We start from the raw sequence: 57,671 nt of genomic DNA, 5'->3' as shown, positions 1-57,671 counted from the left end.
CGCGAAGCCGCCAGCCTGAATGTGCGGCTGCAGTGCAGGCCCATCGAAACCGCCTCGACCTTCGCGACGGCGCTGCTGCTCAACAAAAGCCCGGAGCTGGTGGCCCTCATGTCGCGCGAGACGGTGGATTTTTTCGAGAAGACTGGCAGCCTGCGACGGCTGGCGCTGCCCATCCGCGCCAGTGCCGAGCCTTACGGCATGGTGGTGCGACAAGGCGTGCAGGCACCGGCCATTGTGGACGCGTTCAAGCACTGTATCCGCACGCAGGCGCAACGGTTGCACACCGTTTGATGGCGACCTCGCCGCCCCTTCATGAACATTTCGCCGGACAGGATACCCTTATTGGGTTGAATTAAACCCATTTTGGGTATCTCTATCTCAATCCCTCGCCCATCCGGGACATATGGCACGTGCATGCGGCCAGGCCATCGCATGAGAACCTGCGCACGTGGCAGCGAAGTTATCGATAATAGATAATATTGACTCGATCCATCAGACGATACGGTTATATATGAACCTCCACCAGTTTCGTTTCGTGCAGGAGGCGGTGCGACGCAACCTGAACCTGACCGAGGCCGCCAAGGCCTTGCACACGTCGCAGCCAGGCGTCTCCAAAGCCATCATCGAGCTGGAAGACGAGCTGGGCGTCGAAATTTTTGCACGCCATGGCAAGCGCCTGAAAAGGGTCACCGAGCCGGGCCAGCACGTGCTCGCAAGCATCGAGATCATTCTGCGCGAGGTGGGCAACCTCAAACGCATCGGCAGTGATTTTTCCGCGCAGGACAATGGCACCCTGTCGATTGCCACCACCCACACCCAGGCGCGTTACGTGCTGCCCGAACCGGTGGCGCGGTTTCGCGGCGAGTACCCAAAGGTCAACATCAGCCTGCATCAGGCCACGCCGCACGAAGTGGCGGACATGGTGCTCACAGAAGTCGCTGACATCGGCATGGCCACCGAGTCGCTGGCCGAATACCCAGAACTGGTGACGCTGCCCTGCTACGAATGGCAGCATGTACTGATTTTCCCGCCCAGCCATCCGCTGGCTGGCAAGGCGCGCATCTCGCTGGAGGATATCACCAGCGAGCCGCTGATTACGTACCACCCGTCATTCACCGGGCGCGGCCGCGTTGACCGCGCCTTTGCGCGCCGCGAACTCAAGCCCAACATCATTCTTGAGGCGATCGACTCCGACGTGATTCGCACTTATGTGAAGCTGGGCCTTGGCATTGGCATCGTGGCGGAGATGGCCGTGCAGGGCGAGCTGCGCGGCAATCTGGAAGTGCGGCCCATGGGCGATCTGTTCGGCATGAACGTCGCACGCGTGGCTTTCAAGCGCGGAGCCTACATGCGCCAGTTCGTCTACCGCTTCGCCGAGCTGATCAGCCCGCGCCTGAGCCGCGAACAGGTCAAGCTCGCGCTGGCCGGGCGAGAGAGCAATTACGAGCTGTAGGGGAAACGGCACTCACTATCCAGGATAAGCGCCGGCCCGCATCTGCCCTACAGGCAGCGCACAAGGCATGCCGCTGCATTGCCATCTCGTTGACACCAACGAACCTGATCAGAAACTTTCATACGCCCGGCAGACGGCCCGGTTTGCGTCGCCCCCCCTGGCGGTCAACGCCAGGCACTCATGCAACGCCGCGGTAACGGCCGTAGGCTGCGCGCAATCTTGCATGCCAGGCATAAAAAGTGGCTGAACAGGGCGAGCGCGCAGCGCTTTAACCTCGCGAAAATTCGGCGCCGCCTCTAGGTGTTTTCCCTTGTTCTCCCTAGGCAATCAGGCGCAAACCTGCCATTTTCGGCAATTTGCCCGCTCAGCTTGGCGCTCAAGCGCGCAGAATCTGAGGCCTCGCTGGCCAGCTGCCCGCAGAAACAGTCGGCCGTTTAATTCCCTACTTATGGTTGTTCAGTATGAGTCGCACTAGCTCTACAAACTGGCTGCAGCATCTTGGATGGATTGCCCTGTCCCTGCTGGGCGCCGCAGCGCTGGGCGTGGTGGCCCTGCGTCGTGGCGAGCCCATCAACGCGCTGTGGATCGTCGTTGCTGCCGTCTCCATTTATCTGGTGGCCTATCGCTATTACAGCCTGTTCATTGCCAACAAGGTAATGGGGCTGGATCCGAACCGCGCAACGCCTGCGGTACTGAACAATGATGGGCTCGATTACGTGCCCACCAACAAGCACATCCTGTTTGGCCATCACTTCGCGGCCATCGCCGGCGCGGGGCCACTGGTCGGGCCGGTGCTGGCCGCGCAGATGGGCTATCTGCCGGGCACGCTGTGGCTGATTGCCGGCGTGGTGCTGGCCGGTGCCGTGCAGGACTTCATGGTGCTGTTCATTTCCTCGCGCCGCAACGGCCGCTCGCTGGGCGAGCTGGTGCGTGAGGAGATGGGGCAGATCCCTGGCACCATTGCGCTGTTCGGCGCGTTTCTCATCATGATCATCATCCTGGCGGTGCTGGCGCTGATCGTCGTGAAGGCGCTGGCTGAAAGCCCCTGGGGCATGTTCACGGTGCTGGCAACCATCCCGATCGCCCTGTTCATGGGCGTGTACATGCGCTTCATCCGTCCCGGGCGCATTGGCGAGATTTCCGTCATTGGCCTGGTGCTGCTGCTGGCATCGATCTGGGCCGGTGGCTGGGTTGCCCAGCATCCCGCGTGGGCGGCAGCCTTCACCTTTACCGGCGTGCAGATCACCTGGATGCTGATCGCCTATGGCGCGATTGCCTCGGTCCTGCCCGTGTGGCTGCTGCTGGCGCCGCGCGACTATCTGTCGACCTTCCTGAAGATCGGCACGATCCTGGGCCTGGCGCTGGGCATCGTATTCGTCAGCCCTGAGCTGAAGATGCCTGCGCTGACCCAGTTCATCGACGGCACAGGCCCGGTGTGGAAAGGCAGTCTGTTCCCATTCCTGTTCATCACGATCGCGTGTGGTGCCGTCTCGGGCTTTCACGCACTGATCTCCTCGGGCACGACGCCCAAGCTGCTTGAGCGCGAACCGCATGCCCGCTACATCGGCTACGGTGGCATGCTGATGGAGTCCTTCGTGGCCATCATGGCCATGGTGGCCGCCTCGGTCATCGAACCAGGCATCTACTTCGCCATGAACAGTCCGGCCGCGCTGGTCGGCTCGGACGTGCACACCGTGGCCGCCACCGTCAGTTCCTGGGGCTTTACCATCACGCCTGAGCAACTTTCGCAGACAGCCGTGGACGTCGGCGAGAACACCATCCTGGCGCGCGCTGGTGGCGCGCCTACGCTGGCCGTGGGCATTGCCTACATCCTGCACCAGGTGCTGCCCGGTGACGGGACGATGGCCTTCTGGTACCACTTTGCCATCCTGTTTGAAGCCTTGTTCATCCTGACTGCCGTGGATGCCGGCACGCGCGCTGGCCGCTTCATGCTGCAGGACCTGCTGGGCAACTTCATCCCCGCGCTGCGCAGGACCGATTCCTGGGGCGCCAACATCATCGGCACCGGCGGCTGCGTGGCGCTGTGGGGCTGGCTGCTGTATCAGGGTGTGGTCGATCCGCTCGGCGGCATCAACACGCTGTGGCCGCTGTTTGGCATCTCCAACCAGATGCTGGCGGCGATCGCGCTGATGCTGGCCACGGTCGTCATCATCAAGATGAAGCGCCAGCGCTACGCCTGGGTCACCGCCTTGCCTGCGCTGTGGCTGGTCATCTGCACCACCGCGGCCAGCCTGATCAAGCTGTTCGATTCCGATCCTACCGTGGGCTTCATCGCCCTGGCCAACAAGTACAGCGCGGCCATGGCTTCGGGCGAGCTTCTCGCGCCAGCCAAGTCCATGGAGCAGATGCAGCACATCGTCTTCAACGCCTGGACCAATACGGTGCTGACGGCGCTGTTCCTGCTGGTGGTCTACAGCATTCTGTTCTACGCGGTGAAGGTCGGAATTGCCGGCTGGCGCAATCCACAGCGCAGCGACCAGGAAACGCCCTTCCAGCCGATTCCGGCAGCGAGCGCGTAAGACAACAACGCGCAAGGAGTCATCCCGATGTTCAGCAAACTGGTGAAACTGCGCGAGACGGGCAGCTACCTGGGTCAGGCCGCGCGCATGCTGGTGGGCATGCCGGACTACGGCACCTACGTGCGGCACATGGAGGAAAACCATCCTGGCCAGCCTTACATGAGCTATGAGGAGTTCTTCCGCAACCGCATCGACGCGCGCTATGGCGGCGGCAAGGGGCGGCCGGTGCGCTGCTGCTGAAAGTCGGCGTAAGCTTCGGCCCTGTGCACGGTTCTTCCGTGCGCTGCGCCCACGCGGGCACAGCCGTTGCTTGCGCCTACTTTTTTCGTCCCACCCGCTTCCATGGCCTACCCTTCACCCGCAATCCAGAGCCGGCTGCCTGACGTCGGCACCACGATCTTCACCACCATGTCCGCACTGGCGGCCGAGCACCAGGCCGTCAACCTCGGACAGGGCTTTCCGGACTTCCACTGTGATCCGGCGCTGACCCAGGCTGTCTCAGAGGCCATGGCACAGGGCCACAACCAGTACCCGCCGATGGCAGGTGCCGCGCCGCTACGTGAGGCGGTCGCAGCCAAGATTGCATCACTGTACGGCCACCGTTATGACGCGGCCAGCGAGATCACCGTCACGGCCGGTGCCACGCAGGCGCTGCTGACGGCCATCCTCGCGGTAGTGCAACCGGGCGATGAAGTCATCGTGCTCGACCCCAGCTACGACAGCTATGTACCGGCCGTGCGCATGGCCGGCGCCGTACCGGTGCGCGTGGCCCTGACCGCCGGCAGCTTCCGCCCGGATTTCGATCGCATTGCCGCGGCCATCACGCCGCGCACGCGGCTGCTCATCATCAATTCGCCGCACAACCCCAGTGGCACGGTGTGGACGCAGTCCGAGATGCTGACGCTGCAGGAGCTGCTGGCGCCCACCAACGTGCTGCTGCTCAGCGATGAGGTCTACGAGCACATGGTCTATGACGGCCTGCGGCACGAGAGCGTCTCGCGCTACCCGCAGCTGGCCGCACGCAGCTTTGTCGTCTCCAGCTTCGGCAAGACCTTCCACGTCACGGGCTGGAAGGTCGGCACGGTGGCCGCGCCGGCCGCGCTGATGGCGGAGTTCCGCAAGATCCACCAGTTCAACGTCTTCACGGTGAATACCCCGATGCAGATCGGGCTGGCCCGCTACCTGCAGGACCCGGCGCCGTATCTCGGGTTGCCGGCGTTCTACCAGGCCAAGCGCGACTTCTTCCGCGCCGGGCTGGCAGACACGCGCCTGAAGCTGCTCGAGTGCAGGGGCACTTATTTCCAGACCGTGGATTACTCGGCCATCAGCGACCTGCCCGAAGCCGAGTTCTGCCAATGGCTGACGCGCGAGATCGGCGTGGCGGCCATCCCGACATCGGCCTTCTATGGCGATGGTTTCAACCAGTGCACCGTGCGCTTTTGCTTTGCCAAGCAGGAGCAGACACTGCGCACCGCGCTGGAGCGGCTGCGGCGGCTGTAGTGCGACCTTGCGACGCAGAGGCCACCATCACGCGGGGCTGTCATGGCCGCGTCATGGTCAGTTTGGAAACTTACAGTTTTCAAACTGCTCGCGAGCATAGCAACCATGGCCTCTTTTGCCCCACCTTTTGCCCGGCTGGCGCTTTGCGTCTGCGTCGTCGGCCTGCTGGCCGCCTGTGGCGGCAGCGACGACGACACGCCGCTTGCCGAACCGCTGGACCTGACCATCCTGCACATCAACGACCACCACTCCAACCTCGCTGGCAAGTCGCGCAGCCTGCTGCTTGATACGGGCGCAGCCGAGCGTGCCGAAATCAGCGTCTCCGCCGCGGGCTTTGCGCGGGTTGCACAGGCGCTGCGGGAGTTGGACAAGCAGTCGGACAATGTCATCAAGATCCATGCTGGCGATGCGCTGACCGGCACACTCTACTTCAACCGCGCCGGCGCCGACGGCGAGGCCGACGCGGCGCTGATGAACACTGTGTGCTTTGATACGTTCACCCTGGGCAACCACGAGTTCGACAAGGGCGACACGGGATTGAAGAATTTCCTGGACATGCTGCGCGGTGGCCCCTGCGAGACACAGGTGCTCAGCGCCAACGTTCAGTTCGGCGCCAACTCGGCGCTGCACCCCAGCCGCGCGCCGGAGTACGTCAAGCCCTCCACCGTGATCGAGCGCGCTGGCCAGCGGATCGGCCTGGTGGGCCTGACCATTGCCGGCAAGACCAAGACCGCTTCCAGCCCCGACCCCGACACCCAATTCGAGGACGAGCTGGCCGCCGCGCAGCGCGAGATCGACCGACTCAGCGCCGAGGGCATCAACAAGATCATCGTGCAATCGCACATCGGCTATGGCTATGACCTGCAGCTAGCCAGCCAGCTGCGCGGCGTGGACGTGATCGTGGGGGGTGACTCGCACACCCTGCTGGGTCCAGACAGCATGCGCGCCTATGACATCGGCTCTCCGGCCGGCCCCTATCCGACGCAGCTGACCAACGCCGACGGCGATCCTGTCTGCGTGGTACAGGCCTGGGAGTACAGCCAGATCGTCGGCGAGCTGCACGTCTCCTTCGATGAAGCGGGCATCGTCACCGCCTGCGAAGGCACCCCCCACGTGCTGATTGGCGAGGATTTCGCCCACGACGATGGCCGCGCGCTGACCGCCGGCGAATTCGCCGCAGTCCAGGCCGACGTGAACGCCAGCGGCTTCCTGCGCATCACCAGCGAAGATGTGCAGGCGGCGCAGACGTTGGCGCCTTTTGCCGAGAAGCTGGAAGTCTTCAACACCACCGAGGTAGCGCTGGTACAGGAAGAGCTCTGCTCGCGCCGGGTACCGGGTGGGCCGGGCAGTGTCGACTACAGCCGCTCCAGCGAAAGCTGCAACGCACTTGGCGAGGTCAATGCGCGCGGGGGCGACATCCAGCAGATTGCCGCGCAGGCCTATCTTGAGATAGCACAGGACGTCTACGGCGGCGCCGACATCTCGCTGCAAAGCGGCGGGGGCGTGCGGGTTCCGCTGCTGCCAGGCCGTGTCACTGCCGCCGATGCGATTGCCGTTCTGCCCTTTGGCAACATGCTGTATTCCATGGAAATCACTGGCACAGAAGTCAAAGGCATGATCGAAGATGGCCTGGACGCAGTGTTCCGACCAAACGGCTCCACCGGCCCATACCCGTACACGGGTGGGCTGCGTTTTGAGGTGGACGCCACCCAGCCCAAGGGCCAACGCGCCAGCGCGCTGGAAGTTCGCAATGCCACCACAGGCCTATGGGAGCCGCTCAATCCCAGCAAGACCTACAAGCTGGCCGTGCTGAGCTTCAATGCCAATGGTGGTGATGGCTATGAAACCCTCGCCAATGTGCCGGCCGAGCGGGTGCTGGATATCGGCGTGCTCGACTCAGACGTGTTCTTCCAGTATCTTCAGAAACAGCCTGCCGATCCTGGCACCGGCCTGCCGATCCTGCGCAAGCTTGATGCTGACCTCTACAGCACCAAGCGCTTCATCGGCCCGGCCGCCGGAGAGTGACAGTCGTCGACTAGCCTCTGCGCGGAGGCCCAGGCATGAGTCTCCGCGCAAAGGCGCTTGACCCGTCAACGCGCACGCTGTGGGACAGGCGCACATTGCCAAGAAGCCGTTTGCGATCGGTTCATGCGTCGCAATGCCCGCACCCGCTGGGGCATCGGGCTGAACCACAGGGCTAGTAAAAAAACCCCGCCGGCTGCTGCCGTGCGGGGCTTCTTTCTGACTGCGCAGCGTGCCTGTGTGCGTTACAGCAGCTTCTTGAGCAAGCGGCCCATTTCGGAAGGGTTGCGGGTGACGGTAAAGCCGCACTCCTCCATCACGGCGAGCTTGGCCTCGGCCGTGTCCTCGCCGCCAGAGATCAAGGCGCCAGCATGGCCCATGCGCTTGCCCGCAGGAGCGGTGACGCCGGCGATGAAGCCGACCACGGGCTTTTTCATGTGTTCCTTGCACCAGCGTGCGGCATCGGCCTCATCGGGCCCACCGATCTCGCCGATCATGATGACAGCGTCAGTGTCCGGGTCGTCATTGAAGGCCTTCATCACGTCGATGTGCTTGAGGCCGTTGATCGGATCGCCGCCAATGCCCACGGCCGACGACTGGCCAATGCCCAGTTCGGTCAGCTGCGCCACGGCTTCATAGGTCAGCGTGCCCGAGCGGGAGACCACGCCGACGCGGCCCTTCTTGTGAATGTGGCCGGGCATGATGCCGATCTTGATCTCCTCAGGGGTGATCAGACCGGGGCAGTTGGGGCCGAGCAGCAGCGTCTTCTTGCCGCCAGCGGCTTCCTTCTGCTTCATCTTGTTGCGCACGATCAGCATGTCGCGCACAGGGATGCCCTCGGTAATACAGATGACCAGATCCAGATCGGCTTCGACAGCCTCCCAGATGGCAGCAGCAGCGCCTGCCGGCGGCACGTAGATCACCGACACGGTAGCGCCGGTTTCGCCTGCGGCTTCCTTGACCGAGGCGTAGATCGGCACGTCAAAGATCTTCTCGCCCGCCTTCTTGGGGTTGACGCCAGCGACAAAGCAGTTCTTGCCGTTGGCGTACTCGATGCACTTTTCGGTGTGGAACTGGCCCGTCTTGCCGGTGATGCCTTGGGTGATGACTTTGGTGTCTTTATTGATGTAGATGGACATGGCGATTCCTTACTTCTTGACCGCGGCGACGACTTTTTCGGCGGCTTCGGCCATCGTGTCGGCACTGATGATGGGAAGGCCGGATTCGGCCAGCATTTTTTTGCCCAGTTCCTCGTTCGTACCCTTCATGCGCACCACCAGTGGCACTTTCAGGTTCACGGCCTTGCTGGCGGTAATGACGCCGGTGGCAATGGTGTCGCACTTCATGATGCCACCGAAGATGTTGACCAGAATCGCCTCGACCTTGGGGTTTTGCAGCATGATCTTGAAGGCCTCGGTCACCTTCTCGGGCGTGGCACCACCGCCCACGTCAAGGAAGTTGGCCGGCTCGCCGCCAAACAGCTTGATGGTGTCCATCGTCGCCATGGCCAGACCCGCGCCGTTGACCAGGCAGCCGATGTTGCCGTCCAGGCTGATGTACGCCAGGTCGTACTTGGAGGCTTCGACTTCGGCCGGGTCTTCCTCGTCCAGGTCGCGCAGCGCCACGATCTCGGGATGGCGAAACAGCGCGTTGGAGTCAAAGTTGAACTTGGCGTCCAGCGCAATGAGGTTGCCCTGGCTGTCGCGGTTGAGCGGGTTGATCTCGACCAGCGAGGCGTCGGTCTCCATGTAGCACTGGTAGAGCTTCTTGGCCAGGTCGATGAACTGCGCCTCGGAGTCAGCCGGCAGGTTGATGCCCTGCGCCAGCTCCCTGGCCTGCTCGTCGGTCATGCCAACCAGCGGATCGACAAACACTTTGACAATCTTCTCGGGCGTGCTGTGTGCCACTTCCTCGATGTCCATGCCGCCTTCGCTGGAGGCAATGAAGGCCACCTTCTGGGTGGCACGGTCAGTGACTACCGAAATGTAATATTCCTTCTGGATGTCGGCACCTTCCTCGATGTAGAGGCGGCGCACCTTCTGGCCTTCCGGGCCGGTCTGGTGCGTGACCAGCTGCATGCCCAGGATTTGCTCGGCCAGCGTCTTGACCTCATCAATGCTCTTGGCGACCTTCACGCCACCACCCTTGCCACGGCCGCCGGCATGGATCTGCGCCTTGACCACCCAGACCGGGCCGCCCAGCTTCTGCGCCGCTTCCACGGCTTCCTGCACGGTGAAGGCGGGGATGCCACGGGGCACAGGCACCCCGAACTTGCGCAAGATTTCCTTGCCTTGGTACTCGTGAATCTTCATGAGGAATCTCTCTGGGAGGGGAAGGATTGGAAGAAAGCGGCCCGATCACACGGCGACAATGTGCCGCTCCCGTGGAGCAAGGCAGCCTGAGCAGGTCATGTATCATGCCCGGCACACCCGCCGCATCGGCGTCCACGGATGCGGTGTACCTGCTGGTAGCCGGACAGGCGGGCGCATTGTAACGTTGCCCTGTTGCAGCGCGCAATGCACTGGGCGCTGCGTTGCCAAGCCGCACGCTGCCCAGCAATTATGCTTGTACGACAACGCCTTGTAGATTTTTCGCACGTTTCGCACACCGCCGCCAGCGGTCACGTCAACGCAAATTAAGGGTAAACACTTAGAGATGCCCATGACCAAGCTTTTCATCGATGGCGAAGCCGGCACGACCGGCTTGCAGATCCGCGAGCGGCTGGCGCGCGAAGCCGCAATCGAAGTCGTCAGCATCGCGGCCGAGCGGCGCAAGGACCCGCAGGCCAAGCGCGACCTGATTGCGCAGGTCGACCTGGTCGTGCTGTGCCTGCACGACGATGCAGCGCGGGAAACCGTGGCCCTGGTCGAAGCCATCGCGCGGGAAACCGGCCGCAGCATCCGCATCGTGGATGCTTCCACCTCGCACCGCGTGGCGCCGGGCTGGGTCTACGGCTTTCCCGAGCTGTGCGAAGGCCAAGCCGAGCGCATTCGATCGGCCCAGCGCGTGAGCAATCCAGGCTGCTACGCCACCGGCGCCATCGCCATGCTGCGCCCGCTGGTGGACGCGGGGTTGCTGCCGGCCGACTTTCCCGTGCATCTGCCTGCCGTCAGTGGCTACTCCGGTGGTGGCCGCGCGATGATCGAGGCTTACCGCAGTGGCAGCGCGCCAGCCTTCGAGCTGTATGCGCTGGGCCTGGCCCACAAGCACATTCCTGAGATCATGGCCTGCACCGGCCTGACCGCACGGCCCCTGTTCACGCCCTCTGTCGGCAACTTCGAACAGGGCATGCTGGTGCAACTGCCGCTGCAGCTCGACAGCCTGCCGGGCCGCCCGCGCCTGGCCGACCTGCGCGACGCGCTGGCGGCCCACTACGCGCGGACCAATACGCCCGCCAACTACGTCAAAGTGCTGCCCGCAGAGCCCGATGGCAAGCTCGATGCGCTGGCGCTCAACGGCACCAACACACTGGAAATCCGTGTCTTCGGCAACGAGGCCCATCGGCAAGCCGTGGTCGTGGCGCGGCTGGACAACCTGGGCAAGGGTGCTAGCGGCGCTGCCGTGCAAAACATCAAGCTGATGCTGGGCCTGCCGGATCAGTAATCAACGAACGAGCCGGCTCCCTTCGCGCCGTCATGGACTTCTTCAGCTACGCCGCAGCCTTTGGTGCCAGCGCATTGCTTGCAGTGGCCACGCTGCTGCCCATTTCCAATCCGACCAGTTCCGCGCCGATCTTTCTCTCGCTGACCGAGGGCGCATCGGACAAGACGCGCCACGAGCTGGCGCGCAAGGTGGCGCGCAACGTCTTCCTGCTGATGGTGGGCGCCACGCTGCTGGGCTCGTTCGTGCTGGACATCTTCGGCATCTCGCTGGACATCGTGCGCACCGCAGGTGGACTGATCGTCATCAGCATCGGCTGGCGATTGCTGACCACCAACAGTGCCGAATCACCGCGCGCGGCCAAGATCGCCGAGAACTTCACGCCGGAGATGGTGCGCATGCAGGCGTTTTTTCCGCTGTCCTTCCCGATCACCTGCGGGCCCGGCACGATTTCCGCCGCCATCACCGTGGGGGTCAGTCTGGCCTCGCCAACGCTGACGCTGTCGATCGTGCGCACCGCAGGCGCCATTCTGGGTCTGCTGCTGATCGCGTTGCTGATCTTCATCAGCTACCGCTACGCGGAATACCTGCTGCGGCTGCTGGGCGAGACCGGCACCGTGGTGTTTCTGCGCCTGTCGGCCTTCATCCTGCTGTGCCTGGGCATCCAGATTTTCTGGGATGGCGCGGGAAATTTGCTCACCAATGCAATCCGTGCCGGAATCCACCCGGTATAGCGGCGCCGTGAGGGCACGTGATAACGCTGTGGACCGTCGATTGAGCAGCGTTAGGGCGGGTTAGCCAAAGGCATAACGCGCCATCGCCGAAACAGACACCACAGCGGCAGAAACGGAAGGCGAAAATACGCTTCGCTGTTGCGCCCTACGGCACTCGCAATGACGGGATGCGCATCAATCCTCCGCCCCATCCGCCGCGCGCATGACCTTGCGCACGACGTCGGCGCAAAAGCCCCGTGCGGCCAGGAAGCGCATCTGGCGCGCGCGCTCCTTCTGGCGTGCCTGCCAGTCAAGCGCCTGCAGATCCTGCCCGCCAAACTTGGCGCCCCAGACTTGCCGCGCGCGTTCAAATTCATCGTCTTCCAGTGGCGCCAGCGCCGCATCCACCAGCTCCTTGTCCAGCCCCCGGGCCTGCAGATCGTGCCGGATACGCACCGCGCCAAATCGCGCTGCCTTCTGCCTGACCAGCGCCTCGGCGGCGCGCGCATCGCTCAGAAAGCCCTTGGCCTGCAGCTGGTCGAGCACCGCCTCCAAGGCCTGCGCGCTTTCGGCATGGGGTGCGAGCTTGCGTGCCAATTCGGCGCGCGCATATTCGCGCCGCGCCAGCGCCTGCAAGCCGCGCGCCAGCAGCGAAGGGGCCGTCGCGCCACGGCGCGCGCCCACGCGGCGGCTGGCCGGCAGGGCATCATCCCCTTCTTCTGTCACGCTCAATCCTCCAGCAGCACGCCGTCGGCGTCCACCCCATCGGGCAGCCCGCTGATGGCGGCAGCCACCACGCCCAGGTTCTCGCGCACCTTGTTCTCGATCTCACGCGCGAGCTCGGGATTTTCCTTGAGGAACTCCTTGGCGTTGTCGCGGCCCTGGCCGATCTTCTCGCCGTTGTAGGAATACCAGGAGCCGGATTTCTCGACGATACGCCCGGCCACGCCCATGTCGAGGATCTCGCCCTCGCGCGAAATACCGCTGCCGAACATGATGTCGAACTGGGCCGTCTTGAAGGGCGGCGAGACCTTGTTCTTGACCACCTTGACCTTGGTCTCGTTGCCGATGACCTCATCGCCGCGCTTGATCGAACCGGTGCGACGGATGTCCAGCCGCACCGAGGCGTAGAACTTCAGCGCATTGCCGCCGGTGGTGGTTTCGGGGCTGCCGAACATCACGCCGATCTTCATGCGGATCTGGTTGATGAAGATCACCATGCAGTTGGTCTTCTTGATCGTGGCGGTAAGCTTGCGCAGCGCCTGGCTCATCAGCCGCGCCTGCAGGCCGGGCAGCGAGTCGCCCATGTCGCCCTCGATTTCCGCCTTGGGCGTGAGCGCTGCCACCGAGTCCACCACCACCAGATCGACCGCGCCCGAACGCACCAGACTGTCGACCACCTCCAGCGCCTGCTCGCCGGTGTCGGGCTGGGAGATCAGCAGATCCTTCACATGCACGCCCAGTTTGCCGGCGTACTGCACGTCCAGCGCATGCTCGGCATCGACGAAGGCGCAGGTGCCGCCAAGCTTTTGCATCTCGGCAATGACCTGCAGTGTCAGCGTCGTCTTGCCCGAGGACTCCGGCCCGTAAATCTCGATCACCCGTCCGCGCGGCAGACCGCCGACGCCCAGCGCCACATCCAGCCCCAGCGAGCCGGTGGAGACAACCTCGATGTCCTTGACCACCTCATCTTCGCCAAGGCGCATGATGGTGCCCTTGCCGAACTGTTTCTCGATCTGCGCCAGCGCGGCCTGCAAGGCCTTGGCTTTCTCATTGTTTGCAACGGTTGCATTCATGGGGAAACTCCTCAATAGCGGGGTTACAGCTGGCACACCAGCAACATGGATGCAAGTTTAGGCAGGGATATCTGGAAAAACCATCAATTAATGGTCAGTTTCCCTGTCCAATAGGCTGTTACGTGCCGGCACACTTTGTATGATGCCTGCCATGCAGGAGCGACACGATGCCGACCCGTGGGAGGAGGACGTCACCAGCAGTGGCGTGCCGCCTCCTGAAGATGCCTGGCGCCAGACCCATCTGGGCCGGCTGATGGGCCACGCGCTGCGCCGCTTTGACGAGCGTGTGCTGACGCTGATGGCGCACGATGTGAACGTGCCACTGGCGCTGTCCAACCTGGCCGCGCGCAACAAAGTCAGCGCCGCCCACATCCACGTCACCCGCCACCTGTCGCTGCGGGGCGATCGCATCACCACCCTGGCCCACCGCGCGGGCATGAGCAAGCAGGCCATGGCCGACCTGATCGACCAGTGCGAAGCCTGGGGCCTGGTGCAACGCCAGCGCGACAGCGCCGACCGCCGCGCCATCCGCGTAACCTTCACCGCCGACGGCCTGCTGTGGCTGCAGGCCTTCAAATCTGCCGTCGAGCAGGCCGAAGCCGAGTTCCGCGAAGCCGTCGGCGACGACATCGCCACCATTGTGCGCCTCGGCCTGGAAGGCTATGCCGGCGGCGCCTGAGATCGAGGAATTCCCATGGCCCACACCGACATTGCCGCCTCCGACCTCAAGACCATCCTCCACTCCAAGCGGGCCAACATCTACTACCTGGAGCACTGCCGGGTACTGGTCAATGGCGGACGTGTGGAATACGTCACCGACGCCGGCAAGCGCCAGTTGTACTGGAACATTCCTATTGCCAACACCACCAGCATCCTGCTGGGCACCGGCACCTCGATCACCCAGGCGGCGATGCGCGAGCTGGCCAAGGCGGGCGTATTGGTGGGTTTTTGCGGCGGGGGCGGCACGCCATTGTTCAGTGCCAATGAAGTGGATGTGGAGGTGGCCTGGCTCACACCGCAAAGCGAGTACCGCCCCACCGAATACCTGCAGGCGTGGGTGCGTTTCTGGTTTGACGATGAACTGCGCCTGATGGCTGCCAAGGCCCTGCAAACCGCCCGCATGCAGCGGCTCCAAATGGAGTGGAGCCACCGCAGTTTGAAGGACGCCGGTTTTGATGCAGACACCGCCAGGCTGGAAGAACTCATCGCCCGCACACAACGCGAGATAGCGCGCGCCGAGGACACCACGGCCCTGCTCACTGAGGAGGCGCGGCTGACCAAAGCACTATTCAAACTTGCCGTCGATGCCACAGGCTATGGTGACTTCACCCGTGCCAAGCGGGGCACCGGCACCGATCCTGCCAACCGCTTTCTGGACCATGGCAACTACCTGGCTTACGGCCTGGGGGCCACCTGCTGCTGGGTACTCGGCCTGCCGCACGGACTGGCAGTGCTGCACGGCAAAACGCGGCGCGGCGGACTGGTGTTTGATGTGGCGGACTTGGTGAAGGACGCCGCCATCCTGCCGCAGGCCTTTCTCTCGGCCATGCGCGGCGATGATGAGCAGCAATTTCGCCGCAACTGTATTGAAGCGCTGACGCGCAGCGAATCACTGGATTTCATGATCGACAGCACCAAGGACATTGCCATGCGCACCGCCCGGCTGGTCGACAGCGCCCATGCAGAGGCCAAGCCATGAACGTAATGCTGATCTCCCAATGCAGCAAACGGGCATTGACCGAAACCCGCCGCATCCTCGATCAATTTGCCGAACGCAAGGGCGAGCGCACCTGGCAGACCCCTATCACCCAGGCCGGGCTGGACACTTTGCGCAAACTGTTGCGCCAGACCGCCCGCAAAAACACCGCCGTGGCCTGCCACCGCATTGGCGGCAAGAACCACAGCGAGCTGCTGTGGATCGTGGGAGACGCGCGCCAATTCAACGAAGAAGGAACGGTGCCCACCAACAGTACCGAAAGTGATGTGCTGCGTGCCGATGATGAAAACAGTTGGAACAGCCTGCGTTTGATGCAACAGCTCACGGCGCTGGCCGCGTTGATGCACGACCTGGGCAAGGCCAGCGATGCTTTTCAAAGCCGCCTCAAAGGCGAGCTGAAGACAAAGAATCTGTACCGCCATGAATGGGCTTCGGTACGCTTGTTTCAGGCCTTTGTCACCTCCTGCGGGCTGGAGGACGACCATGCATGGCTGCACGCTCTGGCCCATGCTGGAACCATCGAACATGCCGATGCCTGGCGTGACCGATGGTTAGGCCAGGAGTATCTGCTGCGCGATGGCCTGGATGCGAAGATCACCGCAGCACACAACCCTTTTGCCGTACTGCCACCACTGGCACAGGCCGTGGCATGGCTGGTCTTGACGCACCACCGCCTGCCTGCCGCGCCATACAGCGCCACCGAAATGGTGGACGCAAACACGCGGCTCTACCATGGCCGCCAGTTCAGCGTGCAGCCCGCCGATCTGCACCAATTGCTCCAGCGCCTGAATGCCGAGTGGAACGAGCCCTTTCATGCCCGCGATATGGCGGCCGTTGCGAGTTACTGGCGCTTCTCCAACGGCCTGCCTGTCAGCACCGATGCCTGGCGAAGGCGCGCCGCACGTGCTGCCCAGGCCATGCTTCGGCAGACCACGGCCTCCACCAGCGGTGAAAGCGCTGCAAGCCCAACGCGCCTCTGCAGTGAACCGGCAGCAATGTGCTTGACCAATCCGTACGTCATGCACCTCTCGCGCCTGGCGTTGATGCTGGCCGACCATTACTATTCCGGCCTTGAGGACACCGGCTTGCGCGTGACAGGCGAGGAGAACTACCCGCTGTTTGCCAACACCGATCGCAAGACCGGCCAACGTCTGCAAGCGCTGGATGAACACCTGCTGGGTGTGGAGCACCACGCCAGCCAGTTGGTGCACACCTTCCCCAGCTTGAATCGCCAACTGGCGCATTTGCGCAACCACCGGGGCCTGAAAAAACGCAGCGAAGTCGCCCGCTTTCGCTGGCAAGACAAAGCGTCCGATCTGGCCGCCAGCGTGCGCACGCACGCTGCGGAGCACGGCGCATTCATCGTCAACATGGCATCAACCGGGTGCGGCAAGACCTTGGGCAACGCCCGGATCATGAACGCACTGGCCAACCCGCAGCAGGGCTTGCGCTGCGCCTTCGCAATGGGGCTGCGCACGCTGACTTTGCAGACTGGCCGCAGCTTTCAGCAAGACCTGGGGCTGGGCGATGACGATCTGGCCATTCAAGTCGGCGGCGCGGCCAGCCGGGAGTTGTTTGAATACTACGAAACGCAGGCCGAGCAGAGCGGTTCGGCCTCGCGCCAAGACTTGGCCGACGAGAGCAGCCATGTCGTATTTGAAGGCAACGACCAACACCCCATCCTGCACCACCTGAGCCATGACCACGCGGCGCGCAAGCTGTTGGCGGCGCCGCTATTGGTCTGCACCGTCGATCACTTGACGCCCGCCACCGAAAGCCTGCGGGGCGGCAAGCAAATCGTCCCCATGCTGCGCTTGATGAGCGGGGATCTGGTGCTGGATGAGCCCGACGACTTTGACATCGCCGACTTGCCCGCACTGACACGGCTGGTGCATTGGGCAGGCTTGCTGGGCGCGCGCGTGCTGCTGTCATCGGCCACCTTGCCGCCTGCACTGGTGGAAGGTTTGTTTCAAGCCTATTGCGCCGGGCGCAAGCACTACCAGCACAACCGCAGCGCCCGCCCACTTGAAGCCCCACGCATTGCCTGCCTGTGGGTGGATGAATTCCAGCAGCATGACGCCGAATGCGCCGATGCCGGCAGCTTTGCGGCCGCACATGCCTCTTTCGTGGCCAGGCGCAGCGCCAAACTCGCCGCACAAGTGCAAACCCACCCACGCAAATGGGCGCAGCTCTTGCCGATGCCAGACGGCTTCCACGAGCTGACCGAACCACAACGCCACCAGCGCTTTGCGCAGCACCTGCGCGATGCGGCGTTGGCGCTACACCGCGAGCATCACAGTCTCGACCCCGCCAGTTCCAAGCGCATCAGCTTCGGCCTGATACGCATGGCCAACATTGCGCCTTTGTACGAAGTGGCCCTGGCCATGTTTTCGCTGGGCGCGCCACAAGGGGTGCGCATGCATCTGTGCGTGTACCACTCACAGTTCCCGCTGTTTGCGCGCTCGGCCATGGAGCAGCGTCTGGATGCAGCGCTCAATCGCCGCGACGAAAACGCCGTCTTTGATCTTCCAGAGATTCGGCAAGCCATTGATGCGAACGTTGCGGCCGATCAGCTCTTCATCGTGCTGGGCAGTCCCGTGACAGAGGTCGGCCGCGATCACGACTACGACTGGGCCGTGGTGGAGCCATCGTCCATGCGCTCGCTCATTCAACTGGCTGGCCGCGTGCTGCGCCACCGCACCAACAAGCCGGTAGCCACGCCCAACATCCTGATCTGCGACACCAATCTGCGCCATTTCCAGCAACCCGGCAAGCCGGCCTTCTGTCGCCCGGGCTTTGAGAGCGCGGATTTCCCGCTCAAGCCGCACCAGCTGCAAGCGCTGCTGGCAAACCTGCTGGATGCCAAGCAGCGCCTGGTGGTCGATGCCAGGCCCCGCATCCTGCCACGCCCGGCCGATCAGCGCAGCCCCAGCGGCAATCTGGTGGATCTGGAACACATCCGCATGGAACGGCAAATGCTGCCCCCGGCGCCTGCGGCCGCAACAGGCCACCGGCGCAAGAATCGATCCGCTGCGACACCAGTACCCGCAGCCGCATCCACCATGCAGATCCCGGCTCCGCCTGCAGAACTCAACGCCAGCACCTTCTGGCATTGGCCAACGGTGCAACTGAGCGGCGCCATGCAACAAAGCCAGGTGTTCCGACAGGACCACACCGAATACGTTGATCTGGTGCTGCGCCCCAACGAGGATGAGGACGGCTACCTGCTCTACCGCGTGGCTGAAGGCGACAAAAAATGGGAGCAGCTCTATGTGCTGGTCGACGGTCCATTGCTGGAGCGCATTTCCGACAGTGCCGTCAACGGCCCCGGCATTGCACCGTGGGGAGCGGGCAATGGGCATGCCGACTTCTGGCACGCCATGCAGGCACAAGCCGAGGCGATGGGCTTGGCTATCCAGGACTTTGCCGAACGCTATGCCACCCTCAGCCTGCGCGCAAGCACGCAGGGCTGGCGGTGGCATCCGGCGCTGGGGTTTACTGCTGCGAAATAGCCGCAATCGAGCTGCCTGTGCGGCAGGTAACACTGCAAGTTAAAGCGATCGCTTACTTTTCTGAGCTGCCTGTGCGGCAGGTCACAGCGCGGAGGCGTGAGGGATCGTTACCCGCAGTTTCTGAACTCAGTATGGGCACCCTCTACAGAAGGAGAAAGGGAGGTGAAATTTTAGATTTTAAAGTGATAGTTTACTGGAATTGATTTCGGTTACAAATCTCCATAGAATCGAGCTCAATCAGGACGGCGCGTCAACGCGTGAGGTAATTACTCCGTCTCGTCCGAGTGCCACAGCAGCGCCGCTCCGGAACTCTACAGTTCTTCAATTCCTCGGAAGGAATCCCCATGCCTACGGAACAGACTCTCCGCGTTCGTAGCGCCATTCAGACGTTCTTGCATGACCGTTTGCAGGACAAACTGAGCAAGCTTGCAATCGACGATCCCAAACGCGTTGCATTGGAGGCACAGTTTCAGCCGGCCACCTGGCTACAGGATGCTGCCCGCCGCGTGAAACAGATTCAGGCCGTCACGCACGCACTCAAGCCAATTCATCCGGATGCGCGCGGCACGAACCTATACAGAACGCCCACACAGTTGCCTCAGCACGAGCTGGTCGGCAGTCATTCACTAGCGGGTAACTTCTCCAGCGACGTCGTGGGCAATGCCGCTGCACTTGATGTCTATAAATTCCTGAAAATTGACATTGATGGCATCAGCTTGCTTGATCTGTTGCTTGCAGGTGATGACGCGGCGTTGCACGCGTTGAGTGATGACGAGCAGCAAGCAAAGGAATGGGCCAGCGCTTTTATCAGCCTCACTCAGGAGCGAGGCGCGGGCATCAGTAGCCACGCCCGCGCCAAACAGCTCTACTGGATGGTTGGCAGCGACGCCAGTGCCGATGAGGACTACCACCTGCTGGCACCGCTGTATGCCACCTCGCTGGCCCATGCCGTGTACCAGGACGTGCAAGAGGCGCGTTTTGGTGAAGCCAACAAGCAGGCCCGCGCCGCCAGACGCGAAGGAAAGATGCACGATGGCGTCTTTCGTGACTACCCCCAGCTGGCCGTGCAGAAGCTGGGAGGCACCAAGCCACAGAATATTTCGCAGCTCAACAGCGAGCGCGGTGGCAACAACTACCTGCTGGCGTCCCTGCCGCCAAGCTGGCGCAGCCGTCTGCGTGCGCCCTGGGGCATTCGTTCGGTGATTGATGAGGTGCTGCTGCATCGCGAGGGCGTCAGGGCTGGCATCCAAGCCTTGCTGGATTTCTTGCTGACCGACCCGCCAGCCAACACGGAGACGCGCCGTCAGGTGGATGAGCATGTGGCCGGCTTGATTGATGACTTGGTACTGATGGCCGCTGAACTTCAGCGCGAATGGGCTCAAGCCTATGGCGAAACCTGGACGGCCGATGCGCGTTGCAAGCTGGTGGCTGCCGAGCAACTCTGGCTGAACCCGCAACGCGCGCAGCACGACGAGGAATTCAACGCGCAGTGGCAGGCCATGGATTGGCCGGCGCAAATCGGCCATCGCTTTGGCAACTGGCTCAATGCCCAACTGGCAGGCAAGCTACCAGTGGGCGAGGCAGAGCACCGCCAGTGGCAGAAAGAGTTGTTGCTTGATGAGGGCGAGGGCGGCTGGGCCAGCACCCTGCACAGTGCGCGCACTGCCAATGCCGCGCCGCAGTACATCCCCAGCCGCAAAGGAAATGCACCATGACACAGGACTTGCATGCTATGGCAAACAAATGGCTGCTGGTGATTCCGCACCTGCGCGTGCAAAACGCTAATGCGATTTCCAGCCCCCTCACGCATGGCTTTCCCTCCATCACGGCGTTTCTGGGTCTGCAATGGGCGCTGGAGCGCAAGCTGGTGGAAGCGGGAACCGACTGTCTGTTTTTTGAGAAGGTAGGCGTGGTCTGCCACTGGCACGAGGAGCAGGTCAACGATGGCTATGTCAAGACCTTCCGTTTGACGCGCAACCCGGTTGAGAAAGACGGCAGCACCGCAGCCATCGTCGAGGAAGGCCGCATTCACCTGGATATCTCGTTGGTGTTCCAGGTCGGCGTCGATCAGGAAGCTGCCGACAACCCCTTCACGACCGATGCAGCGGCGCGCCAAGCCTTGGCGTGGAAGATTCGAGAATTACTTAGCACCATGCGCATTGCGGGTGGCTCAGTCATCCACCACAGGCCACAGCCGGGCCAATCCATCACGCCGTCGCTCATTTTGATGGAGGCCGATGCAGAGAAACGCGCCGGACAGTTCCGCCTGCTGCGCCGCCGCCTGCTACCCGGTTTTGCGCTGGTGGGCCGTGATGACCTGCTGGTCAAGCGCTTGGCCAAGCTGCAAGCGCAGGATGCCAATGCCACAGCCCTGGATGCCTGGCTGGATCTGGCCCGCTTCAACTGGCGCAGCCATGAGGAGGAGCAGGCAAACGGCCAACCCAAGATCGTCTGGTCCCATGATCGCCCCCAAGGCTCTGGCTGGCTGGTGCCCATCCCAGTAGGGTATGGCGCGCTGTCTGAACTGTACGCGCCCGGGCTGGTCGCCAACGCCAGAGATCGCACAACGCCATTCCGGTTTGTGGAGAGCTTGTATTCGGTAGGCCAGTGGGTGAGCCCGCACCGCATGCGCGACATCAGTGATTTGCTGTGGTGGGCGGACAGCCAGCCCGAGCGCGGCCTGTACCGAGCGCGCAGCGGCTACGTGCCACCGGAACCTGAGCATGACGCGCCGGAAGCAGCCCTTGCGCCGTATGGCAGTGCGGCAACGGAATCGACTGCGGATAACCCATCACCCATCGCACCACATTGACTTGAAATTGCTGAACCGAAAGGAACCACCATGTCTTTGAAAACCGCTTCCGTCCTCGCCTTTGAACGCAAACTCGATCCATCCGATGCCCTGATGTACGCAGGCCAATGGGAGGCAAGGGAACAAACCGCGCAATGGGCAGCCATCGGCCTGCGCGAGAAATCGGTACGCGGCACCATCTCCAACCGCCTGAAAACCAAAGACCAGGACCCCGCCAAACTGGATGCCGCAATTGAAAACCCCAACCTGCAAACGGTGGATGTCGCCACATTGCCTGCCGATGCCGATACGCTGAAAGTCAGCTTCACCTTGCGCGTGCTGCCAGGCACAGGCACGCCATCGGCCTGCAACAACGCCGACTACCAGGCCAAGCTGGTGGCCACGGTTGCCAGCTATGTGCAAGCCAACGGCTTTGGCGAGCTGGCCAAGCGCTACGCACACAACCTGGCCAATGGCCGCTTTTTGTGGCGCAACCGCGTGGGCGCCGAACAGGTGCAAGTGACCATTGAACGACTCGAAAAAGGCAAGGCCACACAAAGCTGGACCTTTGATGCGCTGCAACTGAGCCTGCGCAACTTCGACGCCGGCAGCGCCAGCGGTGACCGTGACGCGCTGGCCGCTCTCATCGCACAAGGGCTGGCCGGTGAACAGCACGTGCTGCTGCAAATCACCGCCTACGCCCGCTTAGGAAAAGGGCAGGAAGTCTTCCCATCGCAGGAGCTGATTCTGGAGCGCGGCCGCGGGGATAAGAGCAAAACGCTCTACCACGTGGGTGACGTGGCTGCCATCCATTCACAAAAGCTGGGCAATGCCATCCGCAGCATTGATGACTGGTACGAAGGCGCCAGTGAACTGGGCCCCATTGCAGTGGAACCCTACGGCTCCGTCACCACGCAGGGAAGGGCCTATCGGCAGCCCAAGCAAAAGCTGGACTTCTACAACCTGCTGGACGACTGGATCCTGAAGGACAAAGTAGCACCGCTGGAGCAGCAACACTTCGTCATGGCCGTACTCATCCGTGGCGGTGTGTTTGGCGATGCAGGCAATTGAGCGAGGTCAGCGCCATGACCACGCATTACATCGACATCCGCGTGCTGCCGGATCCGGAATTTGCCGAAAGCATGCTCATGGGAGCGCTCTACACCAAGCTGCACCGCGCGCTGGTGCAAAGGGCCGCTGGTGACATCGGCGTGAGCTTTCCACACTACAGCCGCATACCGCGCGCCATAGGCCCGGTATTGCGCCTGCACGGCAGCGCCGCTGCACTGGATGCATTGATGGGCAGCAACTGGCTCGCCGGCATGCGCGATCACGTGCGCCTCAGCCCCATGCAAGCCGCTCCCGCCGATGCCAAGCACTGCACCGTACAGCGCCGCCAGTTCAAAACCAGCGCAGAGCGCCTGCGCCGCCGCCGCATCAAACGCAAGGGCGAAACCGCCGACCAGGCCGCCGCAGCCATACCGGATGACATCGAACGCAAGCCCGATTTGCCGTTCGTGCACATTCGCAGCAGCAGCACCGGTCAGTCATTCCAACTCTTTGTGAAAGTCAGCGCGCCAACATCTCAAGCCGTTGGCGGCACCTTCAACACGTACGGACTCAGCGCCACCGCTACCGTGCCGTGGTTTTGACCCTTTTTCCTGATGCCATCTGAGCATCCAGCAAAATCAAGCACTTAGCAAACACCCAAGTATTTGGGTGCTTTGCCTGGTCATTGGACTTGTTCTTTAAAAATCAATGGATTGAGCGACTTACAATCTAGTGACCTGCCGCACAGGCAGCTCAGAAAACCAGGGGCGTTAAAGTGGTAGCAACCGCTTCGTGACCTGCCGCACAGGCAGCTCAGAAAAATCAGAATTCGGCTCAAACTCGGCCACCCGGGTGACCTGCCGCACAGGCAGCTCAGAAATCATCCGGCATGCCGTGCGCCGCGACCATGCCGTGACCTGCCGCACAGGCAGCTCAGAAATGCATTCTTCATCCAGATACCAACATCCCACTGTGACCTGCCGCACAGGCAGCTCAGAAAAGATCCAGAAACAAACCAATCAGAAGGACAATGTGACCTGCCGCACAGGCAGCTCAGAAAATGTGGTCGCATTCGTACCGCGAGATGATGCGGTGACCTGCCGCACAGGCAGCTCAGAAATAGAGATGGTCGAGGAAGCGCAAAAATTGCTTGTGACCTGCCGCACAGGCAGCTCAGAAATTGTAGCTGTAAGTCCTGGCCTCATGCAGGAAGTGACCTGCCGCACAGGCAGCTCAGAAAGGATGGGGAACTAAACGGAGTATCCAGATAGCGTGACCTGCCGCACAGGCAGCTCAGAAAACGCGCAGGGCGTTGGCCCGCGCTTTATTGCGGTGACCTGCCGCACAGGCAGCTCAGAAAGATATAGAGTTTCCGAGTCTCTCCGAATTGATGTGACCTGCCGCACAGGCAGCTCAGAAATACAAATACTGGCCGAAAACAGACCGCCTGGAGTGACCTGCCGCACAGGCAGCTCAGAAAATCGATTCGAGGTAGAACGACATCTGCTGCTGGTGACCTGCCGCACAGGCAGCTCAGAAAATCACCGGGAGCGCAAACGATGAGTAATGCAAGTGACCTGCCGCACAGGCAGCTCAGAAAATCTGTTTCTCTGACCAGCTCGACCGTCGATAGTGACCTGCCGCACAGGCAGCTCAGAAAATGTGATGGCCTGGCCATCGGCGGGGGTGATGGTGACCTGCCGCACAGGCAGCTCAGAAATGTCAGACATTTTTGCTGCCATATCATCGCCAGTGACCTGCCGCACAGGCAGCTCAGAAAAATACCTGCAAACCCTGGAAGACCAAATCCTGGTGACCTGCCGCACAGGCAGCTCAGAAATACGGAGATGGCATGACCAAGCGCCTATCCCCGTGACCTGCCGCACAGGCAGCTCAGAAAGCGATCGAGGCGCACGGAAAATCGTTTGATGAGTGACCTGCCGCACAGGCAGCTCAGAAATCTGCAGTCAAGCCGATCTGAGGCGCAACTTGGTGACCTGCCGCACAGGCAGCTCAGAAATGCGAGCGGGGCGCGTGGAACGCGGATCTATCGTGACCTGCCGCACAGGCAGCTCAGAAAAGCTGGAGATGCAGGCGCTGATGACCAACATCGTGACCTGCCGCACAGGCAGCTCAGAAATGACACGGGAAGCGGAACTTCAGATTTTGCAAGTGACCTGCCGCACAGGCAGCTCAGAAATCAAGCCCGGAACGTTGACTAAAGCGCACGCAGTGACCTGCCGCACAGGCAGCTCAGAAAGTGTCCACGTTCCACCCACCGCACAAGAGCCCGTGACCTGCCGCACAGGCAGCTCAGAAACCAGGGCCGACATGGATGCCGTCACCCCCACTGTGACCTGCCGCACAGGCAGCTCAGAAATTTTTCTGCTGATTGCGCTGGTAGTACATGCCGTGACCTGCCGCACAGGCAGCTCAGAAAGATGCCGTTCAGCACCAATTCGCACCAAAAGAGTGACCTGCCGCACAGGCAGCTCAGAAATGACCGCACTGCGGCCATGGCCCGCGCATTCGGTGACCTGCCGCACAGGCAGCTCAGAAACCGGCGGTTTACGGATGTGGTGCACCAGATGGAGTGACCTGCCGCACAGGCAGCTCAGAAAAAGACCAAGCGCAAACTACCCGGCTTGCTCTGGTGACCTGCCGCACAGGCAGCTCAGAAAGCTGCCGATCGTGCACAAAGGCCCGCCAGATCGTGACCTGCCGCACAGGCAGCTCAGAAAGCATCGATGCGCAGCCTTCGACTAATGCCATCGTGACCTGCCGCACAGGCAGCTCAGAAAGATCCTGATACCGGCGCAGAGTACAAGCGCACGTGACCTGCCGCACAGGCAGCTCAGAAAATGTTGGAAGGGGCCGACACGCGCTGGACGTTGTGACCTGCCGCACAGGCAGCTCAGAAATTCAGGGATGCTGACGTAGCCACGTTGCTTGTGTGACCTGCCGCACAGGCAGCTCAGAAATCATAGCTGGCGGCCTGCTGCTGATTATCTATGTGACCTGCCGCACAGGCAGCTCAGAAATATGGCAAGGCCATTGATGCAATGAGCAAAACGTGACCTGCCGCACAGGCAGCTCAGAAATATCAAGACCAAGCCACGGCTTGCCGTCGAAAGTGACCTGCCGCACAGGCAGCTCAGAAAATGCGACGTGGCGCCCACCATGCCGGACAAGCGTGACCTGCCGCACAGGCAGCTCAGAAAGTTTTGCTCGTCGTAGGTCAGGTCGTCGCCGAGTGACCTGCCGCACAGGCAGCTCAGAAATGGCCCTGTTCCTCGGCGGCTGCGGCGGCGTCGTGACCTGCCGCACAGGCAGCTCAGAAATCGTCGGAGCGTTCCTCGCGCAGGGTGAGGCTGTGACCTGCCGCACAGGCAGCTCAGAAATTGGCGGCCTTCGGTATCTGGCGCGACCATCGGTGACCTGCCGCACAGGCAGCTCAGAAATTTAGAGGGTGATTTGCCAGTTGATGGCCTGGGTGACCTGCCGCACAGGCAGCTCAGAAAAGCAGCTCAACGATTAGCGCGGCTCGCTCATTGTGACCTGCCGCACAGGCAGCTCAGAAATGATCGGCGGTGCCGTCAGCGTGCAGGATGCCGTGACCTGCCGCACAGGCAGCTCAGAAATAACGGCAGCTGCCAATGCCACAGTCCCTCCTGTGACCTGCCGCACAGGCAGCTCAGAAAAGTCTGCGGTGGCCATGATGCCGTCGCCCAGGGTGACCTGCCGCACAGGCAGCTCAGAAAATGGTCACCTCCTCCCGCGCGGCGCTCAACGAGTGACCTGCCGCACAGGCAGCTCAGAAACTGACGCGCGCCCCATCGCAGCAGATGAGGCCGTGACCTGCCGCACAGGCAGCTCAGAAATCGCCCAGCGCCTCGCGGATGACGTAGCCCGTGTGACCTGCCGCACAGGCAGCTCAGAAAACCGCCGCCGATCAAGAACAGATTGAACAGGTGTGACCTGCCGCACAGGCAGCTCAGAAAATTTGGGGCCGCTCGCAAGTGCGGAGATGTTTGTGACCTGCCGCACAGGCAGCTCAGAAAGTTGATGTTGGTGTAGATCGTGCGCTTGTACTGTGACCTGCCGCACAGGCAGCTCAGAAAAAGACCAAGCGCAAACTACCCGGCTTGCTCTGGTGACCTGCCGCACAGGCAGCTCAGAAAATCATCACCGGCTCGCCTGGCGCGGGCAAAACGTGACCTGCCGCACAGGCAGCTCAGAAAAGCAGGAGCAGCCATTAATCCCTTTGCGACTCGTGACCTGCCGCACAGGCAGCTCAGAAAACGAATAGACGCAGGACCGCCACAAAACGGGCGTGACCTGCCGCACAGGCAGCTCAGAAATGCGTCTATTCGTGGTGACTTTGGTTTGCAGAGTGACCTGCCGCACAGGCAGCTCAGAAATGCCGCACCGCGCGTGCGATGGCCTGCGGGTCGTGACCTGCCGCACAGGCAGCTCAGAAAACGTTTTGTTTTTTTCGGTGTGGGCCTTGCCGGTGACCTGCCGCACAGGCAGCTCAGAAAAGCATCACATTGACCCCACGCCCACCGATGCAGTGACCTGCCGCACAGGCAGCTCAGAAAGCTGGAAACGATTGAGGATGCAGCCACGTGGCGTGACCTGCCGCACAGGCAGCTCAGAAAATACCGGACTGCCTGCTTATTTGCGACAAGCAGTGACCTGCCGCACAGGCAGCTCAGAAAAACGTCGATCAGTACGTCCAGGCCGCAGCGGCGTGACCTGCCGCACAGGCAGCTCAGAAATGCGCACCCATGTAGTACACGTCGCTCGGCGTGTGACCTGCCGCACAGGCAGCTCAGAAATTGGCCCGGCTCAGTTTCGTCCACACGCGGCGGTGACCTGCCGCACAGGCAGCTCAGAAAATCAGAGGAATCGCGTCGGAAAATGTCAGAATGTGACCTGCCGCACAGGCAGCTCAGAAAGTTGGCTGTGATGATGAATGTTCCGCCGTGGCGTGACCTGCCGCACAGGCAGCTCAGAAATTGGGATAGGGCGGCGCGGGCGCGGCCACCGTGTGACCTGCCGCACAGGCAGCTCAGAAAGCAGCAGCACGATGCTCACGCCGCTCATCCGGGTGACCTGCCGCACAGGCAGCTCAGAAATCCAACGCATCCAGTCGGGCCTGCACCGCAGCGTGACCTGCCGCACAGGCAGCTCAGAAATGGTTGGTGCTGCTTGGATGGCGGCAAAGAGTGTGACCTGCCGCACAGGCAGCTCAGAAATCCACCGTCCCGAGGTTGACAGGTATCGGTGGGTGACCTGCCGCACAGGCAGCTCAGAAATTCTCACTGGCCGTCTTGATCGACTGTACCGGGTGACCTGCCGCACAGGCAGCTCAGAAAGTGACCGAGCAACTGCGCGCGCGGGGATTCCGGTGACCTGCCGCACAGGCAGCTCAGAAAACGATCATGTTGTACTCCATGAGCATGAAATCGTGACCTGCCGCACAGGCAGCTCAGAAATCGATGCGGACAGTGCGCTTGGCCTTCTGGCAGTGACCTGCCGCACAGGCAGCTCAGAAATTCAACGACTGCAAACAACACTTCTGGCCGCCGTGACCTGCCGCACAGGCAGCTCAGAAAATTCATCCCGAGACGCTGCGCGCACGTCTGCGGTGACCTGCCGCACAGGCAGCTCAGAAATGCTGGCCGCGCAGCGTGAATTCCCCGATGTTGTGACCTGCCGCACAGGCAGCTCAGAAATTCGACTAATGCCATCATGACCGCGTCGGGTAGTGACCTGCCGCACAGGCAGCTCAGAAATCCAGGCATGCGCACGCGACCCTGCTCTAGCAGTGACCTGCCGCACAGGCAGCTCAGAAAATCGGGCACGACCAGTTGATTGGCCGGGCGATGTGACCTGCCGCACAGGCAGCTCAGAAATGCACCGGGCCAGCAGCGGTCATCTGCGCAATGTGACCTGCCGCACAGGCAGCTCAGAAACTTGTTGGTGTGTGCGCGGCGGTTCCATCGTTGTGACCTGCCGCACAGGCAGCTCAGAAATGCAACGATCAGGAGGGTTTGACGCTACGCCCGTGACCTGCCGCACAGGCAGCTCAGAAAACGCTAGGGGATGTGCCAAAAAACAGCGTCTGGTGACCTGCCGCACAGGCAGCTCAGAAAACTGGGCGGGCTCCTCTGAGAGCACGTCGTCCGTGACCTGCCGCACAGGCAGCTCAGAAAACGGGCGAAACCCACGCCAGGCCACGTGCCCAGTGACCTGCCGCACAGGCAGCTCAGAAAGCATGCGCGAGATCGCGGCGCAGCGCTGCAATGTGACCTGCCGCACAGGCAGCTCAGAAATGCAGCGCATCGGACTGGCGGCGCAGCTCTGCGTGACCTGCCGCACAGGCAGCTCAGAAAATGCCGAAGAATAGCCGTCAAGGCCACCTAGAGTGACCTGCCGCACAGGCAGCTCAGAAATGCGATCACGCGGAGACCTGCCAGGATGCGCCGTGACCTGCCGCACAGGCAGCTCAGAAATGGCTGACCTTAGGGTCATTGCAGGCGAGGATGTGACCTGCCGCACAGGCAGCTCAGAAACGATGAATCGATTGCAGCAGTTGCAGTGGCATCGTGACCTGCCGCACAGGCAGCTCAGAAAACTTCCTGCAATTACTCAGCGCCGTGCGCAACGTGACCTGCCGCACAGGCAGCTCAGAAAATCAACAGGCGTTTCGATCAGATCGGCGTACAGTGACCTGCCGCACAGGCAGCTCAGAAAAGCAGGCTGTAGACCAGATCCATTGGATTGTCGTGACCTGCCGCACAGGCAGCTCAGAAATAATCTTCAGCTTCGACGAATTCACCGTATTCGTGACCTGCCGCACAGGCAGCTCAGAAACACACCCTTGGTCAAGTTAATGGTGTGGATGTGTGACCTGCCGCACAGGCAGCTCAGAAATTCACTCTGTCATGATGATCGTTTGATTGCCTGTGACCTGCCGCACAGGCAGCTCAGAAAGGGCTGATACTCGATTGAAACAGTCTCAATTGGTGACCTGCCGCACAGGCAGCTCAGAAAAATCCTGCTTGCGCCGCTCGCCTTCTCCTGAAGTGACCTGCCGCACAGGCAGCTCAGAAACGTAAGGAATGGGGCCATGAGCAGTCAGTACAGTGACCTGCCGCACAGGCAGCTCAGAAAAAGCCACGGCTTGCCGTCGAAACCGTCAAAGCGTGACCTGCCGCACAGGCAGCTCAGAAAAGCGCAAGGTGGCATTGCTACTTGACGTAGATGTGACCTGCCGCACAGGCAGCTCAGAAAGGCATGGAACGCCGCAGATCATGATTTGCACTGTGACCTGCCGCACAGGCAGCTCAGAAAACTTTCATCGACATACACAATGTAGCGGCAATGTGACCTGCCGCACAGGCAGCTCAGAAATTGGACGAATCATGACCGAGCCGCGGACAAAGGTGACCTGCCGCACAGGCAGCTCAGAAAACTGCGCGGCAGATTTCTCCGATCTTTTCGTGGTGACCTGCCGCACAGGCAGCTCAGAAACTATCCCAAGGAGAGAAGTCATGACAGCGCAGGTGACCTGCCGCACAGGCAGCTCAGAAATCCACCTGGCGGTCGTAGAACGGGTCATCAGCGTGACCTGCCGCACAGGCAGCTCAGAAAAGTAGAGGGCTTCGAGATAAGGGTTCGGATTGGTGACCTGCCGCACAGGCAGCTCAGAAAGCCAGTAGACGAACCCTGGCAACGCCTGTTGCGTGACCTGCCGCACAGGCAGCTCAGAAAGTATCGACACCTCATCGCCGACCAGCGCGGAGGTGACCTGCCGCACAGGCAGCTCAGAAAATTAAAAAACCGCCTCGCGGGCGGTTGTCCTGGTGACCTGCCGCACAGGCAGCTCAGAAATCAGATGCCGGGGGCAAATTTACTCAGGACCCGTGACCTGCCGCACAGGCAGCTCAGAAAATCGCGAGCCTCCGCCACGTCGCGGATGAGATGTGACCTGCCGCACAGGCAGCTCAGAAATTCTCGGGAGGGCATGGGGGGGATTGTGGCAGGTGACCTGCCGCACAGGCAGCTCAGAAATGGGCGCGTGGTGGTCGGGTTCGACTTCTGGTGTGACCTGCCGCACAGGCAGCTCAGAAAAAGCGGCGGGCAAGCCCGCCGAAGTCAGGCCTGTGATCTGCCGCACAGGCAGCTCAGAAATGCAAGAGCGCGACGTGGTGGATGACCGCATGGTGACCTGCCGCACAGGCAGCTCAGAAATGTATCTCGGTTATCGGTGCGGGCCGGGCGTTGTGACCTGCCGCACAGGCAGCTCAGAAACGAGCGGATGCGATATTGGCCGCGCCGCCAGCGTGACCTGCCGCACAGGCAGCTCAGAAAACTGGAAGAAGGCGACAGGATCATCGGCAGAGGTGACCTGCCGCACAGGCAGCTCAGAAAATGCCCAGGTTCGTCAGCAGGATCAGCGGCCTGTGACCTGCCGCACAGGCAGCTCAGAAAAGTGTGCCAGCATGGGGCGGAAATCTGATCGCGTGACCTGCCGCACAGGCAGCTCAGAAAGAGTCGATACTTCTTGAATGTCGCCTCTTGTTGTGACCTGCCGCACAGGCAGCTCAGAAATCGCGGGCCTCTGCGCGTGGTGCTCCGCCATCGTGACCTGCCGCACAGGCAGCTCAGAAACTCGCCGTTCGCCTTCTCCACGCGCTCGGTCAGTGACCTGCCGCACAGGCAGCTCAGAAAATGCGGTCCTGAAGAGTGCTCATGTAAGAAAGGTGACCTGCCGCACAGGCAGCTCAGAAACATGGCCGTCCGGGTGGCCGTGCCGATCAGCTGTGACCTGCCGCACAGGCAGCTCAGAAAGTATGGGGTCGTGATCTCCTTGAGCATTCCAGGTGACCTGCCGCACAGGCAGCTCAGAAATCGGCAAACATCATTGCCCGAACAGCCGTCATGTGACCTGCCGCACAGGCAGCTCAGAAAGCATCGAGCCGGAACATGTAGCGCCGCTCGCTGTGACCTGCCGCACAGGCAGCTCAGAAAATCTGATCGAGCATCGTGCGCAACATAGCCGCGTGACCTGCCGCACAGGCAGCTCAGAAAGTTTTGTTCCACGCCTGGGCGCGCATGATGCTGTGACCTGCCGCACAGGCAGCTCAGAAACACGGCCAGTAATCCGGCGTGGGCTCTTCCGAGTGACCTGCCGCACAGGCAGCTCAGAAAACTACCAGATCAAATACGCTGGCTTGACCTACGTGACCTGCCGCACAGGCAGCTCAGAAAATGTGCAGGCCGCTTTCTATGAGGATGTCTGGGTGACCTGCCGCACAGGCAGCTCAGAAATACCGAAAGGGTGAAGCCGTGCCGCAGGATCAGTGACCTGCCGCACAGGCAGCTCAGAAAATCAGAGCAAGGGGGAAGCAATGAGCCTGCGCGTGACCTGCCGCACAGGCAGCTCAGAAACGTCAGCGAAACCCTGTATCGCCTCCTTCAGTGTGACCTGCCGCACAGGCAGCTCAGAAATCTAATGGGGCGCGGTTTTTGGCAAACAGTTCGTGACCTGCCGCACAGGCAGCTCAGAAGGTCGTCTCCGTCCGCATCGGTGTCGTCTCCACGCTCATTGCAGCATTGGCTGCGTTGGCTTCTCCCGCTTTTTTCTGTGCGCTCCTAGAATGCGCACTTTCCATGAATCGAGCTGAGCCTTGCATCCCTCCTCCACTGCCATGACTGCCAACGAGCGCCGCGCCAGCGGGGCGCTGGCGTCGATCTATGCGTTGCGAATGCTGGGCCTGTTCCTGGTGTTGCCGGTATTCACGCTGGCTGCTGCGGACTATCGCGGCGGCGATGACGCCCGGCTTATCGGACTGGCGATGGGCATTTATGGGTTGACGCAGGCTGCCTTGCAGTGGCCGATGGGACTGGCGTCTGACCGGTTCGGGCGCAAGCGTGTGATCGTGTTTGGCATGCTGGTGTTCGCCACCGGCAGCGTGATGGCGGCGTTGGCCGATTCGGTCTGGGGCCTAGTCATCGGTCGGGCCTTCCAGGGCGCCGGAGCGGTTTCGGCGGCCGTGACGGCGCTGCTGGCCGATCACACGCGGGAGCAGGTGCGCACCAAGGCCATGGCGCTGGTGGGTATCAGCATCGGTGCCACGTTCTCCCTGGCGCTGGTGCTGGGACCGTGGCTGGGCGCACGCATCGGATTGGCGGGGCTGTTCTGGCTGATTGCCGTGCTGGCACTGCTGGGTATTGCGGTGCTGACGTGGCTGGTGCCGCAAGCGCCTGCCACGCATGAGGACGGACCGGACCATGCCGTGCCTTCGGCTGCGTCGCAGGCGCTGCAACGCCCTCCTGTTGCCGGCACTGCCGGCGCGCTGTGGCGGCTGCAGGCGGGGGTATTCATCCTGCATGCCATGCAGATGGCGATGTGGAGTGCCGTTCCGCTGCTGTTGGTAGAGGCGGGTTTGGCTGCCACTGCGCACTGGCAACTGTATTTGCCAACGATTGCCGCCTCGGTCGTGTGCTTTGGCGCAGTTTTCTCGCTGGAGCGACGCGGCCGGGTGCAATGGGCATTGCTGCTGGGTGTCGCGTTACTGGTGGTCTCACAGCTGGCCCTGGCCGCAGTCAGTCACGCCGGAATATCGGCCGGACTGTCGACGCTGGTCATGCTAGGCGTTCTGTTGTTTCTGTTCTTCTGCGGCTTCAATGCGCTGGAAGCGCTGCAGCCCAGTCTGGTCTCGCGGTTGGCGCGCACGCAGTCACGCGGCTCTGCCATGGGCGCGTACAGCACACTGCAGTCCCTGGGCCTTTTCACAGGGGGATTTGCCGGCGGCCTGCTGATGACGCAATGGGGCGCAGCGGGCGTTTTTGCCGTCAACGGCCTGCTCGGCGCGGTCTGGCTGGGCCTGCTGCTGAGCCAGCGGCGCTGGGCCACTCCCTCCGCACAGCAAGGCTGAGGCGTCTCCCCAGCGTGGTAGCAGAGCCCTGCTGGCAAGCACGTTTTTCCGCCGTTGCTGCGAAGCGGCACGGAAAATGTCACAATGTTTGACAAAGTTGCTTGACCGTTTGCCATGCGTTGCCAGCGGTGTTGCAGTTCGCCGTCCTGATTCGCCTGCAGTCTATGCGCTGGAACGCCACTTCCTTTTTGTCTCGATCCCTTATTGCGCTATGGTGCAAGACTGAACTCTGGCACCCTTTCTCGGGCAGCGCGGACGCTGGCACCCATTCGGCGTCCCAGATTGCCGCCGACGCCAGCTGGGAGGACAAGCGCAAGGCTTTGACCGGCCTTTTTGCCGAGGCCATGGTCCGCACCGGCGCGCTGAATCTGGGCTATCGGATCTGGGTCATGCCCTCTGGCAATGACCAGGCCGTTCTTCTGGTGCGTCTTTACGCTCCGCTGACGCTACATGCCTCCTCACAGCAGGAGGTCGAGCGGTTCCTGGCCACACAGGCGCCCGCGCAACTGGGCATCGACATCTTTGATGTGGTGTGGCTGCGCGACAAGCAGAGCCTGCGCAGGGCCGCTCCGGTGGTAATCCGGCAAGCCGGTGCGGTAGATTACCTGCTGGACGCGCGAAACGGCACCTAGAACCTCGTGGCGCGGCGCTGCACCGCTTCCACGTAGGCGGCCCCATCTGGCGGGCGCTGGTGGACCTGGCTTTGCCACAGCATCTCCTGCAGGCACTCCATGACGGCGTGGTGCGCTTCGTGCAGGGAATCGAGGCGACTGGCCAGCAGTTCCACCGCCTGACGGATGCCGGCGGGCTGGTCGATGCTGCACTGCTCACTGATCGACAGGTGCATGGACAGGTGCAGAAACGGATTGCTGCGGCCATCCGCCGAAGCGTCATAGTGCCGGGCCACTGCCGCATCGGCATCGGCCAGATCGGCGTGGTACTCGGGATGCTCGGCGATCCACAGGCTGGCCAGCGTCTCGATGGCCTCCATCGGCGCGCCGGCCTGCGCCTTTGCGTAGACACTGCAGAAGAACCTGCGCACCTCTTCCTGGCTGGGTTGAAACATTCAGACCTTCTCCTGGACTCGCGCCACCTCGGCATACTTGCGCACCAGTGCGAGCAGTTCGGCATCGGCGTAGGGTTTGCCCAGATAGTGGTTGGCGCCCAGCGCGCGGGCGTGCTCGCGGTGCTTCTGCGCCGTGCGTGAGGTGATCATCACCACCGGCAGGTCCACCAGCGCCGGATCGCTGCGGATGTGCTGCAGCAAGGTGAAGCCGTCCATCTGTGGCATCTCGATGTCCGAGAGTACCACCACCGGACGCTCCTGCCGCAATGCCTCGAGGGCCTGCCCGCCATGCGCGGCCAGCGCCACGCGGTAGCCTTCACGCTTGAGCAGGCGCTGCGTGACGCGCCGCACGGTGATGGAGTCGTCCACCACCAGCACCAACGGCACGTCTGAATGGCCTTCGCTGTCATCGATCGGCAGCCTCGCCGCGCCCTCGCCCGTCTGCTGCCGCTGCAGCTGCAGGGCGGTCTCACCATAGACGCTGGCCAGTGCGATGAAGTTGTAGACCAGCAGCACCGCGCCCGAGGCCAGCACGGACATGCCCGCCAGGCCCGGCAGGGTCGACAGCTGCGGCCCCAGATTCTTGACCACCACTTCCTGGTTGCCCAGCACCTCGTCGACATGGATGGCCACCAGCTGCGCCGCGCTGCGCACGAGCACGACGGAGGCGGTCTTGCCGTCCAGCTCCTGCGAACGCGGGCTGTGCTGCAGGATGGCGCCGGCCCAGAAAAACGGCACCCGCCGGCCATCCAGGCTGATTTGCCCACGTGAATAGGCGTCATCAAGCGCCTGCACGTCGATGCGTTCGATGCCATCGACCAGGTTGGCGGGCACCCCCACGGTGAGCTTGCCGGCGCGCACCAGCATGACCTGGGTCACTGCCGTCGTCAGCGGCATCACAAGGCGGAAGGTGGTGCCCACACCCGGCTCGCTGCTGGTCTCCACGCGGCCGCCAAGCGCCGCCACGTCCACCCGCACGACATCCATGCCGATGCCACGGCCCGACAGGCCCGTCAGTGCACTGGCGGTGGTAAAGCCAGGCATGAAGATGAGGTTGGCCAGCTCTTTGTTGGAGACGATCTGCCCCGCACCGATCAGCCCGCGCTCGACGCCCTTGCGGCGGATGGCCTCGAAGTCCAGCCCGGCGCCATCGTCGCTGCAGGAGATCGCCACATCGTTGCCTTCCTGCTCAATGCGCAACGTGATGCGGCCCACTGGAGGCTTGGCGCGGCGCTCGCGCAGCGCGGGCGGCTCGATACCGTGGCCGACACAGTTACGCAGAATGTGCTCGAAGCTGCCCATCATCCGCTCAAGCAGCACCCGGTCCATCTCGATGCTGCCGTTCTCGACGACCAGCTCGGCCTGCTTGCCGCTGTCCGCGGCGGCCTGCCGCACCACGGCCTGCAGGCGCTCGGTAATGCTGTCGAACTCCACCATGCGGGTGCGCAGCAGATCGCGCTGCAGCTCCCGGCCCTTGCGCTCCTGCGCCAGCAGGTCATCTTCCGTTCCCAGCATGGCCGCCTGCAGGCTGCGCTGCACGGTGGCGACGTCGTTGACGGTCTCGGCCATCATGCGGGTGAGCTCCTGCACACGGGTGAAGCGGTCAAGCTCCAGCGGGTCGAAACTGTCATCCTCACGGCCCTGGGCCAGCCGCGACTGCATTTGCGTCTCGGTCTGCACTTCCAGCTCGCGCAGCTGCTGGCGCAGGCGGTCCAGATCGACCGTCATGCCCTCCAGGGCGGCGTTGAGCTGGCGCAGCCGCGATTCGGCACGGCTGCGTGAGATCTGCAGCTCCCCCGCCTGGTTGATGAGCTGGTTGATGTGGCTGCTGCGCACGCGCACCGTGTCCTGCCGCTTGCTGCCGTGCTGCACCACCAGCGGCACTGGGCCTGGGATGCCATCGGTGAACGGCTGGCCCATCTCCGGCACTGCAGGCTGGGCGGCCTCTGGCGCGGGTGCCGCAGGTCGGGAGACGGCGACGTTGACCGGCGCGACAAAGGGTGTGGCCACGGCCGGCACACGCTCGGTGCCAGCCAGCAGGGACTGGCGCAGCGCGTCAAAGCGGGCCCGCAGTTCACCCAGGCGGGTCAACAGCTCCGTCAGCAGCGTTGCGGCACCGGCGCTGGGCTCGATGGCCTCGATGTCGGATTCAAAACGGTGCGCCAGTTCACCGATGGTGTTGGCGCCAGCCAGCCGGGCGCTGCCCTTGAGGGTGTGCAGCACACGCAGGGCTTCGGCCCGCGCGTCGAAGGCTGCGGGCGCCTCCACCCATCGGTGCAGCGCAGCATCCAGCCGGGGCAGCAGCTCCAGCGCCTCTTCCTCGAAGATCGGAAACAGGTCCAGGTCCACCGGCTCCAGCGGGACAGGCGCAGCCTCGGCCCGCGAAGAAACTCTCTCGTGGGTCGGCTCCGCCGCGCCGCGCTCGTCCAACGCATCGGCCGTGGGCATGGCCAGCGCCTGCAGTTGCGCGATCAGCGCATCGGGCACCTCGTCGCCACGGCTGGTGCGCGCCACGATCCCATCAAGCACCGACTGCACCTCTTGCAAGGCCTCTGCGAGCACCTGATGGGCCTGCTGCTCGGCCGCCGGCGCCTGTGCAGCAAGTTGCGTGATGGCGGCCTGCAGCGCCTGCAGCAACGCATGAAAGCGTGGCGCCGCAGCGATAGCGGCGCCAACGGCCGCCAGGGCATGGGCCCGCGCCACCATGGGTACCGGCAACGCGCCTGCCGCGTTCTGCACGCCCTGCTCAAGCTCCTGCGCCAGTTGCAGCGCCTGCAGCAGGCGGTCCGTCGTCTCGTCCGCCTCGGCATCCCTGTCGGCACCTGCGTTTGCGGGCTGATACGCCTGGAAAACAGGTTCCTCCGCATCGACCTCATCCGGCCGCGCTTCAGCCTGTGATTCTGGTGCGGGCGCAGACTCTGGCTGCTCTGGCTGCTCTGGCTGCTCTGGCTGCTCTGGCTGCTCTGGCAGAGATTCTGCCAGCGGTATGTCGATGTGCGGCACAGGCAATGCGGCCAGCGCGTCCAGGTCTTCCAGGAGGCTGGCGTCGCCGGAAAAGTCCACCTGCGGTGCAGCGGGCACGGCATCCTCGGCGAAGAGTTCGTCACTGACGATCTCCGTGTCCTTGAAGGCCAGGCCCCAGCGCTCGGCCGCTTCTTCCGACTCGGCCAGGCTGTCTTCCAGCGCTCCCAGCAAGGTATGCGTGGCCGCCAGATCGTCGTCGGCCGCAGAGGCGGGCTGCTCGAAGGCATCGGGCAGCTGCAAGGGCTCGGTAGCCGCGGCCTCGGAGGCGGCGTGCGCAGGCTGCGCTTGTTGCGCGGAGATGGCCTGCTCCAGTTGGGTGTCGCCGTCGTCAAGCTGGGCCACGGCTGTGCGCAGGTCATCGTCCTGCGCCTGCTCTGGCGCAGCTGGCGATGCGTGTGTGTCGTCGGCTGCCAGCGGGATGTACTGGCCCTCCTCGCGCATGGCCCTGGCACTGTGCGCAAAGTCTTGTGCCTGCCATCGGTCGATTGGCTGCTGCGCGGCAATGGCCTGTGTCCACTGCTGCAGCTGGGTCAGCGCCTGGGTGCAGAGCAAGTGGATGTCGGGATGAAAGGCTTTCTGCTCCGCCAGCCAGCTGTTGAGCAATTGCTCCATCGCCCAGGCGGCCTCGCCAAACTCCTTGAGTCCGACCATGCGCGAGCTGCCTTTGAGGGTGTGAAAGGCGCGGCGCAGCGTAGTCTGTTGCGCCACATCGGCGGGCGTGCTCGCCAGGGCAGCCAGCGCCCCCTGCCCGTTCTGCAGGACTTCCTCGGCTTCTTCAAGAAAGATGGCAAGCAGATCGTCATCCTCCTCCTGCGCATCGGCCGCCGCGGCGGCAGGCGGCAGGGGCTGCCTGGCCTGCGCGGCAGGCGCAGGCGCGACCTCGATCGTGGCCGCGGCCGGCAGGTCATCGCCGTAGGCAGGGTCGAGCTCGCGCTCGCCGGGCGTGACACTGGACTCCTGCACCTGATCGAAGATATCGCGTCCGCCGATTTCGTAGACCTTCAGGCGCCCCATCAATGGCTGCAGGCGACCTGCCGCGCTGTCGAACACGAACAGATCCCTGGCCAGCGCGGGCTGGTAGGCCAGCATGTCGACCTGCAGGCTGAGCGCACCGAGGTTGCTGCCGATTTTTTCAAAGCGCGGATCATCGGCCTTCCACTGGCCGTGCTCGCCGGCATCAATGAGCTGCTGGATATCGCTGTTGATCTGTGCGATGGCCTTGGTGGCAGCAACCAGCCCGAGCACGGCCAGCACGCCGCGTGCTCGCGAGAGAATGCCCGGCACCTGTGAAAGGGACGCCGCATCCGTTGGATCTCGAAAGAACCGATCCAGATGGTTTTCCGCCTCGGCCAGCTGCGCGCGCAGCTCCCCCACTACGTTGCCGATGGTGTCGGCATCGGTGACGCGGCTGTACAAGTCCTCCATCCAGCCAGGCAGCGGTTCGCTGTGGCCCTCGCCCGCGGCGGCACGCAGGCGCTGCGTCAGCTCGCCAAGACGCTGCGGCAGCTGCTCCGAGCGGATGCGCGCATCGGCAAGCATGGCCTGCAGGTAGAGAACGGTGGTGGCGACTTCCATGGCCAGCTCGGGCGAGGGCTTGGCCTGCTTCTTGTGCAAGGCCTGCGCCACCTGCACCAACGTGGCCGTCAGCGCCTCGGCGCCGGGAAAATGCTGCGGCAGGCGCTGCTGCAGGGCCTCGAACTGCGCGGTCACAGCCGCCAGCTGGGCGAGCGCGCCATCGACGACGCTGCCCCAGCCATCGGCCAGTTCCTTGAGCAGCTGCTGCAGGGCCTGCTTGTCTTCCGGTGCGATGGCGCCAAAGAGGTTGGTGTCGTAGTCGACCGGCTGGAAGCGCTCCAGCCGGAACGCCTGGCGCACCGCTGCCAGCACGGGGGCGCGGGCTGCGTCAACACTGCCGGACTGGCTGCAAAAGAACAGCAGGTCCTGCATCCAGCGCGCCGTGATGTGGGTATCCCCCTGAATGAGCGAGGCGTACTGCACCAGCACGCGGGTGGCGGCCCGGCGCACGTAGATATCGTTGCGAATTGCGCCGATGGCGATGCCCTGGAAGAACCCTGCTGCCACCTTCCAGAAGGTACGCTCGCGAAAAGCCCGATGGTGCGCCGCCAGACCCAGGCACAGCTTGACCAGATCCTCGCCGGCACCGGCCTCGTTGTGGCCCTGGACAATGCACAGGATGGCATGGTCGAGCAGCTGCCGCACGCGGTTGCTGGGCGCAATGGCGCGCTGAGGCAACTCCAGCTCCGGTTCACGCAGGTCGCCATCCAGGTGCCAGAGATCGGCAGGACTGGCTGGCTGGGAGGCGCCGGTCAGGTCATACAGGCCCTGGTAGGCGGGAAACAGCAGCACGGGCGAGAGCGCCGGGTCCTGCATCAGATTCTGCAGATAGTCGGCCACCGCCATGCCACCTGCGCGCAGCGCGGCCACTGCCTCGGGCGTGCACAGCTGCGGATGCTGGGCCATGCGGGCTACGGCCTGTTCGGCCTGGCGCAGCACGTACGCGGGAACGAACGCCCCGACCATCTCCAGCGCCCCGGTGGTCTGGTGAATCAACGTCCTGGCGCGCGCGAACTCCTGGGCCTGCTCGCTCAGCCCGTCAGGCGCATCCGCCCCCGCAGCGTCCGCCGTGCCTGCGGCGAACGCGGCCAGCACATCGACGGCCTGACCGTAGGTCTGGCGCATTTCGCCCTGCACCCAGGCCAGCGGTCCCAGGTCCTGCTCCTGAAGGGAGTCGTTGCTACGCGGTGTAGTGTTCATGGCTCAGGCTCGTCGCGCCTGCATGCGGGCAGCCCGCACGCATGGCGCCCTATTGGATTTTGAAGCGTGAAATCGATTGCAGCAGCTCCTGCGCAATCTTGGAGAGCTCACGCACCTGCTGGGCCGTGTTGCGCGTGCCATCGCTGGTCTGCTCGGTCACGGCGAAGATGTGCTGGATGTTCTCGGCCACGCGGTTGGCCTGCTGCGCCTCATTGACGGCCACGGCCGAGATCGCCTCGACTTGCTGGGCCAGCTGACGCGAGATGGCATCAATCTCGGTCAGCTGCGCGCCGGCGCGGTCGGCCAGCGAGGCGCCTTCCACCACGCCTTCGGTGGAGCGCTCCATGGCCACCACAGCATCCTGCGTGTCGCTCTGAATGGTGCGCACCAGCTCGGCAATCTTGCGGGTGGCATCGGCCGAGCGCTCGGCCAACCGTTGCACCTCCTCCGCCACGACGGAGAAGCCCCGCCCGGCCTCGCCGGCGGACGCGGCCTGAATGGCGGCATTGAGTGCCAGCACGTTGGTCTGTTCGGTGATGTCGGAAATCAGCTCGGTGATCTCACCAATCTCCTGCGACGACTCACCCAGCCGCTTGATGCGCTTGGAGGAGTCCTGGATTTGCGTGCGGATGGCGTTCATACCGCCGATGGAGTCCTGCACAGCCTGCAGACCTGCCGAGGCCGCCTCGCGCGACTGCTGCGCCACCTGGGCCGAGCGCTGCGCCTGGTCGGAAATCGCGTTGATGCGACGCGCCATCTCCAGAATGGCGTTGCCAGTGTCGCGGATTTCGCGCAGCTGCTCGGTCGACGCGGCCAACAGCTCGGTGGAGGTCGCATCCACTGCCATGGTTGTGCGGGTGACCCGGTTGGCCGACTCCTGCACGCTGGCAACCAGCTGGCGCAGCTCCTCGATGGTGTAGTTGACCGAGTCGGCAATGGCACCAGTGATGTCCTCGGTCACCGTGGCCTCCTGCGTCAGGTCGCCTTCGGCGATCAGCAGCAGCTCGTTCATCAGGCGCAGAATCGCCGCCTGGTTGGCATCGTTGAGGCGCTTGGCATCCTGCTCGCGCGTCTGCGTGGCCGCCTGCAGCTGGCGCGCCTGCGCCAGCCCGGCCTGGCTGCTGCGGATGTAGGCCAGCGCCAGCAGCCAGCCGGCCAACGCCATCAGTGCAACGCCGGCCAGGCTCAGTGCGATCTGCCACCATTGCCAGCCAAGCCTTGCGACCAGCGCATCCTTGGCTGCCTGCAAGGGCTGCACCAGGCCCTGCGCCTGGTCATGCAGCTTCTGCAGCGCATCGCGGGCAAGATTGGGCTCCTGCACCCCTTCCTGCAGCGCCAGCATGGCCAGCCGCGCGTCCTCAAGCTGCGGACGCAGCTGCGTCGCCAGTTCGCGCAGTTGCGCAGTGCCCGCGCGCTGGCTGAGCTGGGCTGCCGCCTGCTCGGCGGTCGCAAGTGCGGCCAGCATGGGCGGGAAATCTTCCGGCATCAGGGTGTGCGCCTGCGCCAGGCGCTGGGCAGCGCCTCCTGTGGCCTGCAGCGCAAGCTGCAACTGCAGCAGCTCGCCTGGCGCAGCGTCGCCGCCCGCGCCCTGCTGCAGCGCTGGCTGCGCGTCGGCTGCCGCCTGCTGGAGCTTGGCAAACGCCGCATCGCGCGCCAGCAATGCGCTGCGATGCTGCTGCAGCACCTGCGCCAGCGAGCGGATCTGCGCGCCGCGCTGGGCCACGGCAGCCAGCCCGCCCTCGTCGGCATCCGCCTGGGCGAGCACATCGAGCTGCTGCGCCAGTGCCTGTGCGTGCGTGACCGTCTCCGGCACCGCCGGCGCATGGCCCTGCAAGGCCTGCGCCGCCGCCGTCGAGACGCGATGCGCCTGCATGGCCGCCTCTGTGCCCGCCTCGTACAGACTGCCCACACGCTGGGATTGCCAGATGCCCAGCGCCGCGCCCAGCACGAGCAGCACCACACCCAGCAGCAACGTCAGGCGCATGCGCAGCACATGTGTGCTAAGCGCAGCAGTACCGAGCAGGGGCAGGGCTACCGGTTGCTGGGCGTCCTCGGCGGCGGGGTCCTGGCTGCTGGCCTGGCGTGCAGCAGTGTCCGCCGGCTCGCGCTGCACGGCCTGCGCCAACAAGGAATTGGCGCTATCGCTCACGGTTGTTGAAAGGTTTGTCATTCACGTGGTTCCAGCATTCAAAGGCCGATGGAGATGAAACGCGGATCCTCACTCAGGCGCTGCAAGTTCAGCTCCTGCCAGGTCGTGCCATCCCGGTCAATGTAGAAGTTGCCGAGAAATGGCCAGGGGTTGTCCGAGCGCGGCGCATAGGCCTGCACGAAGTCGCCTTGGCTCTTGAGGCCAGCCATGTGGTCAATCACCAGTGCCGCGTTGATCTCCAGCGCAGGATTGAAGGTCAGCAGCCGCGTCTGGCCAAAAGATTGGGCGTGCCGCGGCGGCGTCTCGGGGTCGATGTAAGCCGCCAGATCGATCACGCCCGCCAGTTCGCCGCGACAGTTCACCAGCCCCAGAAACCACGGTTGCGTGTAGGGCACGGGCGTCGGACGCTGGCCCGGCATCAGCTCCGAAGCATGGCTGAGCGGGATCAGCAGCGTCCGCGCGCCAATCCGCACCCCCATCCACGCTGCGATGGCGCGCTCGCCACGGTCGACTTCGCGCAGGCGCTTGGCCAGGCGCGCCTGCAGGTGCGCGTCATCCGGCGTCGGCGCGGCTGCGGCTGCGGTCTCGGTCGTGCTCACACCTGCCCCTCGGCCAGCGTGCCGATGACGCTCTGCAGATCCTGGGGGTTGACGGGCTTGACCAGGTAGCCGCGCGCGCCCTGGCGCAGGCCCCAGACTTTGTCAGTCTCCTGGCCCTTGCTGGTACACATGATGATGGGAATGTCTGCGTATGCGGGATTGCGGGTGATGGTGCGCGTGAGCTGAAAGCCGTTCTTGCCGGGCATGACCACGTCCATCAGGATCAGGTCCGGGCGCTCCTGCGCCAGAATCTGCAGCGCTTCCTCCGCGTTGCTGGCGGTGCGCACCTGCATGCCCTGGCGCTGCAGCAGCTCGGTCAGATAAACCTGTTCGGTGCGCGAATCGTCCACCACCAGCACTTTTTGGATCGTCATTGTTCTGCCTCAATCGATTGTGGGCCAGGGATCAAGTCGTGGCAATGAATGCCTGCACCGCCTTGAGCAACTGGTCCTTGGTAAACGGTTTGGTGAGGTAGTCCTCACTGCCAACCATGCGCCCGCGCGCCTTGTCGAAGAATCCATCCTTGGACGAGAGCATGATGACCGGCGTGTTGGAAAACTTGGGATTGCGCTTGATGATGGCGCAGGTCTGGTAGCCATCCAGCTTGGGCATCAGGATGTCGCAGAAAATCAGGTCCGGCTCATAGTCGTTGACCTTGGACAGGGCGTCGAAACCATCCTCGGCCAGCAATACCTCATAGCCACCCTGCTTGAGAAAAATCTCGGCACTGCGGCGAATGGTGTTGCTGTCGTCCACCACCAGCACCCTGGTGGCATTTGCGCGGTCATTCATGTCATTACCTTGTTGCAAATGGCGCGAGCCTCAGGCGGCGCACGGTCTGCCGATCACCGCAAACCCGCTCGCGCCACCGGCAGCCTCACGATCTGCCTATCAAATTGCCACCATCTCAAAATCATCCTTGCGCGCGCCACACTCCGGGCATGTCCAGTTCATGGGCACATCCGCCCAGCGCGTGCCAGGTGGCAGGCCGTGCTCGGGATCTCCCGCCGCCTCGTCATAAATCCAGCCGCAGGACAGGCACATCCAGGTCGAAAACTCCACATTCTCCATCTCGGTCATCGCGTTGCCTCAAAACGCCATTGTCGCCGCCCCATCCTGCGCAGCGGTGGACCCTAGCAATTTCCGCGTCTTACGCCGACATCGCAACGATTGTATGCATTTGTATCAGCTTCGCGCCCGATTGCCAACGCGATCGGTGTAAAACGCTCGGGAAAGCTTCACCGGCATGCGGCGCAGCAGATCACTGGCGAGCGCAAGATAATGCGACATACAGATTTCAGAACCTGTTTCACACCACCGTGCCGCAAGTGGCGGCCAGCAACCAGTCTCCCTCCATGACCCAGAACTCCATTCTCTTTGAACGCGCTCAGCGCAGCATCCCCGGAGGCGTCAACTCGCCGGTGCGCGCCTTCAAGGCGGTGGGTGGCACACCCGCCTTCATCACGCGCGCGCAGGGCGCCTACATGTGGGATGCCGATGGCAAGCGCTACATCGATTACATCGGCTCCTGGGGCCCCATGATCCTCGGCCATGGCCACCCGCAGGTGCGGGAGGCGGTGCATGCGGCCGTGGATGAGGGCCTGTCCTTTGGCGCGCCGACCGAGCGCGAAATCGCGCTGGTCGAAGAGATCCTGCGGCTCATGCCCTCGATGGAAATGGTGCGGCTGGTCAACTCCGGCACCGAAGCCAGCATGAGTGCCATCCGCCTGGCGCGCGGTGCCACCGGCCGCAGCAAGATCATCAAGTTCGAGGGCTGCTACCACGGCCATGCCGACGCCCTGCTGGTCAAGGCCGGCTCGGGCCTGGCGACCTTTGGACACGCCACCAGTGCCGGTGTGCCACCGGAGGTGGTGCAGGACACACTGGTGCTGGAATACAACAATGTCCAGCAGCTGGAAGAGGCCTTCGCGCGCTTCGGCAGCGACATCGCCTGCGTCATCATGGAGCCGATCGCAGGCAACATGAACTTCGTGCGCGCCAGCGTGCCATTCATGGCCGCCGCGCGCCGGCTTACCCGCACCGCTGGTGCACTGCTCATCATCGACGAGGTGATGACGGGCTTTCGCGTCGCGCTGGGCGGCGCGCAAAGCCTGTATGCGCAGGCGATCGAGGGCTTTGCGCCTGATCTCACGGTGCTGGGCAAGGTGATTGGCGGCGGCATGCCGCTGGCTGCATTCGGCGGGCCGCGTGCCGTCATGGAGCAGCTGGCGCCGCAGGGCGCGGTCTATCAGGCCGGCACACTGTCGGGCAACCCGGTGGCGACTGCCTGCGGTCTGGCCACGCTGCGGCTGATCCAGCAACCGGGGTTTCACGACCAGCTGGCCGCCCGCACCCGCCAGCTCACCACCGGCCTGCAGAATGCCGCGCAGGCAGCGGGCATTGCCATGCGCGTCGACAGCGAAGGGGGCCTGTTCGGCTTCTTCCTGCTGCCCACACTGCCGCAGAACTACCGCGAGGTGTTGAAGACGGACGGCACGCTGTTCAACCGCTTCTTCCACGGTATGTTGCGCCGCGGCATCTACTTCGCCCCTGCCCTGTACGAAGCGGGCTTTGTCAGTGCCGCGCATTCCGAGCAGGATGTGGCCGACACGGTTGACGCGGCACGTGAGACGTTTGCGGAAATGGCCAACGGATAACATGCCTTGCGGTTCGTGGCTCGTCCAACGATTCCGTTGCACCCACCATGCCCCAAATGGCCATGAAGCTTCCCGAGCACCTGCACAGATTCTGGATGCCCGCCATGCTGTCTGCATGGGCCATTTGCGAACTGCTGCCAATGAGCACCAGCCGATGGTGGCTGGCGGCTCCCTGGCCGGTGGCGCTCATTCTGGGAGGACTCGGTGGACTGGCCTATGCCGGGGTTCGCAGCCGCCATCTATTGCAACGCGCCAGTGACGCTGCACAATTGCAGAAGTTTCTGCATTGGGCCCAACCCGTATGCACGCTGCTGGCCTGCCTGCTGTTGCTGATGGCAGCGGACCGCCTGATGGCCTGGATGCGTGGTCCCGCCATGGACCAGATCGTCTCCGTGCAACGCACCTACTGCATCGCATCTCGCGGGCGCAGTCCCACCAATAATCGCATGGCCGAAAGAGATGGCAGGTGGTGCTTTGACACACATGGCAGATCGGTTGGTCACATCCAGATTGCCAAGAACAGCGTCGATCCATCCGTCGCCATCGGTGATCCGGCGCAGGCGCAATGGCGCAGCTACCCCTCTTTGCTTGGCGGGTCCAAGGCGTATTACAAGGTCATTGCCGTGCAGCACTAAAAGGCCACGCCGACATGGCCACACAGTCGCCCCCTCACAGGTCCCCGAACGATTTCGCGCAGCGCTGGCCGGCACCGCATGTTCCTGCTCTCAATGCTGATCACCGCGTCCACGCATCCGACAACGCCTCGGCCTGCTTGAGCACCAGCTCCACGGCATCCGGTTGCTTGTCGGGCGGGTATTTCCATTTCTGCAGCGTGCGCCGCACCAGAATCCGCAGCTTGGCACGCACGCTCGCGCGCTGTTGCCAATCCACTGTGGTGCTATTGCGCAGCTTCTCGGTGATCTCGACGGCGATCTTCTTCAGGGTATCGTCGCCCAGTTCGCGCACCGCGCTTTCGTTGTTGGCCAGGGCATCGTAGAAGGCGATCTCATCGGGGTTCAGGCCCAGCGCGGCGTCGCGTTGCAGCGCGGCCTGGAAGTCCTTGGCCATCTGGATGAGTTCTTCGATGACCTGCGCGGTTTCCACCGCCCGGTTGTGGTACTTGCGCAGGGTTTCCAGCAGGCGGTCGCCGTATTTCTTCTCCTGCACCACGTTGCCGCGCACGCGGGCCTTGATCTCGTCGCGCAGCAGTTTTTCCAGCAGTTCCACCGCCAGGTTTCGGCTCTTCATCTGCCGCACATCTTCCAGAAACTCGTCTGAAAGCAGGCCGATGTTGGGCTTGTCCAAGCCAGCGAGGGCGAAGACGTCCGCCACGCCGTCTGCCACGATGGCGTTGTCGAGAATCTGCTTGAGTGCGCTGTGCTTGTGCGCATCGGCACGCTTGCGGTCCACCGTGGTGGACTTGACGATGGCCGCGCGCACTGCGGAAAAGAACGCGATCTCGGTGCGCAGCGCCGCCGCCTCGTCCAGCGTGCTGCACAGCGCAAACGCCTTGCTCACGCCCAGCATGGCATCGAGAAAGCGCTGCTTGCCATCCTTCAAGCCCAGAAGATGGTTGGCCACCGGCACCAGCAGTTGCATGGCATGGGTCTCGAAGGCGCTGTAATCAAAGCCGTGCATCAGCCCGCGCACGATGTCCAGCTTTTCGAGCAGCACGGCTAGGGCTTCGCCGGCATCGTGTACCGGCTCACCCCGGCCTTTGGATTCGGCGTAAGTCTTGAGCGCTGCTTTCAGTTCATTGCCGATGCCAATGTAGTCCACCACCAGCCCGCCCGGTTTGTCGCGAAACACCCGGTTGACGCGCGCAATGGCCTGCATCAGGTTGTGCCCTTTCATCGGTTTGTCGATGTACATGGTGTGGCAGCAAGGCGCGTCGAAACCGGTGAGCCACATGTCGCGCACGATCACCAGCTTCAATGGGTCGTCCGGGTCCTTGAAGCGCTTTTCCAGGCGTTTCTTCACCTGCTGGCTGTACAGGTGCGGCTGCAGCAAGGGCTTGTCCGCGGCCGAACCGGTCATGACCACCTTGATGGCACCTTTTTCCGGGTCGGCATCGTGCCAGTCCGGGCGCAACGCGACGATGGCGTTGTACAGCTCGGCGCAGATGTCGCGGCTCATGCAGACGATCATTGCCTTGCCTTCCAGCGTGGCGGTGCGCGTCTCGAAATGCTGCACCAGATCGGCGGCCACCTGCTCGATGCGCGGCTTGGCGCCAACCAGACGGGCCAGCTGCGCCCAGTCGCTCTTGGTTTTCTCACGGGCGCTGAGGTCTTCCTCGTCCTCGACGATCTCCTCGACCTTGGCATTGAGGGCATCGATCTCGGCCTGGTTCACGTCCAGCTTGGCCAGGCGGCTTTCATACAGAATGGGCACCGTGGCGCCGTCATGAACTGCATCCTGGATGTCGTAGATGCTGACGTAATCGCCAAACACCGCGCGCGTGTCCTTGTCTTCCAGCGCAATCGGCGTGCCGGTAAAGCCGATGAAGGTGGCATTGGCCAGGGCATCGCGCAGGTGCTTGGCATAGCCGAAGACGTACTTGCCGGTCTTGGTGTCCAGCCGCCCCTTCATGCCGTATTGGCTGCGGTGCGCCTCGTCGGAGATCACCACGATATTGCTGCGATCCGACAGCAGTGGGTGCTGCGCCTCATCCTCCAGCAAAGCAAACTTCTGCACCGTGGTGAAGATGATGCCGCCCGCCTCGCGCGAGGCGAGCATTTGCCGCAGTTCCTCGCGGCTGCCGGCCTGCACCGGCGTCTGCCGCAGCAGGTCCTCGGCGGCGCAGAAGGTGGCGAACAACTGCCCATCCAGATCGTTGCGGTCGGTCACGACCACCAGCGTGGGGTTCTTCATCTCTGGCTGCTGCAACAGCTTGCCCGCATAGCAGGCCATGGTAATGCTCTTGCCCGAGCCCTGCGTATGCCACACCACACCGGCCTTGCGGCTGCCGGGCTGCACCTCCTTGCCATAGGTGGCGCGTGGCTCCTGCACCTCCAGCACGCCCTTGCTCGGCGTGCTGGCAGCAATCACCGTGGCCCTGACCGCCTCGCGCACGGCATGGAACTGGTGGTAACCGGCAATTTTCTTGATGATCTGGCCGCCATCCTGCTCGAACAGCACGAAGTGGCGCACATAGTCGAGAAACAGCGCCGGCGCGAAGAAACCGCGCACCAAGGTTTCCAGCTCTAGCTCCAGCAATGGGCGGTCGTCCTCATTGGCAATCGCCCGCCAGGGCATCATGCGTTCCTGGTTGGCCGTGAGCGAACCCAGCCGCGCCGTGAACCCATCGCTGACCACCACGGCCACATTGGTGTTGAACAGGTCGCCGATTTCGTCCTTGTAGGTCTGAATCTGGTTGAAGGCATCCCAGATGTCGGTCTGTTCGTTGGCCGGATTCTTTAGCTCAATCACCGCTAGCGGCAGGCCGTTGACGAAAGCCACCAGATCCGGGCGGCGTGGCTGCTTGGTGCCGGTTACGGTGAACTGGCTGATCAGCAGGAAGTCATTGTTCGCCGGGTTGGCAAAGTCGATGAACTGCACCAGATCGGTTTTCTTGCCTTCACCTTCAGCAAACTCCACCGTCACACCGGATAGCAGCAGCCGATGCATGCGCCGGTTGCGGGCGATCAGCAACGGCTCGCTGATTGTCAGTAGCTCATGCGCGGCCTGTTCGAGCGCCGCAGCGGGAATCTGCGGATTGATGTGCGCAAGCGCTGCCAGCAGGTGTTCGCGCAGCACTACCTGGCGGTAATCGGTACGGGCGGGGTGGTCGCTGTCGGGTGCGATGTCCGGGCCGTTGGCATACTGCCAGCCCAGTTCACCGAACCAGCCGATGGCGGCGGTTTCCAGCTGCTGTTCCGTGATACTCATTGCATTGCTCCTTCATCGGCCTTGAGCAGCACGAAATGCTCAATCAGCCGCACCATCCGATCTTTCTGCGCAGGCAGGCTCTCGGCCACCGGCACATCGTCCAACGCCAGTGGCTGCATCCCCTGCTGGCGTGCCGTCTGCTCGGCCAGGCGCTGCTCGTCGTAGGCCTGCAGCAGGCTCCAGCTGCGGGCGTAGTCGCCGATGACCTGCAGCACGGCACGGCCTTCGTCCGTCACCAGTTGCTGGTTCTGCAGTGTGCGCGACAGCAAGGCGACCGCCTGCTCGAACTCAATGCCGCGCTCCTGCAGGCGCATCTGGTTGAGCGTGTAGCCTTCCACCAGATGCTGGCGCAGTACGCGGGTGGCCCATTGGCGAAAGCGCGTGGCCCTGGTGGAGCTGACGCGATAGCCAACAGAAATGATGGCATCAAGGTTGTAATGCTTGAGCTTGCGCCGCACGTGACGGGAGCCTTCCTGACGAACTACCGAGAAATCCTCGGTGGTTGCTGATTCCCCCAACTCCCCGTCTCGATAGATGTTTTTCAGGTGCAGACTGATGTTGTCTGTTGAGGTGTCGAACAGTTCGGCCATCTGTGCCTGGCTCAGCCAGACAGTTTCGCCTTCCAGCCGGACTTCCACTGGCTGGTTGGCTTGTTCGAAGAAGTTGAGTTGGCTCATGGATATCTCATAGACCTATAACTGGATTCACCAGCAGCGCATCCGTTGTGCAGCAGCATGCAGGAACTTCCGTTCATTCGGACAGCCTGACGTCGCCATCTTCGATTTGCGATGAAATGAAAAATTCTTTTTAAATCAATGACATACTCACGGCTTTGGTGCATGAATCCGTTTGCGGTGAAATAGCTCAAGCCCATGCCGGAATGTACCTGGCATAACGCCGCGAGTCCGGGGCGTTGGGGTCGTTCTTGATCAATCCTTGCTCGATGGTCGCGGTGATGATCTGCGATACCGTATTGCTGCTCCCCTCGGACAAACCGAATCGCCCGCGCAAGGACTGATTGGTCATCTGCTTGCGCAGCACGTACTGCAGCACACAATGCTGATAGCACGCCCGCACGCGATCACTGCCATTCATGTCACGAAACGAGCGCGGTCCATGGATCACCACAATGGTTCGCTTGTGACCGGTCAGGAACTCTGGCGCGGGCAACTGCATCAGCTCCGCTGCCTCAATCACCCGATCAATGCCACTGCTTTTCTCCTCGCACACACCGAACCGGCGCATCAGATCGGCCAACCGCTCATTGCGTGACTGGTAACCATCGATGAACCGCTCGACCGGTACAACCGGCTCGCCAGGGTTGGCAATCTCCACGCGATTGGAGAACACCTCCACCGTTGGTGATGCGCCCCCCACCTCGAAGTCCTGATGGATCAAGGCATTGGCCAACAACTCGCGGATCACCACCTCCGGCACAAGCTTGACCTCCTTTCGGAGCGCCCCCTCAATCACCTCGTTCTGCGGCAACCTGCCCATCACATACTGAACCAAGCCCGCAAACCCGACGGCATAGCCTTTCTCACCCGTCACATCGGACAAAGTCTGTAGCTTGGATTCACCCGCGTAGACAATGACTCGCGCCGCCTTGCGACTGATGCCAGAAAAGCTGCGCAAGCTCTTGGCCAGCAAGACCGCGCCCATGTTGAGGATGTCGAAACCCGGCCCATGGCTATTGCGCACAATCAGCCGTTCACCCAGCAATCGCGCCAACACGCCTGTCTGGTCGGTGGGGTAGGGCAACTGCAGCAGATCGAAGAACGTCTGGGTATCCAACAACTGCACCACATCCTGTGCTGACACATTTTGGAGTGCAGGAAACTCCAGCCAGTCAGGTTGCCCTTCGGCAAAGATACGGCGTAACTGGTCCTCACTCATCGGAACCAAATCCTCGCCGGAACGCATCAGATAGGCGCCATCATAGTGATAGGCAGTGCCTTTGGGCCGCGCGGGAATGATGAACACCACCACCCGCCCATCGGGATGCGTCACCGCCTCCACATCCACACGAAAACCCAGCCACTGGAACAGCTTCTCGGCAATATCCTGTGTATCGGGAAAAGCCTCGCTGCCGACTACGGCACGCGGCGGCCTATCAGCCACCCCCAGAACCAGATGCCCGCCACCTTCATTGGCAATGGCCACGCAATAGCGGCACAACTTTTTGGTGTCGTACTGATTCTTGGCTTCTTTGAACTCCAGATTCTGAGTCTCCGAAGCACTGCTGCGCCAAAGGTCGATTTGCTCGGGCGTAATGGTCATGGCACCAAAGCCCCCTTATCGAGATCAGCTACCAACAGCTCACCGGAAAGGAGTTTGGGGAGGAGGGTGTCGCGGAGCTCGGCGAGAGATATTGCACTTTTTCTATTTTTTTGAATTTTGGCAAACAGCGGTTTTACGTTTTGACTAAATGCTTGTACGATAGATTCCGCAGGAATTACCACATCTTCCTGAATCACAATTTCAGGGCGTACAGCAGGATATGCACCACCATCTGCCAAATGAGCCAAGCGCTCAATATTGGCTTCGGAGGTTGCTACAAGATGAACAAACTCTAGCCAATGCGCTGACTTTGGTCGTAGCACAGCAAACCCTGTGCTTCCCGTCAAACCATCTTCACCAATCAAGGCAAAAGATCGGTTGCCCGGCCGTACCGTACCGACAATGGTGTCCCCATACCGCAAGATTCTCCTGGCTCGGCTTGGAATGTCTTTTCCTCCAATGCTTTTTACCTCTGAAATTTCTCCTCCTTTAGCATTGGCTAAATCCACATACCGAACTATATCGGGCAGGGTTCTAGCACTCCAGCTTTCAGGGTTCAAATGACACAGGTCGGCCAATGTTCCAACTGCCCACCCCTTCGGAATCTCCCCCAACTCCGAATCCTGCATGGCATCAGGAAACAGCGCGGCGGTGGCGGCGAGTTGGTCGTGGTGCTCGCGGGGCATCTGGTCGAGTTCGGCGTCGGTCTTGCCGCTGATGGCGCGCATGGCGGCGCGCAGTGGGTCCTGGCCTTGTTCGATGGCAGCGATCTTGGCCTTTACCGGGTCGAAATCGACAAACCAGGATTTGAAGATGGCTTGCGCCATGGCTTCAAGGGTTTGGTTGATGCGGCGGTTGAGGTCGATTTTCTCATCCAGGGTAGAAAGAATGTTGGATATTTGAGATTGTTCTTTCACTGTTGCCGGAATACTAATAGGTAACGCGTGCGCATTATCGCGATTTAACCCAGGAACGGCACTGTCAGAATTCATTTGATCCAGTCCGAGCGTCTGGAGCAAATAATACGTGAAGCGAATATCTCTTTTTTGAGGTTCATCGTGAATATAGAAGGCGGTATCAATAGGCCAGAATGGCGTCATACACAGTGTGATGCGCCCTACAGTTCCCTTACGGCCGATTACGATACCCGCGCTCTGCACGAAAGCCTCAGCGTGTACTCCAGTCACTCCCGCCGAGCTGATAACAGGAACATCGCCCGGAACTCGGTCTCGTTCGGGAAGTGCTTTTCCATAATTAAACGGAGCAAAATCCCCAAGCGTCGTATCTATCCAATCAGAGCGCATACCCCAACCCCGCCAAATTCTTCCTGATCTCCGCTTCCAGCTTCGCACTTTCCGCAAACTGCTCAGCCAGCTGCGCGGTCAGTCGCTGCATCTTCTCGGCAAAGGGTTCGCCGTCGTCTTCCTGCTCTGCCGCGCCCACGTACCGCCCCGGCGTCAGCACATGCTCATGCTTGCGGATGTCGTCCAGCTTGGCGGAATGGCAAAAACCGGGCACATCCTCATATCCCTCGCCCTGCTGCCAGGCATGGAAGGTCTCGGCGATTTTCCGGATGTCGTCAGGCGTGAAGTCGCGCAGCACTCGGTCTTTCATGTAGCCCATCTGGCGGGCGTCGATGAACAGGAATTCGCCGCGCCGGTCGCGCTTCTTCTTGTCCAGCGCAAAGCCGTTCTGCTTGTCGCGGGTCAGGAACCAGATGCAGGCCGGAATCTGGGTGTTGGTGAACAACTGGCCCGGTAGCGCGACCATGCACTCGACATAGTCGTCCTCGATCAGCCGCTTGCGGATTTCGCCTTCGCCACCGGTGTTGGAACTCATGGAGCCGTTGGCCAGCAGCAGCGCCATGCTGCCGGTGGGCGCCAGGTGCCAGAGCATGTGCTGCAACCAGGCGAAGTTGGCGTTGCCCTGCGGCGGCGTACCAGCGATCCAGCGGGGGTCGCCCGCCAGTTTTTCGTTCCACCATTCCTTCATGTTGAACGGTGGGTTGGCCATCACGTAGTCGGCGCGCAGGTCCGGGTGCAGGTCGTTGAGCAGGGTATCTGCCGGGCCACCGCCGAAGTTGAAGTCGATGCCGCGGATGGCCATGTTCATCGCGGCCAGTCGCCAGGTGGTGGGGTTGCTTTCCTGCCCGTAGACGCTGATGTCGCGCTTGCCATTCTTGATCTGCCCGGCGTGGCGTTCGATGAAGGCTTCGCTTTGCACGAAGAAGCCGCCGGAGCCCATGGCCGGGTCGTAGATGCGGCCCTTGAAGGGCTGCAGCATTTCGACGATGAGGGTGACGATGCTCTTGGGCGTGTAGTACTGGCCGCCCTTCTTGCCTTCGGCCAGGGCGAACTGGCCAAGAAAGTACTCGTAGACGTGGCCGAGGATGTCCTTGGCGTCAAGCTTGAGGGGCTGGCCTTTGTAGGCTTTGGCGGCAAAGTCGGTGTCGGAAAACAGGGCGATGAGCTCGGCCAGCTTTTCCGAGGCGATCTGGGTGCGTGCGAAGTCTTTGTTGAGCACGTCCTTGAGCGGCGGATTCTCGCGCTCGACAGCTTCCATGGCGTTGTCGATCAGCCAGCCGACGGCGCGCATTTTCTCGGGCGTGGTCTTGCCCGGTGCGCTCCAGGGTAGTTCTGCGCCGGGTGGCAGTTGCGCGCAATCGCGCAGGGTCTGCCAGCGCGCTTCCACCGGCACCCAGAAGACGTTCTTCTCGGTGTAGTAGTCGCGCTGCTCCAGCTCGTAGACGATGTTTTCTTCGTACTCTGCAGTGCCTGCGCCGCCGTAGTCGGCTGGGTCCATGTAGTAGTCATGGTCTGGATTGGTGAACTGCTCGCGCAGTTCGCGCTGCCGCTCCTCGAAGGCATCGGAGACGTACTTGAGGAAGATCAGCCCGAGCACGACGTGCTTGTACACGGCGGCGTCGAGGTTGGAGCGCAGCTTGTCGGCGGCGGTCCAGAGCTTCTTTTCCAGATCGTTGAAGAATGCTTGTTCAATGGGTTTCATGGTTTGGCGTAACGCGAAAGACGTTGGTCATGCGCAGGACTCGTCCGCCGGCGCGTTCCAGCCCAAGGAATGCGGGGCAAACCCTGCCCTGGGCGTTGGTTGACATTTTGTCACCAGCAGCGCGCCATCAGCGGCAGAGCATGACTGGCTGAAATGCGCGGCAGTGGCGAAGGGGTTGGGTTATTTCCCGATGCAGAAGCTGGAAAAGATCACCCCCAGCAAATCATCCGCGCCGAATTCGCCGGTGATGCGGTTGAGGGCGAGCTGAGCCAGGCGCAATTCTTCGGCGAGCAGGTCCAGTGCGGGGGCGGGGCCGTCCAGCAGGGCTTCGGCCTGGGAGAGGTGGTGCTCGACTTGCGCCAGTGCTTCCAGATGGCGGGCGCGGGCGGTAAAGACGTCCTCGGCGACGGTTTCGTGGCCGGCGGCCTGCAGCAAGGCCTGGCGCAATGCGGGCAGGCCGTCGCCGTTTTTGGCCGAGAGCAGCAGGGTGCGCGCAGGGGCTTCATCTGCACTGCCAGCTGCAACGCTGGCCGCGGCTTCGGGCGCGGCGGCATCGCGCTTGTTCCACACGTGCAGGATGGGCACGCCCAGGGTTTGCAGGCGCGCGAGAATGGCGGCATCCTGTGCTTGGTGCACAGAGTTGCCGTGCTGCGTCAGGTCGTGCAGGAACAGCACAACGTGGGCCTGCTCGGCAGCCTGCCAGGCGCGCTGTACGCCGATTTTTTCGACTTCGTCGTCGGTCTCGCGCAGCCCAGCTGTGTCGATGATGTGCAGCGGCACGCCCTCGATCTGGATGGTCTGTTCCACCTTGTCCCGCGTGGTACCGGCAATGGGGGTGACGATGGCCAGTTCTGCGCCCGCCAGCGCATTGAGCAGCGAGCTTTTGCCCGCATTGGGCTGCCCGGCGATGACCACGCGCAGGCCCTCGCGCAGCAGCGCGCCCTGGCGGGCACGTTGGCCAATGGCAGTGAGCTGGGCGCGCAAGTCCGCGAGCTGACCGCGTGCGTTGGCAGCCTGCAGGAAGTCAATGTCTTCTTCCGGAAAATCCAGCGTGGCTTCGACCAGCATGCGCAGGTGGATGAAGCCGTCGCGCAAGGTGTGGATGGCCTGCGAGAACGCGCCGCTGAGCGACAGGCTGGCGCTGCGCGCGGCGCTTTCGGTGCTGGCGTCGATCAGATCAGCCACTGCCTCGGCCTGGGCCAGATCCATCTTGTCGTTGAGAAAGGCGCGGCGGGTGAATTCGCCCGGTTCCGCCAGCCGCAGGCCCGGCAGCCATGGCTGACTGGTGGCCGGATTGGTTGCAGCGGCAACCTCCAGGCAGCGCGCCAGCAGCATCTGCAGCACGATGGGGCCGCCGTGCGCCTGCAGCTCCAGCACGTCCTCGCCGGTATACGAGTGCGGCGCCGGAAAGAACAGTGCCAGGCCATGGTCGATGGGCCTGCCATGCGCGTCAGGAAACGGCAAATAGTGCGCATGGCGCGGCCTGAGGGGCTGACCCAGCCAGTGTTCAGCCCAGGCCGCCAGGCCTTTGCCCGAGACGCGCACAATGCCCACGGCGCCACGCCCGCTGGCGGTGGCAATGGCGGCGATGGGGTGGGAATCACTGACAGGCATGGCGAGAAGAGATAGGGAGAAGGGAGGCGCCATCAGGGCTTGAGCAGCCCTTGCAGCAGTGCCAGCTCTTTGGCGGCAGCCTGGGCCGCATGGGCTTCGGCGCCACGATAGGCGGCAATGATCTGCACGCCCACTTCGGTCAGCCGCGCCCCGCCACCGTGCGCGCCTCCGGCTGCGGTGACGACCGCTGGCTGTGCCAGCGCGCCATTGAGCTCGTCGAGCAGCAGCCAGGCACGTCGGTACGACATGCCCAGACGCCGTGCCGCACCAGAGATAGAACCGGCCGCATGAATGGCTTCCAGCAGCGCCACCTTGCCGGGGCCGATGGCAATGGTGTCGTCACGGTAGACGCGCAGGCGAAACTTGACGGAGACAGGCATGCCGCTATTGTCGCAAACGCCGATGTCACCGTCTTTGTCGCACAATGGGGGGCAGATGCACGGGGCCTGCCGCGCAGCGCCCATTGCAATCTTTCACTACCGGGGGCGCTGTTGCGCAATTGCCCCACTGAGCGCAGCTACCCCTTTCCCCAGTCTGCTCAGGACACACGTATCGTGTGTGGCGTGCCCAAGCGCGTGAACTGGTTCAGGATCGCCGCGCGCACCTGAAGCTCCGTCACCTGGCGGTCGAAATCTCGGGCCATGACCCGCTCGCCCAGCAACTTGAAGCAACCCATCTTGGTTTCCACCAGGCTGCGCCGGTGGTAACCACTCCATTTCTTCCAGATCGTCCGGCCCAGGTGCCGGGTTGATCGCAAGGTTTCGTTGCGAGCCTCGACGCCCGCGCTGCTGCCTTTCCAGGTCTGCGCATTCTTGCGGGTCGGGATCACGGCGGCGGCTCCGCGTGCCGCAATCGCGGCATGACAGGCCTTGGTGTCATAGGCACCATCGCCGCTCACCGTCGCCACGGCTTCAGTCGCCGGGATCTGCGTCAGCAGCTCAGGCAGCATCGGCGCGTCGCCGATGCG

The 57,671-nt window shown here is 62.7% G+C and carries 36 protein-coding genes, 2 pseudogenes and 1 CRISPR repeat array (1 of these 39 running past the window's edge); of the genes and pseudogenes, 19 read left to right on the top strand and 19 right to left on the bottom strand.

Annotation, left to right across the window (positions count from 1 at the left end):
• The 6 genes from AAV94_RS03255 to AAV94_RS03230 all read left to right on the top strand — a co-directional run.
• A protein-coding gene (locus tag AAV94_RS03255; RefSeq protein WP_046740900.1) for a LysR substrate-binding domain-containing protein crosses the window boundary here: on the top strand, window positions 1-291 show its 3' portion. Its footprint begins 690 nt before the window's first position; only the last 291 of its 981 coding nucleotides appear in the window; its start codon lies beyond the left edge, outside the window; it ends in the stop codon at window positions 289-291.
• A 220-nt stretch (window positions 292-511) separates the two neighbouring features.
• A complete protein-coding gene (locus AAV94_RS03250; protein ID WP_046740899.1) occupies window positions 512-1,453 on the top strand; it encodes a CysB family HTH-type transcriptional regulator in 942 nt (313 codons plus the stop codon).
• Between the two features lie 461 nt (window positions 1,454-1,914).
• Window positions 1,915-3,993, top strand: a complete 2,079-nt coding sequence (locus AAV94_RS03245) for a carbon starvation CstA family protein (protein WP_046740898.1) — start codon at window positions 1,915-1,917, stop codon at window positions 3,991-3,993.
• A gap of 27 nt (window positions 3,994-4,020) precedes the next feature.
• Window positions 4,021-4,233 (top strand): YbdD/YjiX family protein, encoded by a 213-nt coding sequence (locus AAV94_RS03240; RefSeq protein WP_046740897.1) that lies wholly within the window; start codon window positions 4,021-4,023, stop codon window positions 4,231-4,233.
• Between the two features lie 102 nt (window positions 4,234-4,335).
• On the top strand, window positions 4,336-5,493 hold the full coding sequence (locus AAV94_RS03235) for a pyridoxal phosphate-dependent aminotransferase (RefSeq protein WP_046740896.1): 1,158 nt from the start codon (window positions 4,336-4,338) through the stop codon (window positions 5,491-5,493).
• Between the two features lie 105 nt (window positions 5,494-5,598).
• Window positions 5,599-7,518 (top strand): bifunctional metallophosphatase/5'-nucleotidase, encoded by a 1,920-nt coding sequence (locus tag AAV94_RS03230; protein ID WP_046740895.1) that lies wholly within the window; start codon window positions 5,599-5,601, stop codon window positions 7,516-7,518.
• A 242-nt stretch (window positions 7,519-7,760) separates the two neighbouring features.
• Here AAV94_RS03230 and sucD read toward each other — a convergent pair whose 3' ends face one another.
• Window positions 7,761-8,654, bottom strand: a complete 894-nt coding sequence (gene sucD / locus AAV94_RS03225; protein WP_046740894.1) for a succinate--CoA ligase subunit alpha — start codon at window positions 8,652-8,654, stop codon at window positions 7,761-7,763.
• A 9-nt stretch (window positions 8,655-8,663) separates the two neighbouring features.
• Window positions 8,664-9,827 carry an ADP-forming succinate--CoA ligase subunit beta gene (sucC, locus tag AAV94_RS03220; protein ID WP_046740893.1) on the bottom strand — a complete coding sequence of 388 codons (1,164 nt, stop codon included), beginning with the start codon at window positions 9,825-9,827 and terminating at the stop codon, window positions 8,664-8,666.
• Between the two features lie 349 nt (window positions 9,828-10,176).
• On the opposite strand from sucC, the gene argC reads away from it, so the two are divergent.
• Both argC and AAV94_RS03210 read left to right on the top strand, forming a co-directional pair.
• A complete protein-coding gene (gene argC / locus AAV94_RS03215) occupies window positions 10,177-11,118 on the top strand; it encodes an N-acetyl-gamma-glutamyl-phosphate reductase (protein WP_046740892.1) in 942 nt (313 codons plus the stop codon).
• A 32-nt stretch (window positions 11,119-11,150) separates the two neighbouring features.
• A complete protein-coding gene (locus AAV94_RS03210) occupies window positions 11,151-11,849 on the top strand; it encodes a MarC family protein (RefSeq protein WP_046740891.1) in 699 nt (232 codons plus the stop codon).
• Between the two features lie 174 nt (window positions 11,850-12,023).
• On the opposite strand, the gene recX is transcribed toward AAV94_RS03210, so the two are convergent.
• Window positions 12,024-12,554 carry a recombination regulator RecX gene (recX, locus tag AAV94_RS03205; protein ID WP_231731203.1) on the bottom strand — a complete coding sequence of 177 codons (531 nt, stop codon included), beginning with the start codon at window positions 12,552-12,554 and terminating at the stop codon, window positions 12,024-12,026.
• Window positions 12,555-12,556: 2 nt separating this feature from the next.
• Window positions 12,557-13,624 carry a recombinase RecA gene (gene recA / locus AAV94_RS03200; protein WP_046740890.1) on the bottom strand — a complete coding sequence of 356 codons (1,068 nt, stop codon included), beginning with the start codon at window positions 13,622-13,624 and terminating at the stop codon, window positions 12,557-12,559.
• Window positions 13,625-13,775: 151 nt separating this feature from the next.
• Between recA and AAV94_RS03195 the strand changes: the two genes are divergently transcribed.
• The 9 genes from AAV94_RS03195 (at window position 13,776) to AAV94_RS03155 (ending at window position 34,278) form a co-directional block, all read left to right on the top strand.
• The gene (locus AAV94_RS03195; RefSeq protein ID WP_046740929.1) at window positions 13,776-14,303 is read left to right on the top strand and encodes a MarR family winged helix-turn-helix transcriptional regulator; all 528 of its coding nucleotides are present in this window, start codon (window positions 13,776-13,778) and stop codon (window positions 14,301-14,303) included.
• Window positions 14,304-14,318: 15 nt separating this feature from the next.
• Window positions 14,319-15,323 (top strand): type I-F CRISPR-associated endonuclease Cas1f, encoded by a 1,005-nt coding sequence (cas1f, locus tag AAV94_RS03190; RefSeq protein WP_046740889.1) that lies wholly within the window; start codon window positions 14,319-14,321, stop codon window positions 15,321-15,323.
• On the top strand, window positions 15,320-18,853 hold the full coding sequence (gene cas3f / locus AAV94_RS03185) for a type I-F CRISPR-associated helicase Cas3f (RefSeq protein WP_046740888.1): 3,534 nt from the start codon (window positions 15,320-15,322) through the stop codon (window positions 18,851-18,853). The genes cas1f and cas3f overlap by 4 nt, the downstream gene beginning before the upstream one ends.
• A 344-nt stretch (window positions 18,854-19,197) precedes the next feature.
• The gene (gene csy1 / locus AAV94_RS03180; RefSeq protein WP_046740887.1) at window positions 19,198-20,568 is read left to right on the top strand and encodes a type I-F CRISPR-associated protein Csy1; all 1,371 of its coding nucleotides are present in this window, start codon (window positions 19,198-19,200) and stop codon (window positions 20,566-20,568) included.
• Window positions 20,569-20,585: 17 nt separating this feature from the next.
• Window positions 20,586-21,665, top strand: a complete 1,080-nt coding sequence (gene csy2, locus AAV94_RS03175; RefSeq protein WP_156167965.1) for a type I-F CRISPR-associated protein Csy2 — start codon at window positions 20,586-20,588, stop codon at window positions 21,663-21,665.
• 30 nt (window positions 21,666-21,695) lie between these two features.
• On the top strand, window positions 21,696-22,715 hold the full coding sequence (csy3, locus tag AAV94_RS03170) for a type I-F CRISPR-associated protein Csy3 (protein ID WP_046740886.1): 1,020 nt from the start codon (window positions 21,696-21,698) through the stop codon (window positions 22,713-22,715).
• A gap of 14 nt (window positions 22,716-22,729) precedes the next feature.
• Window positions 22,730-23,296, top strand: coding sequence for a type I-F CRISPR-associated endoribonuclease Cas6/Csy4 (gene cas6f, locus AAV94_RS03165; RefSeq protein ID WP_046740927.1), 567 nt, complete (start codon window positions 22,730-22,732; stop codon window positions 23,294-23,296).
• 130 nt (window positions 23,297-23,426) lie between these two features.
• Window positions 23,427-32,276: a CRISPR direct-repeat array (repeat unit 28 nt; unit sequence GTGACCTGCCGCACAGGCAGCTCAGAAA).
• A 140-nt stretch (window positions 32,277-32,416) separates the two neighbouring features.
• The gene (locus tag AAV94_RS03160; RefSeq protein WP_046740885.1) at window positions 32,417-33,646 is read left to right on the top strand and encodes an MFS transporter; all 1,230 of its coding nucleotides are present in this window, start codon (window positions 32,417-32,419) and stop codon (window positions 33,644-33,646) included.
• A 188-nt stretch (window positions 33,647-33,834) separates the two neighbouring features.
• The gene (locus AAV94_RS03155; RefSeq protein ID WP_156167962.1) at window positions 33,835-34,278 is read left to right on the top strand and encodes a hypothetical protein; all 444 of its coding nucleotides are present in this window, start codon (window positions 33,835-33,837) and stop codon (window positions 34,276-34,278) included.
• On the opposite strand, the gene AAV94_RS03150 is transcribed toward AAV94_RS03155, so the two are convergent.
• From AAV94_RS03150 to AAV94_RS03120, 7 genes and pseudogenes are all read right to left on the bottom strand, one after another.
• Window positions 34,275-34,712, bottom strand: a complete 438-nt coding sequence (locus AAV94_RS03150) for a DUF1841 family protein (protein ID WP_046740883.1) — start codon at window positions 34,710-34,712, stop codon at window positions 34,275-34,277. The genes AAV94_RS03155 and AAV94_RS03150 overlap by 4 nt on opposite strands.
• The gene (locus tag AAV94_RS03145) at window positions 34,713-40,511 is read right to left on the bottom strand and encodes a hybrid sensor histidine kinase/response regulator (RefSeq protein ID WP_046740882.1); all 5,799 of its coding nucleotides are present in this window, start codon (window positions 40,509-40,511) and stop codon (window positions 34,713-34,715) included.
• Between the two features lie 49 nt (window positions 40,512-40,560).
• A pseudogene (locus tag AAV94_RS15345) lies at window positions 40,561-41,577 on the bottom strand (methyl-accepting chemotaxis protein); the annotation flags it as partial.
• Between the two features lie 1,121 nt (window positions 41,578-42,698).
• Window positions 42,699-43,259, bottom strand: a complete 561-nt coding sequence (locus tag AAV94_RS03135) for a chemotaxis protein CheW (protein WP_052754886.1) — start codon at window positions 43,257-43,259, stop codon at window positions 42,699-42,701.
• On the bottom strand, window positions 43,256-43,633 hold the full coding sequence (locus AAV94_RS03130; protein WP_046740880.1) for a response regulator: 378 nt from the start codon (window positions 43,631-43,633) through the stop codon (window positions 43,256-43,258). Before AAV94_RS03130 ends, AAV94_RS03135 begins: the two co-directional genes overlap by 4 nt.
• Before the next feature lie 31 nt (window positions 43,634-43,664).
• Complete coding sequence (locus tag AAV94_RS03125; RefSeq protein WP_046740879.1) at window positions 43,665-44,051, bottom strand: response regulator; 387 nt, start codon at window positions 44,049-44,051, stop codon at window positions 43,665-43,667.
• 99 nt (window positions 44,052-44,150) lie between these two features.
• Window positions 44,151-44,339, bottom strand: coding sequence for a rubredoxin (locus AAV94_RS03120; RefSeq protein ID WP_231731200.1), 189 nt, complete (start codon window positions 44,337-44,339; stop codon window positions 44,151-44,153).
• Window positions 44,340-44,614: 275 nt separating this feature from the next.
• Between AAV94_RS03120 and hemL the strand changes: the two genes are divergently transcribed.
• Window positions 44,615-45,916, top strand: coding sequence for a glutamate-1-semialdehyde 2,1-aminomutase (gene hemL, locus AAV94_RS03115; RefSeq protein WP_046740924.1), 1,302 nt, complete (start codon window positions 44,615-44,617; stop codon window positions 45,914-45,916).
• A gap of 47 nt (window positions 45,917-45,963) precedes the next feature.
• Window positions 45,964-46,551, top strand: a complete 588-nt coding sequence (locus AAV94_RS03110) for a hypothetical protein (RefSeq protein ID WP_156167959.1) — start codon at window positions 45,964-45,966, stop codon at window positions 46,549-46,551.
• Window positions 46,552-46,651: 100 nt separating this feature from the next.
• Here AAV94_RS03110 and AAV94_RS03105 read toward each other — a convergent pair whose 3' ends face one another.
• The 8 genes and pseudogenes from AAV94_RS03105 to AAV94_RS03070 form a co-directional block, all read right to left on the bottom strand.
• The gene (locus AAV94_RS03105) at window positions 46,652-49,804 is read right to left on the bottom strand and encodes a type I restriction endonuclease subunit R (protein WP_046740877.1); all 3,153 of its coding nucleotides are present in this window, start codon (window positions 49,802-49,804) and stop codon (window positions 46,652-46,654) included.
• Window positions 49,801-50,481 carry a virulence RhuM family protein gene (locus AAV94_RS03100; protein ID WP_231731199.1) on the bottom strand — a complete coding sequence of 227 codons (681 nt, stop codon included), beginning with the start codon at window positions 50,479-50,481 and terminating at the stop codon, window positions 49,801-49,803. Before AAV94_RS03100 ends, AAV94_RS03105 begins: the two co-directional genes overlap by 4 nt.
• 187 nt (window positions 50,482-50,668) lie before the next feature.
• A complete protein-coding gene (locus AAV94_RS03095) occupies window positions 50,669-52,084 on the bottom strand; it encodes an ATP-binding protein (RefSeq protein ID WP_046740876.1) in 1,416 nt (471 codons plus the stop codon).
• Window positions 52,081-53,388: a restriction endonuclease subunit S gene (locus tag AAV94_RS03090; protein WP_046740875.1), complete on the bottom strand. Its 1,308-nt coding sequence runs from the start codon at window positions 53,386-53,388 to the stop codon at window positions 52,081-52,083. Before AAV94_RS03090 ends, AAV94_RS03095 begins: the two co-directional genes overlap by 4 nt.
• A complete protein-coding gene (locus AAV94_RS03085) occupies window positions 53,378-55,090 on the bottom strand; it encodes a class I SAM-dependent DNA methyltransferase (protein WP_046740874.1) in 1,713 nt (570 codons plus the stop codon). Before AAV94_RS03085 ends, AAV94_RS03090 begins: the two co-directional genes overlap by 11 nt.
• A gap of 180 nt (window positions 55,091-55,270) precedes the next feature.
• Entirely contained in the window at window positions 55,271-56,704 is a 1,434-nt protein-coding gene (gene mnmE / locus AAV94_RS03080; protein ID WP_046740873.1) for a tRNA uridine-5-carboxymethylaminomethyl(34) synthesis GTPase MnmE, read from the bottom strand.
• Window positions 56,705-56,736: 32 nt separating this feature from the next.
• Window positions 56,737-57,084: a winged helix-turn-helix domain-containing protein gene (locus AAV94_RS03075; RefSeq protein ID WP_046740872.1), complete on the bottom strand. Its 348-nt coding sequence runs from the start codon at window positions 57,082-57,084 to the stop codon at window positions 56,737-56,739.
• A gap of 158 nt (window positions 57,085-57,242) precedes the next feature.
• Window positions 57,243-57,671: pseudogene (locus tag AAV94_RS03070) on the bottom strand (IS5-like element ISPa35 family transposase); the annotation flags it as partial.

The sequence above is a fragment of the Lampropedia cohaerens genome, from assembly GCF_001005215.1.
GTDB classification, from domain to species: domain Bacteria; phylum Pseudomonadota; class Gammaproteobacteria; order Burkholderiales; family Burkholderiaceae_C; genus Lampropedia; species Lampropedia cohaerens.
The sequence above is the reverse complement of the archived record's forward strand: the minus strand, read 5'-3'. Positions and strand labels throughout refer to the sequence as shown.

Bases quoted from the DNA above. Each gene is read 5' to 3' on its own strand.
- AAV94_RS03150 (WP_046740883.1), bottom strand. From the start codon at position 34,712: ATGTTTCAACCCAGCCAGGAAGAGGTGCGCAGGTTCTTCTGCAGTGTC.
- mnmE (WP_046740873.1), bottom strand. From the start codon at position 56,704: ATGCCTGTCAGTGATTCCCACCCCATCGCCGCCATTGCCACCGCCAGC.
- AAV94_RS03230 (WP_046740895.1), top strand. From the start codon at position 5,599: ATGGCCTCTTTTGCCCCACCTTTTGCCCGGCTGGCGCTTTGCGTCTGC.
- AAV94_RS03125 (WP_046740879.1), bottom strand. From the start codon at position 44,051: ATGAATGACCGCGCAAATGCCACCAGGGTGCTGGTGGTGGACGACAGC.
- cas6f (WP_046740927.1), top strand. From the start codon at position 22,730: ATGACCACGCATTACATCGACATCCGCGTGCTGCCGGATCCGGAATTT.
- AAV94_RS03075 (WP_046740872.1), bottom strand. From the start codon at position 57,084: ATGCCTGTCTCCGTCAAGTTTCGCCTGCGCGTCTACCGTGACGACACC.
- recA (WP_046740890.1), bottom strand. From the start codon at position 13,624: ATGAATGCAACCGTTGCAAACAATGAGAAAGCCAAGGCCTTGCAGGCC.
- AAV94_RS03085 (WP_046740874.1), bottom strand. From the start codon at position 55,090: ATGAAACCCATTGAACAAGCATTCTTCAACGATCTGGAAAAGAAGCTC.
- AAV94_RS03160 (WP_046740885.1), top strand. From the start codon at position 32,417: ATGACTGCCAACGAGCGCCGCGCCAGCGGGGCGCTGGCGTCGATCTAT.
- csy3 (WP_046740886.1), top strand. From the start codon at position 21,696: ATGTCTTTGAAAACCGCTTCCGTCCTCGCCTTTGAACGCAAACTCGAT.
- sucC (WP_046740893.1), bottom strand. From the start codon at position 9,827: ATGAAGATTCACGAGTACCAAGGCAAGGAAATCTTGCGCAAGTTCGGG.
- AAV94_RS03245 (WP_046740898.1), top strand. From the start codon at position 1,915: ATGAGTCGCACTAGCTCTACAAACTGGCTGCAGCATCTTGGATGGATT.
- AAV94_RS03145 (WP_046740882.1), bottom strand. From the start codon at position 40,511: ATGAACACTACACCGCGTAGCAACGACTCCCTTCAGGAGCAGGACCTG.
- AAV94_RS03090 (WP_046740875.1), bottom strand. From the start codon at position 53,388: ATGCGCTCTGATTGGATAGATACGACGCTTGGGGATTTTGCTCCGTTT.
- AAV94_RS03195 (WP_046740929.1), top strand. From the start codon at position 13,776: ATGCAGGAGCGACACGATGCCGACCCGTGGGAGGAGGACGTCACCAGC.
- argC (WP_046740892.1), top strand. From the start codon at position 10,177: ATGACCAAGCTTTTCATCGATGGCGAAGCCGGCACGACCGGCTTGCAG.
- AAV94_RS03250 (WP_046740899.1), top strand. From the start codon at position 512: ATGAACCTCCACCAGTTTCGTTTCGTGCAGGAGGCGGTGCGACGCAAC.
- AAV94_RS03105 (WP_046740877.1), bottom strand. From the start codon at position 49,804: ATGAGTATCACGGAACAGCAGCTGGAAACCGCCGCCATCGGCTGGTTC.
- AAV94_RS03110 (WP_156167959.1), top strand. From the start codon at position 45,964: ATGCCCCAAATGGCCATGAAGCTTCCCGAGCACCTGCACAGATTCTGG.
- AAV94_RS03120 (WP_231731200.1), bottom strand. From the start codon at position 44,339: ATGACCGAGATGGAGAATGTGGAGTTTTCGACCTGGATGTGCCTGTCC.
- AAV94_RS03095 (WP_046740876.1), bottom strand. From the start codon at position 52,084: ATGACCATTACGCCCGAGCAAATCGACCTTTGGCGCAGCAGTGCTTCG.
- AAV94_RS03240 (WP_046740897.1), top strand. From the start codon at position 4,021: ATGTTCAGCAAACTGGTGAAACTGCGCGAGACGGGCAGCTACCTGGGT.
- AAV94_RS03235 (WP_046740896.1), top strand. From the start codon at position 4,336: ATGGCCTACCCTTCACCCGCAATCCAGAGCCGGCTGCCTGACGTCGGC.
- cas1f (WP_046740889.1), top strand. From the start codon at position 14,319: ATGGCCCACACCGACATTGCCGCCTCCGACCTCAAGACCATCCTCCAC.
- AAV94_RS03130 (WP_046740880.1), bottom strand. From the start codon at position 43,633: ATGACGATCCAAAAAGTGCTGGTGGTGGACGATTCGCGCACCGAACAG.
- cas3f (WP_046740888.1), top strand. From the start codon at position 15,320: ATGAACGTAATGCTGATCTCCCAATGCAGCAAACGGGCATTGACCGAA.
- AAV94_RS03210 (WP_046740891.1), top strand. From the start codon at position 11,151: ATGGACTTCTTCAGCTACGCCGCAGCCTTTGGTGCCAGCGCATTGCTT.
- csy2 (WP_156167965.1), top strand. From the start codon at position 20,586: ATGGCAAACAAATGGCTGCTGGTGATTCCGCACCTGCGCGTGCAAAAC.
- sucD (WP_046740894.1), bottom strand. From the start codon at position 8,654: ATGTCCATCTACATCAATAAAGACACCAAAGTCATCACCCAAGGCATC.
- AAV94_RS03100 (WP_231731199.1), bottom strand. From the start codon at position 50,481: ATGAGCCAACTCAACTTCTTCGAACAAGCCAACCAGCCAGTGGAAGTC.
- csy1 (WP_046740887.1), top strand. From the start codon at position 19,198: ATGCCTACGGAACAGACTCTCCGCGTTCGTAGCGCCATTCAGACGTTC.
- hemL (WP_046740924.1), top strand. From the start codon at position 44,615: ATGACCCAGAACTCCATTCTCTTTGAACGCGCTCAGCGCAGCATCCCC.